The following is a 51,019-nucleotide window of genomic DNA, read 5'->3' as shown; positions in this document are numbered from 1 at the left end:
GTCGCCGGCTTCGTCGAGCGCGCCGTGGCACAGCCGCACATCCGCCTGGTCACCGGCGGCAAGGCCGTGGAAGGCAACGGTTTCTTCTTCGAACCAACGGTGCTGGCCGATGCGCAGCAGGACGACGAGATTGTCCGTCGCGAAGTGTTCGGGCCGGTGGTGTCGGTGACCAAGTTCAGTGACGAGGCACAGGTGCTGGGCTGGGCCAACGATTCCGACTACGGCCTGGCGTCCTCGGTGTGGACCGCCGACGTCGGCCGCGCGCATCGCCTGTCGGCGCGCTTGCAGTACGGCTGCACTTGGGTCAACACGCACTTCATGCTGGTCAGCGAAATGCCCCATGGCGGGCAGAAGTTGTCGGGGTATGGCAAGGACATGTCGATGTATGGGCTGGAGGACTACACCGTCGTGCGGCATGTGATGTTCAAACACTAACCCCTTGTAGGAGCGAGCATGCTCCGGGCGGGTTTCCGACGATGGAGGTCAACGATAACGCGGGGAACCTGACGCCCCGCGGTGCCCTCCGGTTTCTCGCGAGCATGCTCGCTCCTACAGTACAGCGATGATTTCACCACGGTTTCAAGGTCGAAACCGGCATTACGCACCACTGGTTTCAAACACAACAATAACCACCGATCCGGGCAGCGCCTCCACGGCCCTGCCACGGCTTCGGACATCCGAAATCTGCCGATTTTCCGGAGAAACACACATGACTGCATCACCCGATCTCTCTACCGCCGTCGTCGACAGCGACGCCGAGCAACTGCGAAAACTGGGTTACACCTCCAACTTCAATCGCAGCATGAGCTTGTGGGAAAACTTCGCCCTGGGCTTCACTTATCTCTCGCCGGTCGTAGGGGTTTATACCCTCTTCGGCCTGTGCCTCGCCGCTGGCGGGCCGCCGATGTTCTGGGCCTATCTGCTGGTCGGTTGCGGCCAGTTGCTGGTGTGCCTGATCTTTGGTGAAGTGGTGTCGCAGTTCCCGATTTCCGGTGGCGTGTACCCGTGGGCCCGTCGCCTGGTGGGCAAGCGCTGGGCGTGGATGGTCGGCTGGATCTACTCCATCGCCCTGTGCGTCACGATTGCCGCCGTAGCCGTCGGCGCCGGCCCGTACCTGGCTGCCATGCTCGGTTTTGAACCGAGCAACAACACCAATATCGTCATTGCCCTGGTGCTGACGCTGTTTGCCACCCTGATCAACCTCAGCGGCACCAAGGTACTGGCGCGCATTGCCATGTTCGGCTTCCTCTGTGAACTGGTGGGTGCAGTGATCGTCGGCGTTTACCTGCTGGTCTTCGAGCGCCATCAATCAATTGGCGTGCTGTTCAACACCTTCGACATCAGCGTCGATGGTTCATACCTGCCGGCCTTCCTCACCGCCTCGCTGGCGGGTATGTTCCTCTACTACGGCTTCGAGGCCTGCGGCGACGTGGCCGAAGAAACCCCGAACCCGAGCAAGAAGATCCCGGTGGCCATGCGCATGACCATCTACATCGGCGGCATTGCGGCAATGTTCGCCTGCCTGGCACTGATCCTCGCCGTGCCAGACATGCAAGCGGTGATCGACGGCACCGACAAGGACCCGGTCGGCACCATCCTCAACAACGCTTTCGGCCCCGTGGGCTCGAAGATGGTGATGGGCGTGGTGATGATTTCCTTCATCTCCTGTGTCATCAGCCTGCAAGCGGCGGCGAGCCGCCTGTTGTACTCCTACGCCCGAGATGAAATGGTCATCGGCAGCCGACTGCTGAAGAAGATATCTCCGACCACCCAGGTTCCGGTTGCGGCGCTGTTCGTGTCCGGCGTCCTGCCAGCGCTGATCATCATCCTCGGCTTCTTCCTGCAGGATGCAGTCGCCACCATCGTCAGCTTCGCCGCCATCGGCATCTACCTGGCCTTCCAGATGATCGTGCTTGCGGCGCTGTATGCCCGCCTCAAAGGCTGGAAGCCCAGCGGCCAATTCACCCTCGGCGCCTGGGGCTGGCCGGTGAACATCTGCGCGCTGGTCTATGGCGTCGGCGCAATCGTCAACATGGCCTGGCCACGGACGCCGGATGCGGCGTGGTACATCAACTACGCCATGGTCTTGAGCACCACCATCGTCATTGGCCTGGGGTTGCTCTACATGTGGATCGCCAAGCCGTATGACCACGGCACAGCGCCTGCGGGGGATGCGTGGAAGGTTAGTCGCTAATGGAAATTGCCCCGGTGCCAAAAGACACCGGGGCAACCAAACGCTTTTAGCGGTCAAGCATTTCGAAACAGTTCCTGGCATCCCGTGGATGTATCCCCAGCTAGAGTTTCCCTACCACGCAAGTGGTACTGGTTGACGATAATCGCTGCAAGGCCTAGGGTGTTTACGTCGTTTACAGCGTATACATCTTTAGGAGAGCCACCATGGCCTCGCCCGTTTTGTCGTTTCGTGTCGAAGAACTCCTGGCCCAACAACTGGATCAGCTAGCGGCTGCCACCGACCGCGACCGTCAGTACCACCTCAAGCGTGCATTGGTTCGATATGTAGAAGCCGAGTCATGGCATCTGCAAGCCATAAGCGACGGCATATCCGATGCCGATGCTGGAAAACTGACCGACCTGGACGCCGTGAAGGCTAAGTGGGAAAAACGTGCCGAGCGTAGTACTGACTGAGAAAGCCGAAAGCGACCTGGACGCCATCCATGAACATTACCGAGAGGTCGTAGGCGCGGGTACTGCCATCGAGATCATTTCCACCATGCTGCAATGTTTCCGGCAGTTGGAACAGTTCCCCGGCTCAGGCAGGCCTTCTATCATGCCTGATGTACGAGAATTGGTACTTGGTCGTTATCCCTTCATTGCGCCGTATCGATTTGCCAATGGCCAGGTACAGGTGTTGAGGGTGCTGCATCAGCGTTCTGAACGTTCTCAGGATTGGTAAAGGGAGAACGTCCAGCCGCGACAGGATTGCCGCGACTGGATGTTCCATTTCTTCAAAACCGCGAAACACTGCGCATCGCATCCACCAGATAACGCATCGCAATGCGATCACTCTCCGACAACTCGCGATAGCGCTCCACCAACTTCATCTCCTCGTTATTGAGCCGACGTCTCCGCCGGCCAGTAGATAGGCACGCAAAGATTCCCAGGATTTCGGTGATGCCTTGTACTTTCGACATGGACGATGTCCTTCTCTACGTCAAAGAAAACTTCAGATATTGCATCGCCCTACCCTTTTCAGTAGCACCCTGTGTCCACTGAAGCCCACCGGCCCGAAGGGCAGAAACCGGTCATGCCCATAGAATAGAAATTATCTGGGCGCTGAAAAGGGCTTTTTAGAGTAATTAGTCGAAAAAAGCGTAAATGCCCTATAAATCAGAAACCCCTGTCGGAAACGTTAACCGACATCTCTTGTTTCATTGCCGCGCCATCGTCACGCCATCAATCATTTTTGCTGCGCAACCGAACGGTTTAAGCTATCCCTTATCTGTTTTAAGGCAGTTGCGTTTGGCCGAAGGCATGTCCGAACCGAAATTTTTGATCCAGCAGTGCCAGGAACGGCGCGGGATCGTTCACGACAGGTTGTACTTATGCATCGCAGGAATTTGCTAAAAGCCTCCATGGCCATCGCCGCCTACTCCGGTTTGTCGGCCACCGGCCTGCTCGCTGCCGGTGCCTGGGCAAGCAATGGCACAGCGGACGGCGAAGCCCAGGCGTTCGACTTCGAAGCGCTGAAGGTCCAGGCCAAGCAACTGGCCAGCAACCGCTACCAGGATACCAAGCAGGTGCTGCCGCCCACCCTGGCGACCATGACCCCGCAGAATTTCAATGCCATTCGCTATGACGGCAAGCATTCGCTGTGGAATGACTTGAATGGTCAGTTGGATGTGCAGTTTTTCCATGTCGGCATGGGTTTCCGCCAGCCGGTGCGCATGTACAGCGTCGATCCCAAGACCCACATGGCCCGCGAAGTGCATTTCCGCCCTTCGTTGTTCAATTATGAGAATACGTCCGTCGACACCCAGCAGCTCAAGGGCGACCTGGGCTTTTCCGGGTTCAAGCTGTTCAAGGCGCCGGAACTGGACAAACACGACGTGGTGTCTTTCCTCGGCGCCAGCTATTTCCGAGCGGTAGACGCCACTGGCCAGTACGGCTTGTCGGCCCGCGGGCTGGCAATCGACACCTATGCGAAGAAGCGCGAAGAATTCCCCGACTTCACCAAGTTCTGGTTCGAGACGCCAGACAAGGACAGCACGCGCTTCGTGGTCTACGCCTTGCTCGATTCTCCGAGCGCGACCGGCGCCTACCGTTTTGACATCGATTGCCAGGCCGAACGCGTGGTGATGGAGGTCGACGCCCATGTCAACGCGCGCACCGCCATCGAACAACTGGGCATCGCGCCGATGACCAGCATGTTCAGCTGCGGTACCCACGAGCGCCGTATGTGCGACACCATTCACCCGCAAATCCACGACTCCGATCGCCTGGCGATGTGGCGCGGCAATGGCGAGTGGATCTGCCGCCCGCTGAACAATCCGGCCACCCTGCAATTCAACGCCTTCACCGACAAGGACCCGAAAGGTTTCGGCCTGGTGCAGACCGATCATGAATTCGCCAGCTATCAGGACACCGTCGATTGGTACAGCAGACGCCCGAGCCTGTGGGTAGAACCGACGACCGCGTGGGGCGAAGGCTCTATCGATCTGCTGGAAATTCCTACCACCGGCGAGACACTCGATAACATCGTTGCCTTCTGGACCCCGAAAAAACCGGTCGCTGCCGGCGATTCACTGAACTACGGCTACAAACTCTACTGGAGCGCCCTGCCGCCTGTCGGCACGCCCTTGGCACGGGTCAACGCAACCCGTTCAGGCATGGGCGGTTTCACTGAAGGCTGGGCGCCGGGCGAACACTACCCGAAGGTCTGGGCCCGACGCTTCGCCGTGGATTTCAACGGTGGCGGCCTGGATCGCCTGCCGCCAGGCACGGGCATCGAACCGGTGGTCACCTGTTCCAACGGAGAGGTGAAGGACTTCAACGTGCTGGTGCTCGATGACATCAAGGGCTACCGCATCACCTTTGACTGGTATCCGACCAACGACAGTGTCGAGCCGGTGGAGCTGCGCCTGTTCATTCGCACCAATGACCGGACGCTGAGTGAAACCTGGTTGTACCAGTACTTCCCGCCGGCACCGGACAAGCGCAAGTACAGCTGACGGAGAAAACAAAGCCCCGGTCAAATCGACCGGGGCTTTTGGTTTGCGACCTCACTCAATCCCGCAAATCCGACTCATGAATGGGTTGGTCACGATGGGTCGCGCGGTGATATTGCGCCGGCCAAATGGCTTTGCGCCCACCCAGGTCATCGTCGGCATGCAATGCCCAATAAGGATCACGCAACAGCTCACGAGCGAGGAAGATGATGTCGGCCTGGCAGGTGCGCAGGATATGTTCGGCCTGTGCAGGCTCAGTGATCATTCCTACCGTACCGGTAGCGATGCCTGACTCCTTGCGCACACGTTCGGCGAAGCGGGTCTGATAACCCGGACCCGTGGGGATTTCCGCGTTGACGGCCGTACCGCCTGACGACACGTCGATGAGGTCCACACCCAAGTCCTTAAGGCGTCGCGCCAGCTCGACGGTTTCATCCGGGTTCCAGCCATCCTCCACCCAGTCGGTGGCGGACACCCGCACGAACAGCGGTAATTCTTCGGGCCAGACCTTGCGCACCGCTTCGGTGACCTGCAAGACCAGGCGAATGCGGTTTTCGAATGAACCGCCGTACTGGTCACGCCGCTGATTACTCAGGGGCGAAAGAAACTGGTGCAGCAGATAGCCATGAGCCGCATGCACTTCGACCACCTTGAAACCGGCGGTCAACGCGCGCTTCGCCGAGTCGACAAAGGCCTGGATGACGTCAGCGATCTCGCCTTCGTCCAGCTGCTTGGGTTGTGTGTGTTGCGGATCAAAGGCGATTGGCGACGGGCCAACCGGCAACCAGCCGCCCTCGTCAATCTTTACGCTGCCATGCTTGCCGAGCCAGGGTCGATAGGTACTGGCCTTACGCCCTGCGTGGGCCAGCTGGATGCCAGCAACGGCGCCTTGAGCGGCAATGAAACGGGTGATGCGTTGCAAGGGTTCGATTTGTTCATCGTTCCACAGGCCAAGGTCCTGGGCGGTGATTCGCCCGTCGGCCGTGACTGCCGTGGCTTCCGTAAAGACCAGTCCGGCGCCGCCGACGGCGCGACTACCGAGGTGGACCAGGTGCCAGTCATTGGCCAGGCCATCGACGCTCGAATACTGGCACATTGGCGATACCGCAATGCGGTTGAGCAGGGTCAATTGACGAAGAGTGTAGGGTTCAAGCAGCAGACTCATGGGGCACCTCTCAAATCAGTGGGCAGGCTCCAGGGTTCTGTTTGAATAGTCGACGAGTGACATGAAAGGGATGCAGCACCCGCCCCCGCGGGCAAAAAATTGACAATACGTCACAAGGATAATCAAGCAGTGCTTTAGAGCCTAGTCGACATCGGGGGATGTCGCCCCTCCCTGTAGGAGCGAGCATGCTCGCGATGGGGTCCCAGTCACCGCGGGGTGTCAGGTAGCCAGCGTCATCGTTGGCGACCATCGCGAGCATGCTCGCTCCTACAGTGCCAGGGGTTCAACGCGGTTCAATGTGGGCGATCATCAGTTGCACGGTCTCATTGCCGCGAAACTCGTTGACGTCGAGTTTGTAAGCCAGCTCCACCCACTTGATGGTCGGGTTTGGCCAGACCTCACGGTCGATCCCGAAGGCAATGCCATCGAGCTTGACCGAGCCGCACTCGCTCCTGAGCACCACCTTGAGGTGGCGTTCACCGACGACACGCTGCTCGACCAACTGAAACACGCCATGAAACAGTGGCTCCGGGAAGTGCTGGCCCCAAGGCCCGGCGTGGCGTAATGCACGGGCCAGTTCGAGGTGGAATTCTTCGACCGCCAGAACCCCGTCCGACAGCAAGCGCCCGGTCAGGTCTTCGTCGCGCAATTGCCGACGCACTTCGGCGTCAAAAGCTTCGGCGAACAGTGGAAAATTCGCCTCCGGCAGCGTCAGGCCAGCGGCCATGGCATGACCACCGTACTTGGTGATCAGGTTCGGATGCTGCGCCGCCACCACGCTCAGGGCATCGCGAATATGAAAGCCCTGTACCGAACGCCCCGAGCCCTTGAGCAACCCGTCGCCGGCATCGGCGAAGGCGATGGTCGGACGGAAATAACGCTCTTTCATGCGCGAGGCCAGGATGCCGATGACGCCCTGATGCCATTCGGGATCGAACAGGCACAAACCGAATGGCATCGATTCCACCGGCAAATCCTTGAGCTGGGCCAACGCTTCACGCTGCATGCCCTGCTCGATGGATTTACGGTCCTGGTTCATCCCGTCCAACTGCGCCGCCATTTCCCGCGCCAGCGCCACGTCTTCGGTCAGCAGGCATTCGATGCCCAGGCTCATGTCATCCAGTCGCCCGGCGGCGTTGAGGCGTGGACCGACGATAAACCCCAGGTCGGTGGAGGTGATGCGCGCATGATCACGCTTGGCCACTTCGAGAATCGCCTTGATCCCCGGCCGGGCACGTCCGGCGCGTATGCGTTCCAGGCCTTGATGCACCAGGATGCGGTTATTGGCATCCAGCGGCACCACGTCGGCCACGCTGCCTAGCGCCACCAAATCGAGCAATTCGCCGATGTTCGGCTGCGGCTTGCTGGCGTACCAGCCGAGTTCGCGCAAACGCGCGCGCAAGGCCATCAGCACATAGAAAATCACCCCGACGCCGGCCAGCGCCTTGCTCGGGAACGTGCAACCGGGCTGGTTCGGATTGACGATGGCATCGGCCAGCGGCAGGTCATCGCCCGGCAAATGGTGGTCGGTGACCAACACGTTGAGCCCGGCCTTTTTCGCCGCGGCCACGCCTTCGACACTGGAAATGCCATTGTCCACGGTAATCAGCAACTGCGGCTGACGCTCCAGGGCCACCGCAACGATCTCCGGGGTCAGGCCGTAGCCGTAGTCGAATCGGTTGGGCACCAGATAGTCGACATGCGCCGCACCCAACAGGCGCAAGCCCAAGGTGCCCACGGTACTGGCGGTGGCACCGTCGGCATCGAAGTCGCCAACGATCAGGATCCTCTGGCGCTGCTGGAGTGCGGTCACCAGCAGATCCACCGCTGCCTCGATGCCCTTGAGCTGCTGGAACGGAATCAGCCGTGCCAGGCTTTTGTCCAGTTCGGCTTCGGATTGCACGCCCCGCGCTGCGTACAGCCGGGTCAGCAGCGGTGGAATATCACCGAGAAATGGCAGGGTGTCGGGCAGCTGGCGAGGTTCGATGCGCATGGGGTGACAGGGGCTTCTCTTCAATACGTAGGATAAAACCGGTGAGGCAGCGACTGATCAGCCGCGTTCGCCCAACAGCCACTGCAACTGGACTTCATGCTGGCCGCGGTCGTCGGTGACGAAAATCGTCCCTTCGCTGATCATCACGTCCCACTTGATCACCCGGGGCATGTCTTTGGCCAGGGTTTCCAGGACTTCCTGAGGGACCGCCGCGATGTTGACGTTTTTCAGGTTCTTGATCGCCGGGATCACCTTGCCTTCCCACACGCGCAGGCTGCCGTAGGCCAGCAGGCTGGTGCGCTCGGTGCGGCGCGAGCACCAGGTCAGGCGATCGGCGTCCGGTTGGCCGACTTCGATCCAGTGCAGGACGCGGTCATCCAGGCTCTTCTCCCACAACGCCGGTTCATCCACGTCCGACAGGCCACGGCCGAACGACAGTTGCTCGTTGTACCAGAGGGCGTAGGCCAACAGGCGCACGGTCATGCGCTCTTCGGTTTCCGAAGGGTGGCGGGCGATGGTCTGCTTGACGGACTCGTAGACGCTGCGATCGAGGTCGGTGAGGTTCAGTTCAAACTTGTAGGTCGTGGACGGCTGGGCCATGAACGGGCTTCTTGATACGTGGAAAGGCGGCAAGTCTAACCGATGCAGCCACCAATCAACGAATAGAAGGCGATCTCCCTTGGGCGCCTGACAGTCGGCTATGTTAAAACTCTGTACTCGCTAAACCTTTGTCCAACAGGAGCCCGCATGCCGTCCTCTGCCAAACCGCTCTCAGGTCTGAAAGTCATCGAATTGGGTACCTTGATCGCCGGCCCGTTCGCCTCGCGCATTTGCGCTGAATTCGGTGCCGATGTGGTCAAGGTCGAATCGCCGGACGGCGGCGATCCATTGCGCAAATGGCGCAAGTTGTACGAGGGAACTTCGTTGTGGTGGTTCGTCCAGGCTCGCAATAAAAAGTCGCTGACGCTCAACCTCAAGCATCCGGACGGCCAGGCGGTCCTGAAGAAACTGCTCAGTGAAGCGGACATCCTGATCGAGAACTTCCGCCCCGGCGTACTGGAAAAGCTTGGCCTGGGCTGGGACGTCCTGCATGCATTGAATCCAAAGCTGGTCATGGTGCGGCTCTCGGGCTTCGGCCAGACCGGCCCGATGAAGGATCAACCCGGGTTTGGCGCGGTCGGCGAATCCATGGGCGGCCTGCGCTACATCACAGGGTTCGAGGATCGGCCGCCGGTGCGCACCGGGATTTCCATCGGTGATTCGATTGCCGCGCTGTGGGGCGTGATCGGTGCCCTCATGGCCCTGCGTCACCGCGAGGTCAATGGCGGTCAGGGGCAAGTGGTGGACGTGGCGCTGTACGAGGCGATCTTCGCCATGATGGAAAGCATGGTGCCGGAGTTCGACGTGTTCGGCTTCATCCGCGAGCGCACCGGCAACATCATGCCGGGCATTACGCCTTCATCGATCCACACCAGTGCCGATGGCAAGCATGTGCAGATTGGCGCCAATGGCGATGCGATCTTCAAGCGCTTCATGCTGCTCATTGGTCGGGAAGACCTGGCCAACGATCCGCTGCTGGCCAGCAACGACGGCCGCGACAGCCGTCGCGACGAAATTTATGGGGTCATTGATCGCTGGGTCAATTCGCTGCCCCTAGACACCGTCATCGCGCAGTTGAACCAGGCCGACGTACCGGCCAGCCGGATCTTCAGCGCCGAAGACATGTTCAGCGATCCTCAGTACCTCGCCCGGGAAATGTTCCTGCAGGCCAAGCTGCCCGATGGCAAGGACTTCAAGATGCCAGGGATCGTGCCGAAACTCTCAGAGACACCCGGTGATTGTGAATGGGTCGGCCCGCAACTGGGTGAGCACAATGCCCAGGTACTCCAGGAACTTGGCTATGACGCGTCGCAGATCACACAACTGCGCAAAGACGGAGCCATCTGAGCTCAAGCGTTTGTTTGCGCGACTCATCAAGCCCGGCCTGCTGTTGGCCGGGCAGCGCCTGGGCGCGTTGGCGAGCCTGGCCCTGATCGTTACGCTGGCCTCGCCGGTGTCGGCGCAGCCCAAGGAATCCCTGGTCTGGCTGAAACGCGATCTACCGCCGCTGTTCATTTTCAACGGGCCGGGAAAAGGCCAGGGGATCATCGATCAATTGCTGCGGCAGCTGATCGCCGGCATGCCGCAGTACCGGCACAGCGTGATGAAGGTCAATCGTGCCCGTGGCTTGCAAATGCTTCACGAACCGTCCCTCACCTGCGATGCAGCGTTGAACTGGAGCAAGGAACGCGAAAGCTGGATCGCATTTTCCCTGCCGGTCTTTCGCGCCATGAGCAATGGCCTGGCCGTGCGCAGCAACGAGCGGGAGGTACTGACGCCGTTCCTCAAGGATGGTGAGGTGGACCTGGCGGCCCTGTTGGCCACCGGCAACGTGACCTTGGGCATTGTTGCCGAACGCAACTATGGCGAATACCTTGACGCCCTGCTCAAACAGGCGCCGGGCAAGGCGCTGACGCTTCATTACGGCAACGACGCCTTGGGCAGCCTGCTGCAAATGCAACGCCTGGGACGCCTGCAGTTGCTGTTGGGCTATCGCCCGGAAATTCGCTATCAGGCGCGACAACAAGGGATCGCGGAAGAGGAGCTGCAGTTCTATCCGGTTCGTGGCACCGGCAGATACCTGTCCGGCTACATCGGCTGCACCAATACGCCCCTGGGGCGGCAGGCGATCATCGAGATCAACCAATTGCTGCGTGCCCTGCCCCGAGACCATTTGAGCGAGGCGTATGCCGGCTGGCTCGACCCGCAAAGCCGCACCGACTACCTGCGAGCAGCCCGGGAATTTTTCGAGCATCAGGACGGCTACTGACAATTGCCAGGCAAAAAGAAACCCCGAGAAGTGGGGAGACGACTCGGGGTTAAACGTGGTCTTTCAAAGACCAGTAACAGCAAGCGGCAAGCACCGGAGCACAATGCTTGATCCCACTGTTACTGGATCTGACTGATAAGGATGCAGGAAGGTTCCCACAACCGGCCATTCAATTTCGGCTAGCCACCAACTTGTCCTGTGCCGCATTGCGCAACGCTGCGATAACACAGGGCTCCAGGCGTCCTTCAGCAATCAGCACATCGCGGTGCAGGCCGTCGACGACATCCGTCAACTGACGCTTGTCGGCCAACTGCGCCTGATTGAACACCCGATCGACCACTATGGCACCGATAGCATTCTTCAAGGTCACCCGGCATTCGCCATGTATGCCTGACGGGGTTAACGTCACCTGGTACGGGCTCAGAGCCTCACCGAGCAATAGACTGATACTTTCCATCCGATCACCACTCAATAGTCCGAAAACAAAGTGCCTGGGGCGTGTGTACTGTAAATGACCGCTGGGCCGAGTAGAAAGTTCTGAAAACCGCGTGCAGTTGAGCCTGCGCCTGCGGTCGATAGAGCATGCACGGCGAAGATGACAGGGAAAAAACATCAGCCTCACGCCTGTCCGGCCAAACGGTACCTCCAGAGTAGGGAGAGCAAACCAGACAGGCTGGCGGCCAAAAGGCCCCATCCAGCCCATGGGGCAAATTGTTGCCAGGCTGTCGGGAGGGGATCGCCATCGAGCCACTTCGAACGCAAGGCACGTAGTTCAGCGGGAGGAAAAGCCTCAAGGGCCTTGTTGAGGATGCTCAGCAGTTGCAATTGGCCTTTGCGCACCGTCAGGTAGTCCGGGTCCCACTGGCCTTCCACGATTTGCCCCACCTGAAGCTGGCCCAAGGGTAAGAGTCGTGCGCCTGTTTCGCTTTCGATGGTGGCATGGGCCTCCCCGCTTTCCACCAGCGCGCGGGCTTGCGCATAGGTCTTGACCGAACGCAACTCGATGGTGGGGTGGTCACGACGAATCACCGCTTCCAGCACATGCCGGGTCGGCAGTACCAACACGTGCTTGGCCAACTGCTGCAGTGACTCGACCTGCGGTGCCCCGGCCCGCCCGACAAACACCCAGCCAGAGCCGCCATAGGAATGACTGAAATCCAGGAACACCCTGCGCTCGTCATTCATTGCCAGCGTGGTGCTCATGTCCGCTTCTGCGCGCTCCAGGCTTTGAAGCATATGCTCGATGGAGAATGACTCGACATGGACAAAGCGCAGCCCCGTCATGGCGCTGATGCGATCGAGCATGTCCCTGTTAAGGCCGCTCCACTGGCCATGTTGATTCTTGAACAGGTAGCGCGGGTATTCCAGCGACGCTACCTTGACGGGCGGATGCCCGGCAATCCATTCAAGTTCCCGGGCATCCAGCGCGATCCGGACACCGCCGCCCGCCTTTTCCGGTTCACGAGCCGGATCAGGCGCGGCGATTGCCCACTGGGCCAAGATGAACAGGACACTGAGCAATAGCAGCCAGCACGCCGCTGGCCTGGATCGTCTGTAAACCGGCATTGCCACATCCTTGCAGATCCGTTCGCCCCTCTCCGTGGACGAATCCTGTTGGCAAGTGTGGCATGCAAAAACAACAAAGCCCGTCAGTAGACGGGCTTTGTTGTGTGACAGGGTTTGCCCGTTACAAAGGCTTACCGCGGTTACCGTGCTGGCTGACAAAGGCCTGCACGGCCTTCAGGTCATTCGGCAATACGGTGCAGCGCTCGTCTCTTTCAAACAAATCAGAAAGATGTGCAGGCAGCTCGAGGGCTTTTCCTACACCGGCTTTCTCCACGGCGTCCGGGAATTTGACCGGATGGGCCGTGCCCAGGATCACCATCGGGATATCCAGGCTGCGACGGCATTCGCGGGCGGCCTTGACGCCGATCGCGGTGTGCGGGTCCAGCACTTCACCGGTCTGTTCAAAGACCTCGGCGATGGTTTCGCAGGTTTGCTCATCGTCCACGGCCAGTGAGTCGAACAGTTTGCGCGCTTCCGTCCAGCGCTCCTGTTCGACGCTGAAACCGCCGCCCTGCTTGAAGCTGTCCATCAGCCCGGCAATCGCCGCGCCATTGCGACCGTGCAGGTCGAACAGCAGGCGTTCGAAGTTCGAGGACACCATGATGTCCATCGACGGCGACAGGGTCGCGTGCAGGGTTTCCTTGACGTACTGGTTGCCGCTCATGAAGCGGTGCAGGATGTCGTTGCGGTTGGTGGCGACGATCAACTGGTTGATCGGCAGGCCCATGTTGCGTGCCAGGTAACCGGCGAAGATGTCGCCGAAGTTACCGGTTGGCACCGAGAACGCCACCGAGCGCGCCGGACCGCCCAGTTGCAGGGCTGCGTGGAAGTAGTAGACGATCTGGGCCATGATCCGCGCCCAGTTGATCGAGTTTACCGCCACCAGGCGCGTGCCCTTGAGGAAGCCCTGGTCGGCGAAGCTCGCCTTGACCATTTCCTGGCAGTCATCGAAGTTGCCTTCGATGGCGATGTTGTGAATGTTCTCGCCGAAAATGGTTGTCATCTGCCGACGCTGCACTTCGGACACACGGTTGTGTGGGTGCAGGATGAAGATGTCGACGTTTTCGCAGTGCTTGCAACCTTCGATGGCCGCCGAGCCGGTATCGCCGGAAGTGGCGCCAACGATCACCACGCGCTCGCCGCGTTTTTCCAGCACGTAGTCGAGCAGGCGACCGAGCAGTTGCAGGGCGAAGTCCTTGAACGCCAGGGTCGGGCCGTGGAACAGCTCCAGCACCCATTCGTTGCCGTTCAGCTGACGCAGCGGCGCGACGGCGCTGTGGGCAAACACACCGTAGGTTTCTTCAAGGATCTTTTTGAAATCGGCATCCGGGATGCTGCCGGTGACGAACGGACGCATAACGCGGAAGGCCAGCTCGTGATACGGCAGGCCGGCCCAGGAAGCGATTTCTTCCTGGGTGAAACGTGGCAGGTTTTCCGGGACGTACAGACCGCCGTCGGTGGCAAGGCCTGCCAGCAGGACGTCTTCGAAATTCAGGGCCGGTGCCTGGCCGCGGGTACTGATGTAACGCATGACTGACTCCATTGGGACAGTGTTCGCAATGCCGGGCGCCGGTCACGGCGCCCGGTAATCGATAACGGCTTAGTTCAGGTGCTCGACGCGAATCCGCACGACCGGGCCAACCACGCCCTGGAGCGCTTCCAGTGCCTTGATGGCGTCGTTGATACTCTGTTCCACCACACGGTGGGTCAGCAGGATCATCGGTACCAGGCCATCGTGCTCCTCGGCTTCCTTCTGCATGATCGATTCGATGTTGATGCCACGCTCGGACAGGATGCTGCCAACCTGGGCGAGGACGCCCGGATGATCCTTGGCCTGGATCCGCAGGTAGTACGCGCTTTCGCAGGCATCGATTGGCAGGATCGGGTGCGCCGACAGCGAATCCGGCTGGAAGGCCAGGTGCGGTACGCGGTTTTCCGGGTCCGAGGTCATGGCGCGAACCACGTCCACCAGGTCGGCAATCACCGACGAAGCGGTCGGTTCCATGCCAGCACCCGCACCGTAGAACAGGGTCGAACCGGCGGCGTCGCCGTTGACCATCACCGCGTTCATCACGCCGTTGACGTTGGCGATCAGGCGATCGGCCGGGATCAGCGTCGGGTGCACGCGCAGCTCGATACCGGCCGCGGTGCTGCGCGCCACGCCCAGGTGCTTGATGCGGTAGCCCAACGCTTCGGCGTAGTTCACGTCAGCGGTGGTCAGCTTGGTGATGCCTTCGGTGTAGGCCTTGTCGAACTGCAACGGGATGCCGAAGGCAATGGACGCCAGGATCGTCAGCTTGTGCGCCGCATCGATGCCTTCGACGTCGAAGGTCGGGTCGGCTTCGGCGTAGCCCAGGGCTTGCGCTTCGGCCAACACGTCTTCGAAGGTACGGCCTTTCTCGCGCATCTCGGTGAGAATGAAGTTGCCGGTGCCGTTGATGATGCCAGCCACCCAGTTGATGCGGTTGGCGGACAGGCCTTCACGGATCGCCTTGATCACCGGGATGCCACCAGCCACGGCTGCTTCGAACGCAACGATCACGCCCTTCTCGCGTGCCTTGGCGAAAATTTCATTACCGTGAACGGCGATAAGCGCCTTGTTCGCGGTGACCACATGCTTGCCATTCTCGATGGCCTTGAGTACCAGCTCGCGGGCAACGGTGTAGCCGCCCACCAGCTCTATGACGATGTCGATCTCAGGGTTCGTGGCCACTTCGAAGACATCGGTGGTAATCGCAATACCGGTCGTTTGGAACTGAGGCTTTGGCGTGCGCGTGGCAATTTGTGCCACTTCGATTCCACGCCCGGCACGACGAGCAATTTCCTCGGCGTTGCGCTGAAGTACGTTGAAGGTACCGCCACCGACGGTCCCTAACCCACAGATGCCTACTTTGACCGGTTTCACTGTGAACTCCCCATAAAACGGCCGACTCGAGGCCGGCCGTGAAAACAGCCGCATGCTCGCGGCTCACTATTGATGGCCCGACTGAGCTGCCGTCGGACCACACGCGTCAAAGGCTGACTCGAATTACTTGGCGCCCAGCGCCAGTTTGGCGACTTGTGGCGCTGGCTGGTAGCCCGGAATGACCTGACCGTCCGCCAAAACGATGGCCGGTGTGCCGTTCACACCAATCGACTGGCCGAGGGCGAACTGCTTGGACACCGGGTTATCGCACTTGGCGGCCTTGATTTCCTTGCCGTCGACCATCTTGTCCATGGCCGCTTTCTTGTCTTTGGAGCACCAGACCGCCTGCAACTGCTCGTCACCCGGCGAACCCAGGCCCTGGCGCGGAAACGCAACATAGCGCACTTCGATGCCGCGCTTGTTCAGTTCAGGCACTTCGGCGTGCAGTTTATGGCAGTACGGGCAGGTGGTGTCGGTGAACACGGTGATGTGCGACTTGGTTTCACCAATGGCCGGGTACACCACGGTTTCCGCGACAGGGATTGCGTTGACCAGCTTGGAAACGCCCAGGCGTTCGGTCTTCTCGGTCAGGTTGACCGGCTTGCCGTCCTTGAGCTGGAACATGTAGCCCTGGACGACGTACTGGCCGTCGGCACTGGCGTACAGCACACGGCTGCCCTGGAGCTTGACTTCATACAGGCCCGGCAGTGGGCTGGCGGAGATACTTTCTACCGGAACTTCGAGCTGGAGGTTTTCCAGGCTTTTACGAATGGCTTTATCGGCCGCGTCATCGGCGACGGCAAAGGTGCTGACCAACGCAATGGCGGCGGCGAAAATCTGGGTCAGACGCATGAGAACTCCTGAAGGCGGACAAATGAGACGCTCGGAACGCCCGTGCCGAAACACCGGGTCATAAACGCCCATCGTGCAAACCGGCAAAGCCTACCACATAAGGCTCGTGTGGCCGACTCCCGGTGATACAAGGCATCGCAGACCGTTTTTCTGTGGGAGCGAGCCTGCTCGCGAAAGCAGTGTGGCAGCCAAAGATGGTGCAGCTGGTCCACCGCATTCGCGAGCAGGCTCGCTCCCACAGGGGACAACATTAGCCTCGAGGATGGTGTTTGGCGTGCAGGTCCTGCAACCGCGCCCGGGCGACGTGGGTATAGATCTGCGTGGTCGACAGGTCGCTGTGGCCGAGCAGCATCTGCACCACCCGCAGGTCCGCACCGTGATTGAGCAAGTGCGTGGCGAACGCATGGCGCAAGGTGTGCGGCGACAGCGACTTGCCGATCCCGGCAACCTTGGCCTGGTGCTTGATCCGGTGCCAGAACGTTTGGCGGGTCATCTGCTCGCCGCGCAGGCTCGGGAACAACACATCGCTGGGCCGCCCGCCGAGCAACTCACCACGACCATCGCGCAGATAACGTTCAACCCAGACAATCGCCTCCTCGCCCATCGGCACCAGCCGCTCCTTGCTGCCCTTGCCCATCACCCGCAACACGCCCTGGCGCAGGTTGACCTGCTCCAGCGTCAGGCTGATCAGCTCTGTCACCCGCAGGCCACAGGCATAGAGCACTTCGAGCATGGCCCGGTCGCGCTGGCCGATGGCCTCGCTTAAATCCGGTGCCTTGAGCAAGGCTTCGACGTCAGCTTCCGACAGGGATTTGGGCAAGGGCCTGCCCAATTGCGGCATATCCACGCGCAAGGTCGGATCGATGGCGATCAGCTTTTCCCGCAGCAGATAACGATAAAAGCCGCGCACACCCGAGAGAAATCGCGCCGTGGATCGGGGTTTGTAGTTCTGTTCCAGGCGCCAGGCCAGGTGATCGAGAATCAATTCTCGACCGGCATTGACCAGCTCCAGGCCCTTCTCCTGCAGCCAGCCATTGAACAGGGCCAGATCGCTGCGGTAGGCATCGCGGGTGTTGTCGGAAAGACCCTTTTCCAACCACAGCGCGTCGAGAAATTGGTCTATCAGTGGATGATCGATAGCAGGCATGATCGCTCTAGGCACGCGATCCTGGGACAGCATGCGAAAAAAGGGTGAACGGAAAAATCGCCGCTAGTCTTTCATAGCCGGCTACTTCAAGGAACAGGAGCCTCAATGAACGAACAGCAAATACTGTTGGCGATTGGCGGAATCGGCGCGGCGGCGCTGGGTTGTCAGTGGTTGGCGTGGCGCTTGAAATTGCCCGCGATCCTTTTTCTGTTGCTAACCGGGATTCTGGTCGGACCGATCCTGGGGTGGCTCGACCCGCAAGCGATGTTCGGACCGCTGCTGATGCCATTGGTGTCACTGGCAGTGGCGCTGATTTTGTTTGAAGGCAGCTTGACGCTGCATCTTTCGGAATGGCGCGAGATTGGTAGCGTCGTGCATCGGTTGGTTACCATCGGTGCGCTCTCGACCTGGGTGGTCATCGCGGTCGCGACCCATTACTTGCTGGATTTTGACTGGTTGCTCGCCATTCTCTTCGGCAGCCTGACGCTGGTCACCGGCCCCACGGTGATCGTGCCGATGCTGCGCGTGGTGCGCCCCAAAGCCTCGATCGCCAATATCTTGCGCTGGGAAGGCATTGTCATCGACCCGATTGGCGCGTTGCTCGCCGTGGTGGTCTACAGCTTCATCATCGCCAGCGCGGCGGGCGAAGGCCTGAGACATAGCCTGCTGACTTTCGGCGGTGTGATTGCGTGCGGCAGCGTGTTCGGGATAGCCGGTGGCTGGGTGCTTGGCATGATTATCCGACGTCAGTGGCTGCCAGAGTACCTGCACAACCTGGCCGCACTGGCCTCGGTGCTGGGGATCTTCATCACCGCCAATGCTGTGATGCACGAATCCGGCCTGCTGGCCGTGACCTTGATGGGCATGTGGCTGGCTAACATGAAGGGCGTGGATGTCCGGCACATCCTGCACTTCAAGGAAAACCTCAGCGTGCTGCTCATTTCGGGCTTGTTCATCTTGCTGGCGGCGCGTCTGGATCTGCACGCCATGATCGGCCTCGGGCCGCTGGTACTGATCCTGCTGCTGATCATCCAGCTCATCGCCCGCCCCTTGAACGTGATGCTCTCTACCGCAGGCTCGAATCTGAGCTGGCGCGAACGGGCGCTGCTGTCATGGATAGCCCCTCGAGGAATCGTCGCGGCGGCCGTGTCGGCGATTTTCGCGATTCGCCTGCATGAGGCCGGCCACCAGGGTGCCTTGCTGCTGGTGCCACTGACCTTTGCCGTGATCATTGGCACCGTGGTGCTGCAAAGTGCCACGGCGCGGCCACTGGCACGCTTGCTCAGCGTTGCTGAACCTGCGCCCAGCGGCTTCCTGATCGTCGGTGCCAACGGTCCGGCGCGAAACCTGGGCAAGGCCTTGCAGCAATTGGGCAGTCGCGTGCTCCTGACAGACTCGAGCTGGGAAAATATTCGGGCGGCGCGCATGGAGGGTTTGCCGACGTACTTCGGCAATCCGGCATCGCAGCATGCTGACGCGCACCTGGACCTGGTCGGCCTGGGGCATTTGCTGACGCTGTCGCCGTCCGGCGAACTGAACACGCTGGCGTCGATGCGCTTTCGTCATGACTTTGGACATCAACGCTTATTCGGGCTCGCCAGTGGCCAGGAGAGCCGACGCACCGACAAGCATCGCGCCAGCCATGAGCATCGAGGACGATTGCTGGGTGATGAGGATTTAACCTACGTCAAGCTGGCCAACCAGCTGCACCAGGGGGCTGAGTTCTACAGCACGCACCTGACCGAGGGCTTCGGTTGGGAGGACTATCAGGCATTGCACGGCGAACGTGCCACGTTGCTGTTTGCCCGTGATGACAGTGGCTGGGTGCATGTGGTGACGCCGGACAGTGCGGTCAAGCCTGCGGCGGGGTGGACGTTGCTGGCGTTGATTCAGCCGCAGGTCAGCGGCGCTGCATGAATCGAATCGCGAGCAGGCTCGCTCCCACAGTGGATCTTCAGTGGATGCAATATCTGTGAGCACCCAAGATCATTGTGGGAGCGAGCCTGCTCGCGATGGCCGTGACTCGGTTGCATGTCAGGCCGCGAACCGGAGAAATCGCAGGCAACAAAAAAGCAGCCCGTAGGCTGCTTTTTTCTGCATCGGAAGCTGGACTTAAGCCAGTTTTTCCTTGATGCGAGCTGCTTTACCCGACAGGTCACGCAGGTAGTACAGCTTGGCTTTACGTACGTCACCGCGACGCTTGACAGCCATGCTGTCGATTTGCGGGGAGTAGGTCTGGAAAGTACGCTCTACGCCAACACCGTTGGAGATCTTACGCACGGTGAATGCACTGTTAACGCCGCGGTTACGCTTGGCGATTACAACGCCTTCGAACGCTTGCAGACGCGAACGGTCGCCTTCCTTCACTTTCACCTGAACGACAATGGTGTCGCCCGGGGCAAAGGTAGGGATCTCTTTGGTCATCTGCTCTGCTTCGAGTGCAAGGATGATTTTGTTAGTCATGCTGTGCTCCTAAGGTAAATCGTCGGATCTACCATCGATACGTTGTTAACTATCGTCCCGCTCGCGGATGTATTCCTCGAGCAGCTTCTTCTCTTCTCCAGAAAGCGAGCGGCTTTCCAGAAGATCGGCGCGTCGTTCATAGGTCCGACCAAGGGACTGCTGTAAACGCCAACGCCGGATGTGCGCGTGATTGCCACTTAGCAATACGTCGGGAACACGCTGATCCGCATACACCTCCGGTCGGGTGTAGTGCGGGCAATCCAGCAAACCATCCGTAAAGGAATCTTCCTCGGCGGAGTCCGCATGCCCTAAAGCTCCAGGCAGCAGTCGTGTAACCGCATCGATCAGGACCATCGCCGGCAACTCGCCGCCAGACAGTACATAGTCGCCAATCGACCACTCTTCATCGACATGAGCATCAATAAAACGCTCGTCAATGCCTTCATAACGACCGGCAATCAGGATCAGTGCATCCAGATTCGCCAACTCGCGTACCGCCGACTGAGTCAGTTGACGGCCTTGGGGGGACAGGTAAATCACCTTCGCTCCCTCCCCGGCGACTGCCTTGGCCTCGACCAGAGCATCTTCCAGGGGCTTGATCTTCATCACCATGCCCGGACCACCGCCAAAAGGGCGATCATCCACAGTGTGATGTCGATCCGTCGTGTAGTCTCGCGGGTTCCAACAGGTGAGCTGCAACAGCCCCTGTTTCACCGCCCGACTGGTGATGCCGTACTCGCTGATGGCGGAGAACATCTCGGGAAACAAACTGATCACTTCTACGCGCAAGTTAGCCACGCTTAGAAATCCGCATCCCAATCCACCTTCATCTCACCCGCGGCCAGGTCGACGGCCAACACGCATTGCTCGGTATAGGGCAACAGGCGTTCGCGATCATCCAGGCTGCCAGCGCAAGGCTTGACCACCATTACATCATTGGCGCCGGTTTCCAGAAGATGATCGATTTTCCCGAACAGTTGCCCGTGAGTATCGATGACCTTCAGACCTTCCAGCTGGTACCAGTAGTACTCGCCGTCGGTCAATTCAGGGAACAGGTTGCGCGGCACGCAGATCTCATAACCGGCCAGAAGACGCGCTTCTTCACGATCATCAAGACCCTTGAGCTTTGCGACCAGGAACTTGTCGTTCCCGCGTCCGCTGACCAGCTCTACCTGCTTTACATTGCCGTCACGCTTAAGCGTCCAGGTTTTGTAATCCAGCAGGTTCTTAATCGGATCAGTAAAGGAATACACCTTCACTTCGCCGCGAACGCCGTGAACCGAGTAAATCTTGCCGATAACGATCAAATCATCAGCAGCAGCTGGCGTCGCGTTCATATTGCTCAGGCCGCAGCCTTAGCAGATTCCTTCAACAACTGAGCAACGCGCTCAGAAGGTTGTGCACCAACGCTCAGCCAGTAGGCTACGCGCTCTTGGTTCACGGACAGACGAACTTCTTGACCACGAGCAACAGGGTTGAAGAAACCAACCTGTTCCTTGTGCGAACCGTCGCGCGGGTTGCGGCTGTCGGTTACGGTCAAGTGGTAAAACGGGCGCTTTTTGGAGCCGCCAAGGGCAAGACGGATTGTTAGCATGTGAACATCGTTCCTGTAGTCGGTGCTGCAAATCTAAAGGCACAGCGGGCATGGGTGCCCGAAAGGCCGCATATTCTAAGGAATATCCGGACTTTTGCAAATGACTTTTTCCGACTGCCTTTCGGCCGCCATCAAGATTTGCTATAGAGCCGTCGGTAAAAACGGCCGGTCAGCTCCCGCCAAGTGCGGGTTTGCTGTGAATCCCACGTCCGTGTGGGCTGCGCAAGAGCAAGCCCTTGCGCGAATTCTTTACATTTTTGGCATGCCGCCGCCGGGCAACATACCGCCCATGCCGCGCATCATCTTGGCCATTCCGCCTTTCGCGGTGAATTTCTTCATCATCTTCTGCATCTGCTTGTGCTGCTTGATCAAGCGACCGATGTCCTGCACCTGGGTGCCGGAACCCATGGCGATACGACGCTTGCGCGAACCACTGATCAGCTCAGGGTCACGACGCTCGGCCGGGGTCATGGAGTTGATGATGGCTTCCATTTGCTTGAACTGTTTCTCTGCCGCGCTCTGGGCATTGCCCATCTGCGCCAGGTTCACACCGCCCATGTTCGGCAGTTTGTCCATGAGGCCGCCGAGGCCGCCCATGTTCTTCATCTGTTGCAGCTGGTCACGGAAGTCTTCGAGATCGAAGCCCTTGCCCTTCTTCAGCTTCTTGGCCAGCTTGTCGGCCTTGTCCTTGTCGAGGGTCGCTTCCGCCTGCTCGATGAGGCTGAGCACGTCGCCCATGCCGAGGATGCGCGAGGCAATACGCTCTGGGTGGAACGGGTCGAGCGCTTCGCTCTTCTCGCCCATACCGATGAACTTGATCGGCTTGCCGGTGATGGCACGCACCGACAGGGCGGCACCGCCACGGGCGTCGCCGTCGACCTTGGTCAGGATCACGCCGGTCAGTGGCAGCGCATCGCCGAAGGCCTTGGCCGTGTTGGCGGCGTCCTGGCCGGTCATGGCATCGACCACGAACAATGTTTCGACCGGATTGATCGCGGCGTGCAACGCCTTGATCTCGCCCATCATCTCTTCATCGATGTGCAGGCGACCGGCGGTATCGACGATGACCACGTCGATGAATTTGAGTTTTGCTTCCTTGATAGCCGCTTGCGCGATCGCGACCGGCTTCTGGCTCAGGTCGGACGGGAAGAAGGTAACGCCGACTTCACCCGCGAGCATTTCCAGCTGCTTGATCGCCGCTGGGCGATAAACGTCCGCGGACACGACCATGACCGACTTTTTCTTGCGCTCTTTAAGGAAGCGCGCAAGTTTGCCGGCGGTGGTGGTTTTACCAGCACCTTGCAAACCGGCCATCAGGATGACCGCTGGCGGCACGGCGCTCAGGTTCAGGTCTTCGTTGGCCGCGCCCATCAGGCTTTCGAGCTCGGCCTGGACGATCTTCACGAAGGCCTGGCCCGGCGTCAGGCTGCGCGACACCTCGGTGCCGACAGCGCGTTCCTTGACCGAATTGACGAAGTCCTTGACCACCGGCAGGGCGACGTCGGCTTCGAGCAACGCCATGCGCACTTCGCGCAGGGTGTCTTTGATGTTGTCTTCGGTCAGCTTGGCCTTGCCGGTGACATGGCGCAGCGTCTGCGAGAGACGGTCGGTTAAGTTTTCAAACATTGCGCGATCCTTTCAGGCCCTGTGTAGACCGGGATAATGGCGGCCCAGACCGGACTAAACGTGTGCTCGGCGAGCCTGCGGCGTGGGCAGGTCGCGGATTATAGCGAAGACTGCGTCTGGCGGACACCTCGCACTTTCGTGTCGCGTGGGTTCTATGCCAAACTCAGCGCCTTTCGGGCTTGCCTAACAGGACTTATGCTCCCCTTGTCACCCAGTTTGCTTGCTACCCTCGCCGCCGCCTGCCTATACGCCGCTGCGACCTTCTATCAAGGCACTCGCCTGGCCACCGGAGCCAAGGCCAACAAGCGCCTGCTGGTTACGCTCGGCGTGCTGGCGGTGCTGGCCCACAGCGCCAGCCTGGTGACCCACCTGCTGACCCCGATTGGCCTGGGCCTGGATTTTTTCAGCGCCGCCAGTCTGATTGCCGTCGCGGTCATCGCCCTGACGCTGCTGGCCTGCTCACGGATTCCGGTGGAAAACCTGCTGTTGCTGCTGTTCCCCCTGGGTGCATTGACCGTGCTGCTAGCGCAATTCGCCCCCGCCGGTACTGTGCAAATCATCGACGAGGAGCCAGGCATTCTCGCCCACATCCTGTTGTCTATCCTCGCCTATGGCATGTTCACCATTGCAGTGTTCCAGTCGCTACTGCTGCTGCTCCAGGATCATCAACTCAAGCACAAGCACCCGTCCGGGCTGATCAAGAACTTCCCGCCGCTGCAAACCATGGAAAGCCTGCTGTTCGGCTTCCTTTGGGCCGGCTGGACACTGTTGTCGCTGTCGCTGATCTCCGGCTGGCTGTTTGTCGACAACCTGTTCGCCCAGCACCTGGTGCACAAGACCTTGCTGGCCTGCCTGGCCTGGATCGTCTTCAGCGTGCTGCTCTGGGGCCGTAACCGCCTTGGCTGGCGAGGTCACAAGGCCATCCGCTGGACCCTGGCCGGTTTCTGCCTGTTGATGCTGGCGTATTTCGGCAGCAAGCTGGTTCGTGAATACATCCTGCACATCTGACGGGCGGCAATAATGGACGACTTGCCCATAGGGCCGATGCTTGCAGTAGTGGCCTTGCTGATATTGTGGTCGGGCCTGTTTACTGCCATAGAAGCCGCGCAGCAGCACTTGCTGGCCCAGCGCAATGCCTCGCGCGCCAGCGACAAACCGCTGGCCAGGTTGAGCTTCCCCCTCGTCAGCCTGATTTTCTGCAATACCCTGTGCCGCGCCCTGGTAATGGTCATCTGTACCTTGCTGGCGATTTTCACCTGGGCTGAAAACGGCCCGTGGCTGGCATGTGCAGGCGCCGGTGCCCTTCTCTTGATCCTGGCCGACTACCTGCCGCGAGCCCTCGCCACCCGTCATCCGGATGCGATCCTGGCCCTGGGCAACAACTTGCTGGCCATCCCCCTGAAGCTTGTATATCCCGCAGCGTGGCTGCTCAACGCCATCAGCCAGTTTCTGTTGCGCCCGTTCGCTCGCAAAGCCAATGTCGTGCAACAGAGCGAAGACGAGGCCGTACCGCTGCGGCACGACCCTCACGGCCATCAAGAGCATGCTGTCAGCCGCACGCACGCGCTGCCGGGCATCCATGCACTGGATAACATCACGGTCAACGACATCCTGGTACCGCGCAGCGAGGTCGACGGGATCAACCTCGACGACCCGATCGAAGAGATCATCGAGCAACTGCGCCATAACCAGCGTACCCGCCTGCCGGTGTTCCACAGCGACATCAACCAAGTGGAAGCGGTGCTCAATACCCGGCAAATCGGCCATTTGCTTCCCGACGGCAGCCTGACCCTGGAAGCCTTGCTGGCGGCCTGTCGCGAACCCTATTTCGTCCCTGAAAGCACCCCGCTGCAATTGCAACTGCTGAACTTCCACAAGCAACAGCGGCGTTTGGGCATGGTGGTCGACGAATACGGCGAAGTCCTGGGTATCGTCACCCTCGAAGATATTCTCGAAGAAATCGTCGGTGAATTCGAAAGCCAGCAAAGCCAGGACAACCCGCACATCCATCCACAGGCCGATGGCCGCCTGGTGATCGACGGTGCCGCCTCGATCCGCGACCTGAACAAGAGCCTCGGCTGGCACCTGCCCAGCGACGGCCCGAAAACCCTGAACGGCCTGGTGACCGAAGCGCTGGAAACCATCCCGGACTGCCCGGTATGCCTGAAAATCGGCCGCTATCGGCTGGAAATTCTCGAGACCGAGGATAACCGTGTCACGCGGGTGCTGATCTGGCACAACAGTTCTGTACCGGCAGTTGCATCAGTCCAATAGACCGGTAAAAGATCGCAGCCTTCGGCAGCTCCTACATGTGTTACGCGTCCCTGTAGGAGCTGCCGAAGGCTCGGGCCGCGTTCGGACGATCTTTTTTGCACTTGTTGAATCGTTAGCCACCTTCCTATAATCGAGCGGCTTACCCGAGCCTCGCCGTCCCGTGCTTACCCTGCACACCGCAAGTTCCGGCCTGACCATCAGACACGCCCGCTACAAACCGACGCCTGCTCCCACCTGGAACGGCGACTCGCGCCTGCACCCACATCCCTGGGTAATCGACCATAATAATTCGCTCCACTGGGGCACATGACAGTCAGGGATTACCGCATGACGACCAGCACGACCTACAACGACGCCACACCCGCACAACCGGTGAACTCCGCTACCCGCGTGGCCACCGCGAGCTTCATCGGCACGGCCATCGAGTTCTACGACTTCTACGTATATGCCACCGCAGCCGCGCTGGTGATTGGCCCGGTGTTCTTTCCGCAGACCTCCGGCACGGCCCAGATGCTCTCGGCCTTCCTCACATTCGGCATCGCATTCCTGGCACGACCACTGGGTTCAGCGCTGTTCGGGCACTTTGGCGATCGCATCGGCCGCAAATCGACCTTGGTCGCGTCCCTATTGTTGATGGGTGTGTGCACCACGCTGATCGGCGTGCTCCCGGGTTACGACAGCATTGGGGCCTGGGCACCGATCCTGCTGTGCGTGCTGCGCTTCGGCCAGGGCCTGGGACTGGGCGGCGAATGGGGCGGTGCCGCCTTGCTCGCCACGGAAAATGCCCCTAAGGGCAAGCGCGCCTGGTTCGGCATGTTCCCTCAATTGGGCCCCTCCATCGGCTTCCTCGCGGCCAACGGCCTGTTCCTGACCTTGGCCATGACGCTGGATGATCAACAGTTCCGCTCCTGGGGCTGGCGGATTCCTTTCCTGCTCAGCGCGGCGCTGGTGATGGTCGGTTTGTATGTGCGCCTCAAACTCCACGAAACACCGGTGTTCGCCAACGCCATGGCGCGCCAGGAACGGGTGAAGATCCCGCTGGTGGAACTGTTCAGCCAATACTGGGTACCGGTATTGCTGGGGGCCGGTTCGATGGTGGTGTGCTATGCGCTGTTCTACATCTCGACCGTTTTCTCGTTGAGTTACGGTGTGGCGACGCTCGGCTACAGTCGCGAAACCTTCCTCGGCCTGCTGTGCTTCGCGGTGCTGTTCATGGCCGCGGCCACGCCGCTCTCAGCCTTGGCCAGCGACCGTTTCGGACGCAAACCCGTGCTGATCATCGGCGGCGTGTTGGCAATCCTGTCGGGCTTCCTGATGGAACCGCTGCTGACGCAAGGTTCGACCTGGAGCGTGGCGCTGTTCCTGTGCATCGAACTGTTTCTGATGGGTGTGACCTTCGCGCCGATGGGCGCGCTGCTGCCAGAGCTGTTCCCGACCCACGTGCGATACACCGGCGCCTCGGCAGCGTACAACCTGGGCGGGATCGTCGGCGCTTCGGCGGCACCGTTCTTTGCGCAGAAACTGGTGGCAATGGGCGGACTGAGTTACGTCGGCGGGTATGTGTCGGGGGCGGCGGTGCTGAGTTTGATTGCTGTGCTGTGCCTGAAGGAAACACGCAATAACGACCTGAATCGAGTCTCATAAGAGCGTAGGAACGATCAGAAGCTTTGCGAGCAGGCTCGCTCCCACATGGTTCTGGTGTACACCGATCCAATGTGGGAGCGAGCCTGCTCGCGAATGCCGCGCCGCGGTTACAGCTCTACAACAACAGCCTGGGATGCGCGGGTCGCCTTGGCACGAGCCGCCTCGATCGACTCATCCCGCGCCAGCGCCACACCCATCCGGCGCTGGCCATTCACTTCAGGCTTGCCAAACAGACGCAATGCCGTATCCGGCTCGCTCAACGCTGCACCCAGGTTGGCAAACGCGGTCTGGGTCGACTGCCCTTCCACCAGGATCACCGACGAAGCCGATGGGCCGAACTGACGGATCAGCGGAATCGGCAGCCCCAGGATCGCCCGTGCATGCAGGGCGAATTGCGACAGGTCCTGTGAAATCAACGTCACCAGACCGGTGTCGTGCGGACGCGGCGATACTTCGCTGAACCACACCTGATCACCCTTGATGAACAGCTCGACGCCAAACAGGCCACGACCACCCAATGCCTCGGTCACCGCCTTGGCCACGCGCTCGGATTCCGCCAGCGCCACTGGACTCATGGCTTGAGGCTGCCAGCTTTCCTGGTAATCGCCCTTCTCCTGGCGATGCCCGACCGGCGCGCAAAAGGTAGTGCCGCCGACGTGACGCACGGTCAGCAAGGTAATCTCATAATCGAAATCGATGAAACCTTCGATGATCACCCGGCCTTTACCGGCACGTCCGCCTTCCTGTGCGTAATCCCACGCTGTCTTCACGTCATCGACGCTGCGCAGCAGGCTCTGACCCTTGCCCGACGAGCTCATGACCGGCTTGACCACGCACGGGAAACCGAGATCCTCGACGGCCTTGCTGTAATCCTCGAAGGTGTCGGCGAAGTGGTAAGGCGAGGTCGGCAGGTCCAGGTCTTCGGCGGCCAGGCGACGGATGCCTTCGCGGTTCATGGTCAGCTGTGCAGCCCGCGCAGTGGGGATCACGGTGAAGCCTTCGGACTCCAGCTCCACCAGGGTCGCGGTGGCAATGGCTTCGATTTCCGGCACGATGAAGTGCGGCTGCTCGGCTTCGATGACCGCGCGCAGTGCCGCGCCATCGAGCATGTTGATCACGTGGCTGCGATGCGCCACCTGCATGGCCGGCGCATTGGCGTAGCGATCCACGGCAATCACTTCAACGCCCAGGCGCTGCAGCTCGATCACCACTTCCTTGCCCAGTTCGCCACAGCCACACATCAATACGCGGGTCGCGGTGGGCGACAATGGAGTTCCGATACGGGTCATCTCAAGTCCTCAAGAAGCGGATCATCGAGGGATGCGGCGCCTGGCGCGCTTCCCATGGGGAGAAAGCGCGGCATTTTACATGAACCGCAGGGTTTGGCTTCAGCTGACGAGCGCCTGCTTGCGCAAGCGCCAGGCCATGATCAGCCATACCGCCGTAACGCCGGCGAACTTGGACCCCAGCGCGGTGAGAATCACGCCCGGAGTCAGAGCGTCGATCATGCCGAAGAAAATAAACGTATCGAGCGGAATGCTCAGGGCTGAACTTATCCACAGCCGGTCGTGCAACGGGCGCCGGGTGATGCTGAACACCAGCCAGTCAATGCACTCCGACACGGCAAATGCCGTGGCGCTGGCCAGGGCAATGGAGGGATCGGAGGTGATGTAGGACAACACCAGCGCCGCCAGCATCGCCGCGATTGCGCCGTGACCGAAGCGGATTTGCACCATGTCGCGCAACACGAACACCAGGCCGCCCCAGGCCGACCAGATGATGTCCAGGTGCGGGGCGGTGGAAAAGGCGTAGTTGATCAGCACGACGCTGCCGATGTAGGCGATCAGGAAGAACATGGAGGCACCTGTCAATTTGGCGCACAGGGTACTTCAACCAAACGCCAAATCAAAAGATCGCAGCCTGCGGCAGCTCCTACAGGGGATCAAATGTAGGAGCTGCCGCAGGCTGCGATTTTTTGATCTTATCGGCCGGGTGTCTTGCCGATCATCCACACCAACCCACTGGCCTTGGCCCGCTCATGGCACAACCCCAACACCGTGCGGCGCTCGTCGTTGCTCATGCGGCTCCAGCGGGTGATTTCCTCTACCGTGCGCTGACAGCCCGTGCAAATATCATCGTCGTCCAGTGCGCAGATATTCACACAAGGCGATGCAACCGGGCGTTCGGGAGTGCTCATTCTTCCTGCTCAGCCAGATCGCGGGCATACCGCTGTGAGTTATGCACGTAGTGGGCGGCACTGGCTTCCAGCATCTTTTTCTGCGGTTCGGTCAGCTCGCGCACCACTTTGCCAGGGGACCCCATGACCAGCGAACCGTCGGGTATTTCCTTGCCTTCGCCGATCAGCGAATTGGCGCCGATGATGCAGTTCTTGCCGATTTTCGCGCCGTTGAGGATCACCGCGTTGATACCGATCAGGCTGTAGTCGCCCACGGTGCAGCCGTGCAGCATGGCATTATGGCCGATGGTCACGCCGGTACCGATGGTCAGCGGGTACCCCATGTCGGTATGCATCACGGTGCCATCCTGGACGTTGCTGTTCCTGCCGATCAGGATCAACTCGTTGTCGCCCCGCAGCACGGCGTTGAACCAGACATTGGCGCCCTCTTCCAGTTTGACCTTGCCCACCAGCACGGCATTGGGAGCGACCCAGCTCTGCGGATGGGTCTCGACACGGGCGTCGCCCAGGCGGTATTTCATCTTGTTGTCCTCAAGGCTCAGGCAGCGGCGTGTTCAAGCCATTCGAGTGATGGCTTCAGGTATTGATAAAACTTTTAGGCGGTAGGTGCAGGCTGATCTTCGCGTCATAGAGCAGATTGATCAACTCGACAATCATGATCGCCGTCAGGCCCCAGATCTTGAATTCACCATAGCGATAACTTGGCACGTACCAACTTCGTCCCTGGTAATCGATGCGATGGGTGTGCTCGCGCGGGTCCTTGCGAAAGAACTCCAAGGGCACACTGAACACGGCGGCGATCTCGGCATCGTTGGCCCGGTACTCGACAAAATCCGGAATCACCCCGACATAAGGTGTGACCTTGATGCCGTGCAGGGATATCAGCGGGCTCAGCGGGCCGATCACTTCGACCAGGCCCGGTGGCAGGCCGATTTCTTCTTCGGCTTCACGCAGCGCGGTAAAAACCAGGTCGGGGTCTTCGGGGTCGCGTCGACCACCGGGAAAGGCGACTTCGCCACCATGGGTCGACAGCCCGCTGGCGCGCAGGGTCAATACCAGTTCCGGCTCGTCACTGCGAGTGATCGGCACCAGGACGGCGGCCTCTGGGAAACGTCGGTCGGTCTCCAACGTACGCGGTGTGTGGTGACTTACCCGATGCAGTAGCTCGTCCAGCATGAGTGTTCTCGATCAGTGCCTTACCCTGCATCATGCACCAATCGCTTCGGTCGCCCAACCCCCCGGACAGTGGCATGTCGCGAAACGACAACTTGCCGACAGCCACCGCCGCACGCCAAGATAGGCGCAGCATTCAGGAACCCAAGCATGAAATTTTGCAGTCAGTGCGGCAACCCGGTGACCCAACGCATTCCCGAGGGCGATTCACGCCTGCGTTTTGTCTGCGACAGCTGTCACGCCATTCACTACCAGAACCCCAACATCGTCGCCGGTTGTGTCGCGACCTGGGGCACCCAGGTCCTGTTGTGCCGTCGTGCCATCGAGCCGCGCCGGGGCTATTGGACCCTGCCCGCCGGCTTCATGGAAAACGGTGAGACCATCGAGCAGGCGGCCATTCGCGAGACGGCCGAGGAAGCCTGCGCCCGTGTGCGCAACCTGAGCATCTATACGCTGATCGATGTGCCGCACATCAGCCAGGTGCACGTGTTCTTCCGCGCCGAGTTGGCGGACCTCGATTTTGCCGCCGGTATAGAGAGCCTTGAGGTGCAACTATTCGACGAAGCCGACATCCCTTGGGACGAGCTGGCTTTCCGCACGGTGGGCCGTACCTTAGAATGCTTCTTCGCTGACCGGAAAACCGAAGTCTATCCCGTGCGGTCCGAATCGATCCCGCCGCTGGTTCAGTCTGTCATCACTTGATGTCATCTTGGTATCATCGCCAGGCGCATACAGATCGTCCGAACTCGGCCCGGACCTTCGGCAGCGCCTGCAAAAACACCTATAAATAGATATATGGTCGCGACACCTCTTGGGGAATCGTTTCAATGCGCTGGTTGCTTGCCCTGTTCTGCTTGTCGTTCATCACGGTGTCCCAGGCTACTGCCATGGAGCCCCTGGACGGCAAGGTCATCGAGAAAATCCTGGTTCTCAAGTCGGCCCATCAATTGCAGTTGATCAATGACGGCAAGCCGTTCAAGACCTACCGAATTTCCCTGGGTAAACGGCCCAAGGGCCCCAAGCTGATGGAAGGCGACAAACGCACACCAGAAGGTTTCTACTGGATCGACTGGCGCAAGGTCAGCGACCGCTTCAACCTGGCGATGCACATTTCCTACCCGAACATCAGCGATTCCGCCCGCTCACGGCGTGAAGGCGTCGATCCCGGCGGCATGATCATGATCCACGGCACCCCGGACACCGAAGAAAACCCCGAGCACCTGTTCCACACCCTGGACTGGACCGACGGTTGCATTGCCATGCGCAACATGGACATGCGTGAAATCTGGAACCTGGTGCCGGACGGCACGATGATCGAGATTCGCCCTTGATTTGACGAATGAGCGTTCTCTTACTATGGGAACGCTACCCGTTTTGCCCTGCGCGCCAGGCGTGTAACAGACTGATCCCCGGGACCTGTCCAGGTCCTGAACGCTCCCCGAATATCCCCTCCCCCATTGAAACCACCCTCGGCCTGCCCCATCTAAGACCCATACCCCATTGCGCAGGTGCCCCATGAGCGACCAGCAAGCATTCCCCGAAGACCCCAGCGAATACGCCGACCCGGAACACGCCGAACACCACCACACCGGCAAGGGCCTCGCCCTGCCCGGCCAGAACCTGCCGGACAAGGTCTACATCATTCCGATTCACAACCGCCCTTTCTTCCCGGCCCAAGTGCTGCCGGTCATCGTCAATGAAGAACCCTGGGCGGAAACCCTCGACCTGGTCGCCAAATCCGAACATCACTCCCTGGCCCTGTTCTACATGGACACGCCCCAGGAAGACCCGCGCCATTTTGATACCTCGGCGCTGCCGCTGTACGGCACCCTGGTCAAGGTGCACCACGCCAGTCGCGAAAACGGCAAATTGCAATTCGTCGCCCAGGGCCTGACCCGTGTGCGCCTCAAGACCTGGCTCAAGCACCATCGCCCGCCGTACCTGGTGGAAGTCGAATACCCGCACCAGCCCACCGAGCCGACCGACGAGGTCAAGGCCTACGGGATGGCGCTGATCAATGCGATCAAGGAGCTGCTGCCCCTCAATCCGCTGTACAGCGAAGAGCTGAAGAACTACCTCAACCGCTTCAGCCCCAACGATCCATCGCCGTTGACCGACTTCGCCGCCGCACTGACGTCGGCGACCGGCAGCGAACTGCAGGAAGTGCTCGACTGCGTGCCCATGCTCAAGCGCATGGAAAAAGTCCTGCCGATGCTACGCAAGGAAGTCGAGGTCGCACGCCTGCAGAAAGAGATTTCCGCCGAAGTGAACCGCAAGATCGGTGAGCATCAGCGCGAATTCTTCCTCAAGGAACAACTCAAGGTCATCCAGCAGGAGTTGGGGCTGAGCAAGGACGATCGCAGCGCCGACATCGAACAATTCGAGCAACGGCTGGCCGGCAAGGTGCTGCCCGCGCAGGCGCAGAAGCGCATCGAAGAAGAGATGAACAAGCTCTCGATCCTCGAAACCGGCTCACCGGAGTACGCGGTCACGCGCAACTACCTGGACTGGGCGACATCGGTGCCATGGGGTGTGTACGGCGAGGACAAACTGGACCTCAAGCACGCCCGCAAGATCCTGGACAACCACCATGCCGGCCTCGACGATATCAAGGACCGCATCCTCGAGTTCCTCGCGGTCGGTGCCTACAAGGGTGAAATCAGCGGCTCCATCGTGCTGCTGGTGGGGCCGCCGGGCGTGGGCAAGACCAGCGTCGGCAAATCCATCGCCGAATCCCTCGGCCGACCGTTCTATCGCTTCAGCCTCGGCGGCATGCGCGACGAAGCGGAAATCAAGGGCCACCGCCGTACTTACATTGGTGCGATGCCGGGCAAACTCGTGCAAGCGCTGAAAGACGTCGAAGTGATGAACCCGGTGATCATGCTCGACGAAATCGACAAGATGGGCCAAAGCTATCAGGGCGACCCGGCCTCGGCGCTGCTGGAAACCCTCGACCCGGAGCAGAACGTCGAATTCCTCGACCACTACCTGGACCTGCGCCTGGACCTGTCGAAAGTGCTGTTCGTCTGCACCGCCAACACCCTGGACTCGATTCCCGGCCCCCTGCTGGACCGGATGGAAGTCATCCGCCTGTCGGGTTACATCACCGAAGAAAAAGTCGCCATCGCCAAACGCCACTTGTGGCCCAAACAGCTTGAGAAGGCCGGAGTCTCGAAAGGCAGCCTGAGCATCAGCGACAGCGCCCTCAGAGCGCTGATCGACGGCTATGCCCGTGAAGCCGGCGTTCGCCAGCTGGAGAAAAATCTCGGCAAACTGGTGCGCAAAGCCGTGGTGAAGCTGCTCGAAGATCCTGGAGCGGTAATCAAATTTGGTCCGAAAGACCTCGAAGCTTCGTTGGGCAAACCCGTGTTCCGTAATGAACAAGTACTGTCCGGGACGGGGGTAATCACCGGCCTGGCCTGGACCAGCATGGGCGGTGCAACTCTGCCGATCGAAGCCACGCGCATTCATACCCTCAATCGCGGTTTCAAGCTCACCGGGCAACTGGGCGAAGTGATGAAAGAGTCCGCGGAAATTGCCTACAGCTACGTCAGCTCCAATCTCAAGTCGTTTGGCGGTGATCCGAAATTCTTCGACGAAGCCTTCGTGCACCTGCATGTCCCGGAAGGCGCCACTCCGAAAGACGGCCCGAGCGCTGGCGTGACCATGGCCAGTGCCCTGTTGTCGCTGGCACGCAACCAGCCGCCGAAAAAAGGCGTGGCCATGACCGGCGAACTGACGTTGACCGGGCATGTACTGCCGATTGGCGGGGTACGTGAGAAGGTGATTGCAGCGCGGCGGCAGAAGATTTTCGAGCTGATCTTGCCGGAGCCCAACCGTGGCAGCTTTGAAGAACTGCCGGACTACCTGAAGGAAGGGATTACCGTGCACTTTGCCAAGCGATTTGCGGATGTGGCGAAGGTGTTGTTCTAGTCACACACTGCAGTGGCCAGAGCGTGCTCTGGCCACTGCACACATGATTTTCTGAACAGCTATCGCGATCGGATATAAAAACTGTCATTAATGACAGTATCAACCCTATTACTAATGCCCTAGCCTGTCACTCGACTATCCGAACATCTTCAAGGGACGACCACAATATGTCGACTGATAAAACTCCGCGCGGGACGAAGTCTAGCGGTCATTTCGAATGGACAATTAAAGGAGTAAATTTTCATACCGAGCAAATTTATATATGGCACGAAGGACCCAACATACAAATCAACGGTTATTTCGATTTTGCCGGCCCAAATCAAAAAATAATGACTGTCCTTATCGATCGCGATACCCCTGGAGAGGAGCAAACATTTGACCCTCCAACGTGGCTAAAGGAAGTGAGTTACCAAGCTGATAGCGGATCGGCTTATGCCATTACCGGAAAATACACTGCCACTCTCAACAAACACACTAAACAGTATAAGTTATCGTTCGACTTACTGTTTGGTGGCGGCCTATCAATTCAATGTAAGCTCGACGTTAGCGAGTAGATACTCAATCCGCTTAAATGCGCACCACTCGCGCCAGAGCCTGTACGTTAGCCATTCCTCGACCCGGCTCTGGTCACATTTTGTCTCATCTTCAGTTATGCTCGCCGTTCGTCGTGAATGCCGGAGCCACTGACCCCATGTCCCCCACCCGCCTGTTTGTTCCCCTCGCCCTCGCCTTGCTGGCCGCCTGTGCCACGCAACCGAAACATAACGTGACCGTGGAAAAACAAAGCGAATGCCCGGTGAAGCTTACCAGCGGGCAGAACCTGATCCTGACCCTGCCCAGCAATCCGACTACGGGTTACCGCTGGTCGATCCAGGACTCGGCCGGTGGCGTATTGCGCGCGCTCAGCCCTGAGGTCTACAGCAACCCGGAAGATGCCGGCGTCGTGGGTGCTGCCGGTGTTTCGACCTGGCGATTCCAGGCGTTCGCCCCCGGCACTGGACGCTTACGCTTGACCTCGCAACAACCTTGGGCACCGGAAGTGCTGCCGGTGGACGCCTTCGACTGCGCCATTTCGGTCAACTAACCGTGGGCTGGCTGATTCTGGCGCTGATGGGCGCAGTGACTTTCCTCTATGGCCTGAGCGTGCACGCCGCGCTGCTTTGCCTGTTGGTCAAGCCGCTGCCTGTCCTGGCCCTGCTCGGCTGGCTGCACGACGCACCACCCGGGGAGTATCGGCGCTGGATCAGTCTTGGACTGATTTTCTCCCTGCTCGGCGACGTGCTGCTGGCATGGCCGGGGGATTTGTTTGTGTTCGGCCTCGGGGCGTTTCTCGTCGCCCACCTGGCTTATCTGAAAGCTTATTTAACGGACTGCAGACGGTTGGCCCTGTTGCCACTGGTCCTGGCCCTCGGCGTCGGCGCGATTCTGCTGGGGGTACTGATTGCCCACGGTCTCGGGCCTTTGCTGATTCCCGTGATCGTCTATGGCCTGGCGATCAGCGCCATGCTCTGGCGCGCACTGGCACGTCTGGGCACCGATGTGCCCAAGCGTTCGGCGCTGCTTGCGGCAGCCGGAGCCGTGGCGTTCGTGTTTTCCGATAGCGTGATCGGTATCAGCCGCTTTGTCGTGCCGTTTGAGGCGGCGCCGTACGTCATCATCCTCAGTTATTGGCTGGGGCAATGGGGCATCACGGCATCGGCGTTCGATCAAAAACCGCGTTAGATCGCGAAGGGACACGGAGCGTCCCGGGCGGCGTTCCCACGCAGAGCGTGGGAACGATCGATCGAACACCAATACATACATTGTCATTAATGTCTGTTGAAACCTGTTAGTTCGAATAGTCGTCCGGACCGCTCGCAGGCCGTACATTCAAGATTCCAACAATCCTTGAAGAGATAGGCCCTATGGATATCCAACAACGAAGAAGCTTTGTCGACAGTCGCATCCCTGTTGAAATGAAATTCCGCCAGTGCTGTCAGAAAAACTATCTGAGTGCCACCCTTCAGGATCGCGATGAGTTCAACTCCGAGGAGTTTTACATCAGCGTCGGCTCCCGGGAAATATTGGCTGTTTTCAAAGCTGGAGAAAAAGACACCCCTGAAGACCGCGCCTTCGATATCTATATCCCTAAAAATATCGAAACCGGTTACTACGAATTAAATTCACCGGATCAACTGATAGAAATCGCCTTGACTGAAAAATTCCCGACTTACACCAGTTACTGGGCATTCAAGGGCGCAATGGATCTGGTCGTTAACACTGACAAGCAAGACTACTCCGGCACATTCAATGTTAGCTTCAAGGACAAAGAAAACCGTGAGTTTATATCCGAAGCCAAGTTTGCTTTTTCTGTGGAAGCTTGAATACAGGTAGCCGACGGAGCCGTGGCGTTCGCGTGCTCCGATAGCGTGATGGGTATCAGCCGCTTTGTGAGCGTGGGAGCGAGCAAAGCGTCAGTCCCGTCGGTTTATCAGACAACCCGCGCATCCCCGCGCCAACTTGGCTAAAATGCCGGCCTTTCCACCGACACCGCCGGAACCGCCGTGAGCAAAGAATCCGATCGCCTTTTCGCCCAGCCTTTGGCCCAGGTGCCTGACTTCGCCTTCAACGAGGACGTGGTGCGGGTATTCCCGGACATGATCAAGCGCTCGGTGCCGGGTTATCCGACCATTGTCGAAAACCTCGGTGTGCTCGCCGCACAATTCGCCCAGCCCAACACTGTGCTCTACGACCTTGGCTCGTCCCTGGGCGCTGTGACACAGGCGCTGCGTCGACATGTGCGCACTGACGGCTGCCGTGTCATCGCTGTGGATAACTCCGCGGCGATGGTCGAGCGATGCCGTGAGTATCTCAACGGCCAGGACTCGATGTTCCAGGAGTTGCTGCCGGTGGAAGTGATCGAAGGTGACATCCTCGCCCTCGAATTCCAGCCTGCCTCGGTGGTGGCGCTGAACTTCACCCTGCAATTCATTGCTCCGGATCAGCGAAGCGCGCTGCTGTCGCGCATCCACCAGTCCCTATTGCCCGGTGGTGCACTGATTCTCTCGGAAAAACTGCGGTTTGAAGACGAGCAGGAGCACGCGTTACTCACCGACCTGCACGTCGCCTTCAAGCGCGCCAACGGCTATAGCGAACTGGAAATAGCCCAGAAGCGTAGCGCCATCGAAAACGTCATGAAGCCCGACAGCCTCGAAGAACACCGCGAACGCCTGTTGGCTGCCGGGTTCTCGAAAGTCGTGCCGTGGTTCCAGTGTCTTAACTTTGCCTCGTTGATTGCCTTGCCATGATTGATCTGTCCCCCCTCGCCCGCCGCCTGGCTGGCACACCGCTGGCCGAATGGGCCAACACACTGCAGGCGCAACTCGACAAGAAAATGGAGAAAGGTCACGGCGACCTGGAGCGCTGGCAAAGCGCGCTGGATGCCTTGCCTCAGATCCAGCCAAGCGAAATCGACCTGTTGAACGGCTTGAAGCTGGACACCGATTGCGACGATGAAACCCGTGCGCAAATGCGCACCGCGCTGATGGGCTTGTCGCCGTGGCGCAAAGGCCCCTTCGATCTGTTTGGCGTGCATGTCGACACCGAATGGCGTTCGGACTGGAAGTGGTCGCGTGTCGCCCCGCACCTGGACCTCAAGGGCAAGCGCATCCTCGACGTCGGCTGCGGCAATGGTTACTACATGTGGCGCATGCTCGGCGCGGGTGCGGACAGCGTAATCGGTGTCGATCCAAACTGGTTGTTCTTCTGCCAGTTCCAGGCGGTGCAACGTTACCTGTCCGAGCCGAATGCCTGGCACCTGCCATTTCCTTTCGAAGACCTGCCGCCGAATCTGGAAGGCTTCGACACAGTGTTTTCGATGGGTGTCTTCTACCACCGCCGCTCGCCGATCGAGCACTTGCTGGCGCTGAAGGATTGCCTGGTCAAGGGCGGCGAACTGGTGCTGGAGACGCTGGTGGTCGAAGGCGACAAACATCAAGTGCTGGTGCCGGAAGACCGTTATGCGCAGATGCGCAACGTATGGTTCCTGCCGTCGGTGCCGGCGCTGGAGTTGTGGTTGCGCCGTGCCGGGTTCACTGATGTGAAATGCGTGGACGTGAGTGTGACCACGGTTGAAGAACAGCGCGGCACGGAATGGATGAAGTATCAGTCGCTGAGCGACTTCCTCGATCCCGAAGACCACAGCAAGACCATCGAAGGGCTGCCGGCGCCGATGCGGGCTGTCATCGTCGCCCGTAAGTAGCAATGATCGTTCCCACGCTCTGCGTGGGAATGCATCCTGTGACGCTCTGCGTCACGCCCGTGAAGGGACGCGGAGCGTCCCGGGCGGCATTCCCACGCGGAGCGTGGGAACGATCATTTCTCGGTTGGTTTGGCTCTACGGGCCTTGAAGAACTCGCTGAGCACCGCCCCGCATTCCTCGGCCAACACCCCACCTTCATACAGCACCCGGTGGTTCAAAAAGCCCTGGGTAAAAAACTGCCCCTGGCTCTGCACAATCCCGGCCTTGGGTTCCAGCGCGCCATACACCACCCGTGCAATCCGCGAATGCACGATCAGCCCGGCGCACATGCTGCACGGTTCCAGCGTCACATACAGCGTGCTGCCCGGCAGGCGATAGTTGCTGACGGCTAGTGCGGCGGCGCGGATCGCGACCATCTCGGCATGGGCACTCGGATCGTTGCCACTGATCGGGCAGTTGAAGCCGCGACCGATGATTTCACCGTCCTGCACCAGCACCGCACCCACGGGCACTTCGCCCAACGCGGCACCTTGAGCGGCGAGGGCAAGGGCTTCGCGCATGAAGTCGCGATCACGGCTGCGGTCGATGATCGCAGCGGGACGTATCTGACGCATTACGCCACCTCGATCGCGGCCATCAGGCCGGTTTCCATGTGATCGATCACATGGCAATGGAACATCCATACCCCGGGGTTATCCGCCACCAGCGCCACTTGCGCACGCTCGTTCTTGCCCAACAAATACGTGTCGGTGAAATACGGGATGACCTTGTGCCGATTCGAGGCGATGACCTTGAAGCTCATGCCATGCAGGTGAATCGGATGCTGATATTGAGTCATGTTTTTCAATTCAAAAATGTAGCTTTTGCCCTTTTCCAGCTTGGCGATCGGGCGGTCGGCGCAGGTTTTATCCGTAATGTCCCAGGCTTTGCCATTGATCTGCCACAGGCTTGGCGGCTTGCCGTTGTCGACATTCACCGACACTGACCCCACCCATTCGAAATTGAAGTTGAGTTTCTCGGCATTGGCCAGGTCCGGTTCCGCCACAGGGTTGGCGGGCAGTGCCGCAGGCCATGCAGTCGGCGCGTCGGTGTTGGCCACGGAGCGCAGCGTGCCCAAGCGAACCGGGCCGTTGCGCAGGGACAACTCTTCACCCGCCGGCGGCGCTTTGATCGCCAGGCAAATACGCATGCCTGGGCCCAGCCAGTATTCCTTGCCCAGCGGGCGCGGTTCGACGGGATTGCCGTCCAGCGCATAGATCTGCGCTTCGACGCCCGGGATATTGAGGCGGTAGGTCAACGTGTTATCGAGGTTAAGCACCCGCACCCGGGTGATCTGCCCGGCAGGCAAGTCGATGATCGCCTGCGGGACACCGTTGATGGTCGACAGGCGCCCCGCCGTACCGCCTCGGGCGGCTTCGCGTGGAATGCTGAAGTCGACAAAAGCGCCCTGCTCATCGACATGCCAGCTCTTCAAGCTCAAGGTTTTCTCGTACTTGAAACCGGTCGGCTCGCGCTCCTCGACGATCAGCGGGCCGACCAGACCGCGCCCGAGTTCTTCGCTGCTGCTCACATGGGGGTGATACCAGTAGCTGCCTGCATCGGGCACGCGGAATTTGTAGTCGAAGTATTCACCGGGCAATACCGGCAACTGCGACACGTACGGCACACCGTCCATCTCCAGCGGCAGGCGGATGCCATGCCAGTGGATGGTCGTCGCCACTGGCAGGTGGTTGATGAACCGCACTCGCAGCCATTCGCCCTGACGCACGCGCAATTCGGTGCCCGGTGCCGAGGGACCGAACGCCCAGGCTTCGGTCTTGTGCCCCGCCACCAACTCGACGTCCAGCGGCGCGGCGATCAGCTCATAGTCATGGCCCGCCTCAGCGTCGGCCATCTTGCCCAACCAGTACCGCGACGCGCCCCCCGCCCCGACACCAACGACAACAAGACCGGCCAGGCCACCGAGGATTTGGCGACGGGTAAAGGACATGAACTCAACTACCTCACACGAAAGCGGCAGGCCCAAGACCCGCAAAAGGCGAATACGATACACCCGCAGTTGCGAAAGAAACAGCAAAGCGGACGTGACGACGAGCCGCAGGCAGGGCTGGCATCAATGCAAAAAGCCGCGTGAACTCACGTTCACACGGCTTTTTTATCCTCCGATCAACCCCTCAGGGCTGGTGCGGGATCATTCCCACTCAATCGTCGCTGGCGGCTTGCTCGACACGTCGTAGGTGACGCGGGAGATGCCTTCGATTTCATTGATGATGCGGCCGCTGACGGTTTCCAGCAGTTCGTAAGGCAGGTGTGCCCAACGCGCGGTCATGAAGTCGATGGTTTCCACGGCACGCAGGGCCACGACCCAGGCGTAACGACGGCCATCGCCGACAACGCCAACCGATTTCACCGGCTGGAACACCACGAAGGCCTGGCTGACCTTGTGGTACCAGTCGGCCTTGCGCAGTTCTTCGATGAAGATGTGGTCGGCACGACGCAGCAGGTCGGCGTATTCCTTCTTCACTTCGCCGAGGATGCGCACGCCCAGGCCCGGGCCCGGGAACGGGTGCCGGTAGACCATGTCGTACGGCAGGCCCAGCTCCAGGCCCAGACGACGGACTTCGTCCTTGAACAGCTCACGCAGCGGCTCAACCAGCTTGAGGTTCATTTCTTCCGGCAAGCCGCCCACGTTGTGGTGCGACTTGATCACGTGGGCCTTGCCGCTTTTCGCGCCAGCCGACTCGATCACATCCGGGTAGATGGTGCCCTGGGCCAGGTACTTGATGTTGTCCAGCTTGCAGGATTCGGCATCGAACACGTCGATGAAGGTACGGCCGATGATCTTGCGCTTCTTCTCTGGGTCGGCTTCGCCGGCCAGGTTGTCGAGGAACTGGTCCTCGGCGTTGGCGCGGATCACCTTGACGCCCATGTTCTCGGCGAACATGGCCATTACTTGCTCGCCTTCGTGCAGGCGCAGCAGGCCGTTGTCGACGAAGACGCAGGTCAGTTGGTCGCCGATGGCCTTGTGCAGCAGTGCGGCAACCACGGACGAGTCCACGCCGCCGGACAGGCCCAGCAGGACGTTGTCGGTGCCGACCTGGGCGCGAACCTGGGCGATGGCGTCTTCAGCGATCTTCGATGGGGTCCACAGCGCTTCGCACTCGCAGATGTCGAGGATGAAGCGCGACAGGATGCGACCGCCCTGCTTGGTGTGGGTCACTTCCGGGTGGAACTGCACGCCGTAGTAACGACGCTCGTCGCTGAACATGCCAGCGATAGGGCAGCTCGGGGTACTGGCCAGGACGTGGAAATCTTCCGGCAGCCTGGTGACCTTGTCACCGTGGCTCATCCATACGTCGAGGCCAAACAGGCCATCGGCGTCGATGTGGTCTTCGATGCCGTCGAGCAGGCGGCTCTTGCCGACTACGTCTACGCGGGCATAGCCGAACTCACGCAGGTCGGAACCTTCAACCTTGCCGCCCAGTTGCTCGGCCATGGTCTGCATGCCGTAGCAGATACCGAAGACTGGCACGCCCAGGTCGAACACTGCTTGCGGGCAGCGAGGGCTGTCGGCTTCGTGCACGGACTCGGGGCCGCCGGCGAGGATCACGCCTTTTGGAGCGAATTCGCGAATGGCTTCCTCGTCCATGTCGAACGGATGCAGTTCGCAGTAAACGCCGATTTCACGCACGCGGCGGGCAATCAGCTGGGTGTACTGGGAACCGAAATCGAGGATCAGGATGCGGTGAGCGTGAATGTCGAGGGCCATGATTCAGTCTCGTCTAAGTAATTCAGAAACAGTCGTGATTCAGAAACAACTCGGGGCTGAATAGAACAGCCCCGGTTGCTTAACGATTTGCTTGAAGCCTCAACCTACGCGGTAGTTTGGCGCTTCTTTGGTGATCTGTACGTCGTGGACGTGGGACTCGGCCATGCCAGCACCGGTGATCCGCACGAACTCAGGCTTGGTGCGCATTTCTTCGATGTCGGCACTGCCGGTGTAACCCATCGAGGAACGCAGGCCGCCCATCAGTTGATGGATGATGGCGCTCAGGGTGCCCTTGTACGGCACACGCCCTTCGATACCTTCCGGAACCAGCTTCTCGGCACCCGCGGAGGAGTCCTGGAAGTAACGGTCGGAGGAACCCTGGGCCTGGGACATGGCGCCCAGCGAACCCATGCCGCGATAAGCCTTGTACGAACGGCCCTGGAACAGTTCGATCTCGCCTGGCGCTTCTTCGGTACCGGCGAACATCGAGCCCATCATCACGCAGGAAGCACCGGCCACGATGGCCTTGGACAGGTCACCGGAGAAACGGATGCCGCCGTCGGCGATCAACGGAACGCCAGTGCCTTCGAGGGCAGCGGCGACGTTGGCGATGGCACTGATTTGCGGCACGCCGACACCAGCGACGATACGGGTGGTGCAGATCGAGCCAGGGCCGATACCGACCTTGACTGCGTCAGCGCCAGCTTCGGCCAGGGCCTTGGCGGCAGCGCCGGTGGCGATGTTGCCGCCGATCACCTGCACTTCAGGGAAGTTTTGTTTAACCCAGCGAACGCGGTCGATCACGCCTTTGGAGTGACCGTGGGCGGTGTCGACCACCACCACGTCAACGCCGGCGTTGACCAGGGCAGCAACACGGTCACCGGTGTCTTTACCGGTACCGACCGCGGCGCCCACGCGCAGACGACCTTGATCGTCCTTGCTGGCCAGCGGGTAAGCCTTGGCTTTTTCGATGTCGTTGACGGTCATCATGCCCTTGAGGGCGAACTTGTCGTCGACGATCAGTACGCGTTCGATGCGGTGCTTGTGCAGCAACTCGCGAACGTCGTTCTTGTCGGCGCCTTCCTTGACCGTGACCAGGCGCTCTTTAGGCGTCATCACTTCACGGACAGTGGCTTCCAGACGGTTCTCGAAACGCACGTCACGGGAAGTGACAATGCCGACCAGGTCGCCATTGTGCAGCACCGGAACGCCGGAGATGTTGTTCATGCGGGTCAATTCGAACAGTTCGCGCACGGTAGCGTCAGCATCGATGGTGATCGGATCCTTGACCACACCGGCTTCGTAACGCTTGACCTTGCGCACTTCGGCAGCTTGCTGCTCGATGGTCATGTTCTTGTGGATGATACCGATACCACCTTCCTGAGCCATGGCAATTGCCAGACGGGCTTCAGTGACGGTGTCCATGGCGGCGGAGACCAGTGGAATATTCAGCTCGATGCCACGGGTAAGGCGGGTCTTGAGACTGACTTCGTTAGGAAGCACCTCGGAATAACCAGGCACTAGGAGAATGTCGTCGAATGTCAGAGCTTCTTGGCTGATACGCAGCATCGCGGGGGCTCCCGAGCGGGAAAATGGAAGCGCGCCATTATAGTCAGACACCCCCTCGGGTTCAATGTAAAACTCTGTCTATTATCGACCTTATGGATATACGGAACATATCGCCCCCTGGAGGAGCTGTCGAAGGCTGCGATCTTTTGACATTGATCTTCAAAAGCAAGATCAAAAGATCGCAGCCTGCGGCAGCTCCTACAGGAGGATGCAACGATCAGAGCTCTACTTTCACCCAACTAACGGGTTGATCCAGCCAATCGGCAAATTCGTCGAGAAAGCTCTGCTTGAACCCCGCCTCGGCCCAGTTGTTGAAAATGAAGCCCAGGTTGGAAAAGCCGCACTCCTGCAGGAACAGGAAACCGTTGATGTCATCTTCATGCCCGCATTCAGGGCAGGTGAAGTTATCGGTCCGTCCGGGCATCCAGTCTTCGAGGCTTTCAAACAGTGCTTCACCGATTTCCTTGCGGCACTCGGCACAACCGGCCTCGCCAAGAAACCCCTTGGCCGGTGTATAGATGCAGCGCTTGGTGACGATCTCCAGGCCATTGATCGGCTCGCCGAACGGCAGGGCTTGCGGGTGCAGGACCACTTCCCTGGCACCCTCGGCGATGGCGTGGGCCATGCGATTGCCGGTGCGGCCGCAGGTGGTCAACTGTTCGTTGATGATGTTCTTGCGCACCAGCCAGCGCACGATCGCCCGGGCCCGCGGCTCATGCACCGGCAGTGTGGAAATTTTCGGGACAATGATGCTTTGGGAATTCATGGGGCGACCTGCTGTAACGCTTTGAAAGAAGCCCGGCAGCTTAAGCCCAAGGCTTCAGAGGTCAAGTACTCAAGTAACGCCCGATCAGGGCGATACCGCTGGCTAGGACCAGCCAGGTCACCAGGCGGACGAACGCCTCACGTGACAATTTCAGGGTCAGCCGTCGACCGATCCACAGGCCCAGCGCCATGGCCGGCAGCAAACACAACGCCAGCACCAACAAGGGTAGCTCGGCATAGACACCGGCGACAATGAACAGGCTCAGGCGCACCACCGTGCTGCAACTGATCAACGCACTCTGGGTCGCTCGAGCCGCCTCCTTGGGCAAGCGGCTGTTCAAATAGATCGCGTACAGAAAGCCGCCACTGCCAAACAACGCCCCAAACATCCCGCCCACGGTGCCCATCGGCAATGCCCAGGCGGCAGACAATTGCGCCGGACGGGTTTTAATCCACAGGCTGTAGATGGCGTAGGCACTGATAAACAGCCCCATCAACAGCAGCAACAGGTCGGACTTGAGGTTCAACAGGAAGATCACGCCCAGCGTGCAACCCACCGCCATGCAGGGCAACAATCGCAGCAGCTCAGGCCTGGCGACATCCCGCCGCGAGGGCAGCAGGTTGCCGAATGCCGCGACAAAATCAAGCAACACCAGCAACGGTACGATCTTCGACAGCGGCAGGAACAGGATCAGGATCGGCCCGGCGACCAGCGCCGTGCCGAAACCGGCAATGCCGAACACGATATAGGCCAGGGCGATGCCCAGCGCGATTACCAGCCAGTCCACTGCGCCAAAATTCCATTGACCGAACAAATCAACCAACATTTGTACTCATCCTTGTAGGAGCTGCCGCAGGCTGCGATCTTCTGCTCTTGAAAATCAAGATCAAAAGATCGCAGCCTGCGGCAGCTCCTACAAGGGGATCGTGCATTGGGCGAGAGAATGCCTCTATCATGCGCCCCATGATTAAAGATCCCTTTGCAAGACTCGGCCTGGACCGCGAAGTCCTGACCGTCAGCCAGCTCAACGGCCGCGCGCGGGTGTTGCTTGAAGACGTTTTCAGCAACATCTGGGTCGAAGGCGAAATCTCCAACCTCGCCCGGCCGGCGTCGGGCCACGTGTATTTCACCCTCAAGGACAGCGGCGCCCAGGTGCGTTGCGCGCTGTTCCGGCAAAACGCCGCGCGTGTGCGTCAAGCGCTGAAGGATGGCCTGGCCGTCAAGGTACGCGGCAAAGTCTCGTTGTTCGAGGGACGCGGCGATTACCAACTGATCCTCGATACCGTGGAGCCGGCCGGTGATGGAGCATTGCGCCTGGCGTTCGATGCCTTGAAGGAAAAACTCAGCGCCGAAGGCCTGTTCAGCGCCGAGCGCAAAGTACCGCTGCCGGCGCATCCACAACGCATCGGCATCATCAGCTCGCCCACCGGCGCGGTCATCCGCGACATCATCAGCGTGTTCCGCCGCCGCGCGCCGCAGGTGCAATTGACCCTGATCCCCACCGCCGTGCAGGGCCGCGAAGCCACCGCGCAGATTGTCCGCGCGTTAAAACTGGCGGATGCCCGCGGTTTCGACGCGCTGATCCTGGCCCGCGGTGGCGGTTCGCTGGAAGACCTCTGGTGCTTCAACGAAGAAGCCGTAGCGCGCGCGGTGGATGCCTGCGTGACGCCGATCGTCAGCGCCGTCGGCCACGAAACCGATGTATCTATCAGTGACTTCGTCGCCGACGTCCGCGCGCCCACGCCATCGGCCGCCGCCGAGCTGCTGGCACCGGATTCCAGCGATCTGGTCCGCCGGGTCGAGAGCCTGCATCGGCGCCTGGTGATGCGCATGCGTGATCGCTTGATGCGTGACCGGCTGCGCCTGGAAGGCATCTCTCGGCGCCTGCGCCATCCCGGCGAACGCCTGCGCCAGCAAGCGCAACGCCTGGATGATCTGGACATGCGCATGCGTCGGGCCTTCGAACGCAGCCTCAACACCCGTCGCGAACGGCTGATCCGCCTGGAAACCCGCTTGGCCGGGCAGCATCCGGGACGTCAATTGGCGATGCTGCGCCAACGTCTCGACAGCCTCGCCGAACGCTTGCCCCGCGCCATCCGCGAAGGCCTGAAAAACCGTCGCCTGCAGCTGCAGAGCCAGATGCAAACACTGCACGTGGTCAGCCCCCTGGCGACTCTTGGCCGTGGCTACAGCATTTTGCTCGACGAGCGTGGCAATGCGATCCGCAGCGCCGCACAGACCCACACCGGCCAGCGCCTGAAGGCCAAGCTGGGTGAAGGCGAACTGCACGTGCGGGTCGAAGACAATCACCTGACGCCCGTCACCCTTTCTTTACTGGACTGATCCATGCCGCATTTTTTAGCTCCGCTGCTGTTGCTTTGCCTGACCTTCAACGCCCACGCCGACAGCTACATCACCCGCCAGTTGAACAAACCGGTGCCGGGCGGCGTGGCGGTGGTCGACCTGGGCGCTGCCGCGCAAGCGCCGAAAGCCAGTTATCAGGGCAAACCCGTCCTGGTGATCAAGGAACAGAACAACTGGCTGGCGATTGTCGGCGTGCCGTTGACGGTCAAGCCGGGCGCCCAGGCCATCAGCAGTGGTGGGCGCAGCCTTGGTTTCACCGTCGGCAACAAGAAATATCCGGAGCAGCGAATCACCCTGAAAAACACCCAACAGGTCAATCCAGACCCGGACAATCTCAAGCGCATCGAGCGCGAACTGGCCGAGCAGATCGCTGCCTACCGTACGTTCAGCCCGAATTCGCCAAGTAACGTGCTGCTGGACAAACCGGTAAACGGACCGCTGTCGAGCAAGTTCGGCGTACGCCGGTTCTTCAACGGTGAGGAGCGTAATCCTCACTCAGGCCTGGATTTCGCCGTGCCTGCCGGTACGCCGATCAAGACTCCAGCCGCAGGCAAGGTGATCTTGATCGGCAACTACTTCTTCAACGGCAATACGGTGTTTGTCGACCATGGCCAGGGGTTCATCAGCATGTTCTGCCACATGTCGAAAATCGACGTGAAGGTCGGCCAGCAGATGGCTCGTGGCGGTGTGGTTGGCAAAGTCGGGGCGACCGGTCGGGCGACCGGGCCGCATATGCACTGGAATGTCAGCCTGAATGATGCGCGGGTGGATCCGGCTATCTTTATCGGGGCGTTTCAACCTTAAGCAAGATCAAAAGATCGCAGCCTGCGGCAGCTCCTACAAGGTTCGTGTCGTATCGCTGAACCCTGTAGGAGCTGCCGCAGGCTGCGATCTTTCAAGGCCACTACTCCGCATCCAGATCCTCAATGCCATGGACTTCCCGGTCCGCCAGGCAATGCCTGACCCACTCCTGAGTCTCCACTGAAAACCAGCTCAACTCCTGCGCCGTAATCAATTCCCGCGCACACAGCCCGAGCAAATGCGAACGGGCTTCATGCCGCGAGAACCTGAACACGCCAAACGCCCAGTACAGCTCCTTTTGCCCAGCCTTGAGCAATTCCTCGCTGCGATCTATCCGCTCGTACGGCGCGATACTCTTGTCCAATAGCGTCTTTTCGACATCCGATAGAATCCGCTCACACATCCGCTCATGGGCTATCGGACGCAACACGCAGTATTGCTTCCAATCAGACTCGTTCATCACCGACTCCTGCTGTGCCTCCAAGACTTAAGAATAGCTTCGCCACCAGAATAAGACGCCAGCATCATCGATTGCGCACAGTTCAAACCTTGCGCAAACAACCTGAAGATCACCGTACTCCAGAGCAATAAAATCTCGCCAAACAAGCCCTAAAGAGGATTCCTCTCAATTTTTTCCCACCGCTTGCCATCCTTCCCCCCCGCGGTTAGGGTTGAAGGCATGAAAACCTCTCACACCCTCATTCAGCTTCGTCAGCACCGCAGTTTGTGCCTTGTCAGCGCACGACTGCCGGGCTGAATCGCGGCGCCTCGTCCCAAGCGTTACTCCAAGAACATTTTGATCCACCGGCAGGCCGCCTTTTTTCGGCCAACACAATAAGGATTTCCCGATGAGCATGCTCAAAGACCCGTCTTCGAAATACCGCGCGTTCCCGACCATCGATCTGCCGGACCGCACCTGGCCGTCGAAGACCATCACCGCCGCGCCAATCTGGTGCAGCTCCGACCTGCGCGATGGTAACCAGTCGCTGATCGAACCGATGGACGCCGTCAAGAAGCTGCGCTTCTGGAAAACCCTGGTGCAGGTCGGCGTGAAGGAAATCGAAGCGTCGTTCCCGTCCGCCTCGCAGACCGATTTCGACTTCGTACGCACCCTGATCGAAGACGGTCATATCCCGGACGACACCACCATCCAGGTATTGACCCAGGCACGTGAAGATTTGATCGCGCGTACTTTCGAATCCCTGCGTGGCGCGAAAAAAGCCATCGTTCACCTGTACAACGCCACTTCTCCTTCTTTCCGCCGCATTGTCTTCAACCAGGACTTGGAAGGGGTCAAGGAAATCGCCGTAAACGCGGCCAAGCTGTTCGTCAAATATGCCGCCCAGCAGCCGGAAACCGAGTGGACCTTCCAGTACTCCCCGGAAACCTTCAGCGCCACAGAACTGGAGTTCGCCAAGGAAGTCTGCGACGCGGTGATCGAAGTCTGGAACCCGACGCCCGAGCGCAAGATCATCCTCAACCTGCCGGCCACCGTCGAATGCGCTACCCCGAACATCTATGCCGACCAGATCGAATGGTTCGGCCGTCACATCAACCGTCGTGACAGCGTGATCATCAGCCTGCACACCCACAACGACCGTGGCACTGGCGTTGCTGCCACAGAGCTGGGCCTGATGGCTGGCGCCGACCGCGTCGAAGGCTGCCTGTTCGGCAACGGCGAGCGTACCGGTAACGTCGACCTGGTGACCGTGGCCTTGAACATGTACACCCAGGGCCTGAACCCTGAGCTGGACTTCTCCGACATCGACGGCGTGCGCAAGGTCGTCGAAGAGTGCAACCAGATCCAGGTTCACCCGCGTCACCCGTACGTTGGCGACTTGGTGCACACCGCATTCTCCGGCTCGCACCAGGACGCGATTCGCAAGGGTTTCGCCCAGCAGAAACCGGACGCCCTGTGGGAAGTGCCGTACCTGCCGATCGACCCGGCCGACATCGGCCGCAGCTACGAGGCGGTCATCCGCGTCAACAGCCAGTCGGGCAAGGGCGGCATCGCCTATCTGTTGGAGCAGGAATACGGCATCAGCCTGCCACGTCGCATGCAGATCGAATTCAGCCAGGTCGTGCAGCGCGAAACCGATCGCCTGGGCCTGGAAATGACCGCCCAGCAAATCCACGCGCTGCTGCACAGCGAGTACTTGCAGGCCAACACCCCGTATGCGCTGGTCAGCCATCGCCTGCAGGAAGAAAACGGCCACAGCGCCGTCGAAGTGGAAGTGGCCAGCAAAGGCCAGGGCGAAACCAACCTGCACTGGCGCGGCAAGGGCAACGGCGCCCTGGAAGCACTGGTGGCCGGCCTGCCGATCCCGGTGGAAATCATGGACTACAACGAACACGCCATCGGCGCGGGCACCAATGCCAAGGCGGCGGCCTACATTGAACTGCGAGTGAATGGTGAGCGTGCGGTGCACGGCGTGGGTATCGATGAAAACATCACCACCGCCAGCTTCAAGGCCCTGTTCAGCGCGCTGAACCGCTCGCTGAGCCAGCCGGAAGCGAAAGCGGCGTAATTAGCCTTCGCTGAAATACAAAAGGCCCCGAGATGCGATCTCGGGGCCTTTTTGTTTGCCTGTAGTTTTTGTAGTGCCTGTCATGCCATCTTCGCGAGCAGGCTCGCTCCCACAGGAGAACGCATTCCAATGTGGGAGCGAGCCTGCTCGCGAAGGGGCCAGCTCAGGCAGTGCAAGTCTCAGGTGAACTCGAAGGTATCGGCATCCAGGTTCGCCGGAAAACGCGTGCGATACGCTGCCAGTTCCGCCGCATCCAGCACCACCTTGAACACCCCGTCCGCCTCTCCCGCGCTGAGCAACGTCTCGCCCTGGAAATCCAGCACCTGGCTGTCCCCGGTATAGGCAAAGCCTTTGCCATCGGTGCCGATGCGGTTAACCGCTGCCACGTAGCACAG

50 protein-coding genes and 1 pseudogene (1 of these 51 cut by a window edge) are annotated in these 51,019 nt (G+C 59.9%); 23 read left to right on the top strand and 28 right to left on the bottom strand.

Annotated features, from left to right (window positions below):
• The 4 genes from PG5_RS03315 to PG5_RS33170 form a co-directional block, all read left to right on the top strand.
• Positions 1-435, top strand: a 435-nt coding sequence (locus tag PG5_RS03315; protein ID WP_155943707.1) for an aldehyde dehydrogenase family protein, incomplete at its 5' end; no start/stop codon positions are given.
• A 274-nt stretch (positions 436-709) separates the two neighbouring features.
• Positions 710-2,194, top strand: coding sequence for an APC family permease (locus tag PG5_RS03310; protein WP_020795661.1), 1,485 nt, complete (start codon positions 710-712; stop codon positions 2,192-2,194).
• Positions 2,195-2,397: 203 nt separating this feature from the next.
• Positions 2,398-2,646 carry a CopG family ribbon-helix-helix protein gene (locus tag PG5_RS03305; protein WP_020795660.1) on the top strand — a complete coding sequence of 83 codons (249 nt, stop codon included), beginning with the start codon at positions 2,398-2,400 and terminating at the stop codon, positions 2,644-2,646.
• Complete coding sequence (locus tag PG5_RS33170) at positions 2,624-2,914, top strand: type II toxin-antitoxin system RelE/ParE family toxin (protein WP_020795659.1); 291 nt, start codon at positions 2,624-2,626, stop codon at positions 2,912-2,914. The genes PG5_RS03305 and PG5_RS33170 overlap by 23 nt, the downstream gene beginning before the upstream one ends.
• A 52-nt stretch (positions 2,915-2,966) precedes the next feature.
• Here the strand turns inward: PG5_RS33170 and PG5_RS03300 are convergent, their stop codons facing one another.
• On the bottom strand, positions 2,967-3,152 hold the full coding sequence (locus tag PG5_RS03300; RefSeq protein ID WP_020795658.1) for a hypothetical protein: 186 nt from the start codon (positions 3,150-3,152) through the stop codon (positions 2,967-2,969).
• Between the two features lie 411 nt (positions 3,153-3,563).
• On the opposite strand from PG5_RS03300, the gene PG5_RS03295 reads away from it, so the two are divergent.
• Positions 3,564-5,189, top strand: a complete 1,626-nt coding sequence (locus PG5_RS03295; RefSeq protein WP_020795656.1) for a glucan biosynthesis protein D — start codon at positions 3,564-3,566, stop codon at positions 5,187-5,189.
• 55 nt (positions 5,190-5,244) lie between these two features.
• Here the strand turns inward: PG5_RS03295 and PG5_RS03290 are convergent, their stop codons facing one another.
• The 3 genes from PG5_RS03290 to PG5_RS03280 form a co-directional block, all read right to left on the bottom strand.
• Complete coding sequence (locus tag PG5_RS03290; RefSeq protein ID WP_020795655.1) at positions 5,245-6,351, bottom strand: NADH:flavin oxidoreductase/NADH oxidase; 1,107 nt, start codon at positions 6,349-6,351, stop codon at positions 5,245-5,247.
• Positions 6,352-6,634: 283 nt separating this feature from the next.
• Complete coding sequence (gene recJ, locus PG5_RS03285) at positions 6,635-8,344, bottom strand: single-stranded-DNA-specific exonuclease RecJ (RefSeq protein WP_020795654.1); 1,710 nt, start codon at positions 8,342-8,344, stop codon at positions 6,635-6,637.
• A gap of 57 nt (positions 8,345-8,401) precedes the next feature.
• Positions 8,402-8,944, bottom strand: coding sequence for a YaeQ family protein (locus PG5_RS03280; protein WP_008057823.1), 543 nt, complete (start codon positions 8,942-8,944; stop codon positions 8,402-8,404).
• Positions 8,945-9,091: 147 nt separating this feature from the next.
• On the opposite strand from PG5_RS03280, the gene PG5_RS03275 reads away from it, so the two are divergent.
• Positions 9,092-10,291 carry a CaiB/BaiF CoA-transferase family protein gene (locus PG5_RS03275; protein ID WP_020795653.1) on the top strand — a complete coding sequence of 400 codons (1,200 nt, stop codon included), beginning with the start codon at positions 9,092-9,094 and terminating at the stop codon, positions 10,289-10,291.
• Positions 10,245-11,213, top strand: coding sequence for a TIGR02285 family protein (locus PG5_RS03270; protein ID WP_042955224.1), 969 nt, complete (start codon positions 10,245-10,247; stop codon positions 11,211-11,213). Before PG5_RS03275 ends, PG5_RS03270 begins: the two co-directional genes overlap by 47 nt.
• Positions 11,214-11,382: 169 nt before the next feature.
• Here the strand turns inward: PG5_RS03270 and PG5_RS03265 are convergent, their stop codons facing one another.
• The 6 genes and pseudogenes from PG5_RS03265 to xerD all read right to left on the bottom strand — a co-directional run bounded on the left by PG5_RS03265 (position 11,383) and on the right by xerD (position 17,683).
• Entirely contained in the window at positions 11,383-11,670 is a 288-nt protein-coding gene (locus PG5_RS03265) for a DUF3509 domain-containing protein (protein ID WP_020795651.1), read from the bottom strand.
• A gap of 173 nt (positions 11,671-11,843) precedes the next feature.
• A pseudogene (locus PG5_RS03260) lies at positions 11,844-12,779 on the bottom strand (transporter substrate-binding domain-containing protein); the annotation flags it as partial.
• A gap of 121 nt (positions 12,780-12,900) precedes the next feature.
• Positions 12,901-14,310 (bottom strand): threonine synthase, encoded by a 1,410-nt coding sequence (gene thrC / locus PG5_RS03255; RefSeq protein WP_020795649.1) that lies wholly within the window; start codon positions 14,308-14,310, stop codon positions 12,901-12,903.
• A gap of 69 nt (positions 14,311-14,379) precedes the next feature.
• Entirely contained in the window at positions 14,380-15,684 is a 1,305-nt protein-coding gene (locus tag PG5_RS03250; RefSeq protein WP_020795648.1) for a homoserine dehydrogenase, read from the bottom strand.
• Between the two features lie 123 nt (positions 15,685-15,807).
• Positions 15,808-16,536, bottom strand: a complete 729-nt coding sequence (gene dsbC, locus PG5_RS03245; RefSeq protein WP_020795647.1) for a bifunctional protein-disulfide isomerase/oxidoreductase DsbC — start codon at positions 16,534-16,536, stop codon at positions 15,808-15,810.
• Between the two features lie 250 nt (positions 16,537-16,786).
• Complete coding sequence (gene xerD / locus PG5_RS03240; protein ID WP_033041885.1) at positions 16,787-17,683, bottom strand: site-specific tyrosine recombinase XerD; 897 nt, start codon at positions 17,681-17,683, stop codon at positions 16,787-16,789.
• A 105-nt stretch (positions 17,684-17,788) separates the two neighbouring features.
• Between xerD and PG5_RS03235 the strand changes: the two genes are divergently transcribed.
• Positions 17,789-19,600 (top strand): sodium:proton antiporter, encoded by a 1,812-nt coding sequence (locus tag PG5_RS03235; RefSeq protein ID WP_020795645.1) that lies wholly within the window; start codon positions 17,789-17,791, stop codon positions 19,598-19,600.
• Positions 19,601-19,795: 195 nt separating this feature from the next.
• Here PG5_RS03235 and rplS read toward each other — a convergent pair whose 3' ends face one another.
• From rplS to ffh, 5 genes are all read right to left on the bottom strand, one after another.
• Complete coding sequence (gene rplS / locus PG5_RS03230) at positions 19,796-20,146, bottom strand: 50S ribosomal protein L19 (RefSeq protein WP_003175895.1); 351 nt, start codon at positions 20,144-20,146, stop codon at positions 19,796-19,798.
• A 45-nt stretch (positions 20,147-20,191) separates the two neighbouring features.
• A complete protein-coding gene (gene trmD, locus PG5_RS03225) occupies positions 20,192-20,944 on the bottom strand; it encodes a tRNA (guanosine(37)-N1)-methyltransferase TrmD (protein WP_020795644.1) in 753 nt (250 codons plus the stop codon).
• A gap of 2 nt (positions 20,945-20,946) precedes the next feature.
• Positions 20,947-21,483, bottom strand: a complete 537-nt coding sequence (rimM, locus tag PG5_RS03220; RefSeq protein WP_020795643.1) for a ribosome maturation factor RimM — start codon at positions 21,481-21,483, stop codon at positions 20,947-20,949.
• Between the two features lie 5 nt (positions 21,484-21,488).
• Positions 21,489-21,740 carry a 30S ribosomal protein S16 gene (rpsP, locus tag PG5_RS03215; protein ID WP_003198088.1) on the bottom strand — a complete coding sequence of 84 codons (252 nt, stop codon included), beginning with the start codon at positions 21,738-21,740 and terminating at the stop codon, positions 21,489-21,491.
• A gap of 249 nt (positions 21,741-21,989) precedes the next feature.
• Positions 21,990-23,366, bottom strand: coding sequence for a signal recognition particle protein (ffh, locus tag PG5_RS03210; protein WP_020795642.1), 1,377 nt, complete (start codon positions 23,364-23,366; stop codon positions 21,990-21,992).
• 195 nt (positions 23,367-23,561) lie between these two features.
• Between ffh and PG5_RS03205 the strand changes: the two genes are divergently transcribed.
• The 3 genes from PG5_RS03205 (at position 23,562) to PG5_RS03195 (ending at position 27,284) form a co-directional block, all read left to right on the top strand.
• The gene (locus PG5_RS03205; RefSeq protein ID WP_020795641.1) at positions 23,562-24,374 is read left to right on the top strand and encodes an inner membrane protein YpjD; all 813 of its coding nucleotides are present in this window, start codon (positions 23,562-23,564) and stop codon (positions 24,372-24,374) included.
• Positions 24,375-24,386: 12 nt separating this feature from the next.
• The gene (locus PG5_RS03200) at positions 24,387-25,640 is read left to right on the top strand and encodes an HlyC/CorC family transporter (RefSeq protein ID WP_020795640.1); all 1,254 of its coding nucleotides are present in this window, start codon (positions 24,387-24,389) and stop codon (positions 25,638-25,640) included.
• 327 nt (positions 25,641-25,967) lie between these two features.
• Positions 25,968-27,284, top strand: coding sequence for an MFS transporter (locus tag PG5_RS03195; RefSeq protein WP_020795639.1), 1,317 nt, complete (start codon positions 25,968-25,970; stop codon positions 27,282-27,284).
• Between the two features lie 107 nt (positions 27,285-27,391).
• On the opposite strand, the gene purT is transcribed toward PG5_RS03195, so the two are convergent.
• The 5 genes from purT to PG5_RS03170 all read right to left on the bottom strand — a co-directional run bounded on the left by purT (position 27,392) and on the right by PG5_RS03170 (position 30,657).
• The gene (gene purT, locus PG5_RS03190) at positions 27,392-28,573 is read right to left on the bottom strand and encodes a formate-dependent phosphoribosylglycinamide formyltransferase (protein WP_020795638.1); all 1,182 of its coding nucleotides are present in this window, start codon (positions 28,571-28,573) and stop codon (positions 27,392-27,394) included.
• A 99-nt stretch (positions 28,574-28,672) separates the two neighbouring features.
• Positions 28,673-29,140: a hypothetical protein gene (locus PG5_RS03185; RefSeq protein ID WP_020795637.1), complete on the bottom strand. Its 468-nt coding sequence runs from the start codon at positions 29,138-29,140 to the stop codon at positions 28,673-28,675.
• Between the two features lie 125 nt (positions 29,141-29,265).
• Positions 29,266-29,481, bottom strand: a complete 216-nt coding sequence (locus tag PG5_RS03180) for a DUF1289 domain-containing protein (protein ID WP_020795636.1) — start codon at positions 29,479-29,481, stop codon at positions 29,266-29,268.
• Positions 29,478-30,002, bottom strand: a complete 525-nt coding sequence (locus PG5_RS03175) for a gamma carbonic anhydrase family protein (RefSeq protein ID WP_020795635.1) — start codon at positions 30,000-30,002, stop codon at positions 29,478-29,480. Before PG5_RS03175 ends, PG5_RS03180 begins: the two co-directional genes overlap by 4 nt.
• A gap of 55 nt (positions 30,003-30,057) precedes the next feature.
• A complete protein-coding gene (locus PG5_RS03170) occupies positions 30,058-30,657 on the bottom strand; it encodes a CoA pyrophosphatase (protein ID WP_020795634.1) in 600 nt (199 codons plus the stop codon).
• 147 nt (positions 30,658-30,804) lie between these two features.
• Between PG5_RS03170 and PG5_RS03165 the strand changes: the two genes are divergently transcribed.
• The 9 genes from PG5_RS03165 (at position 30,805) to cmoB (ending at position 38,827) form a co-directional block, all read left to right on the top strand.
• A complete protein-coding gene (locus tag PG5_RS03165) occupies positions 30,805-31,356 on the top strand; it encodes an NUDIX hydrolase (protein ID WP_020795633.1) in 552 nt (183 codons plus the stop codon).
• A 125-nt stretch (positions 31,357-31,481) separates the two neighbouring features.
• Entirely contained in the window at positions 31,482-31,985 is a 504-nt protein-coding gene (locus tag PG5_RS03160) for a murein L,D-transpeptidase family protein (protein WP_020795632.1), read from the top strand.
• Positions 31,986-32,169: 184 nt separating this feature from the next.
• A complete protein-coding gene (gene lon / locus PG5_RS03155) occupies positions 32,170-34,587 on the top strand; it encodes an endopeptidase La (RefSeq protein WP_020795631.1) in 2,418 nt (805 codons plus the stop codon).
• A 167-nt stretch (positions 34,588-34,754) separates the two neighbouring features.
• Positions 34,755-35,141, top strand: a complete 387-nt coding sequence (locus PG5_RS03150) for a hypothetical protein (protein WP_042955223.1) — start codon at positions 34,755-34,757, stop codon at positions 35,139-35,141.
• A 137-nt stretch (positions 35,142-35,278) separates the two neighbouring features.
• Entirely contained in the window at positions 35,279-35,671 is a 393-nt protein-coding gene (locus PG5_RS03145) for a protease inhibitor I42 family protein (RefSeq protein ID WP_020795630.1), read from the top strand.
• Between the two features lie 2 nt (positions 35,672-35,673).
• The gene (locus PG5_RS03140) at positions 35,674-36,309 is read left to right on the top strand and encodes a lysoplasmalogenase (protein WP_020795629.1); all 636 of its coding nucleotides are present in this window, start codon (positions 35,674-35,676) and stop codon (positions 36,307-36,309) included.
• Positions 36,310-36,491: 182 nt separating this feature from the next.
• Positions 36,492-36,950 (top strand): hypothetical protein, encoded by a 459-nt coding sequence (locus PG5_RS03135; RefSeq protein WP_020795628.1) that lies wholly within the window; start codon positions 36,492-36,494, stop codon positions 36,948-36,950.
• A gap of 180 nt (positions 36,951-37,130) precedes the next feature.
• The gene (gene cmoA, locus PG5_RS03130) at positions 37,131-37,874 is read left to right on the top strand and encodes a carboxy-S-adenosyl-L-methionine synthase CmoA (RefSeq protein ID WP_020795627.1); all 744 of its coding nucleotides are present in this window, start codon (positions 37,131-37,133) and stop codon (positions 37,872-37,874) included.
• Positions 37,871-38,827 carry a tRNA 5-methoxyuridine(34)/uridine 5-oxyacetic acid(34) synthase CmoB gene (cmoB, locus tag PG5_RS03125; RefSeq protein WP_020795626.1) on the top strand — a complete coding sequence of 319 codons (957 nt, stop codon included), beginning with the start codon at positions 37,871-37,873 and terminating at the stop codon, positions 38,825-38,827. The genes cmoA and cmoB overlap by 4 nt, the downstream gene beginning before the upstream one ends.
• 113 nt (positions 38,828-38,940) lie before the next feature.
• Here cmoB and tadA read toward each other — a convergent pair whose 3' ends face one another.
• The 6 genes from tadA to PG5_RS03095 all read right to left on the bottom strand — a co-directional run bounded on the left by tadA (position 38,941) and on the right by PG5_RS03095 (position 45,757).
• Positions 38,941-39,441 carry a tRNA adenosine(34) deaminase TadA gene (gene tadA, locus PG5_RS03120; protein ID WP_020795625.1) on the bottom strand — a complete coding sequence of 167 codons (501 nt, stop codon included), beginning with the start codon at positions 39,439-39,441 and terminating at the stop codon, positions 38,941-38,943.
• On the bottom strand, positions 39,441-40,817 hold the full coding sequence (locus PG5_RS03115) for a multicopper oxidase family protein (protein ID WP_042955222.1): 1,377 nt from the start codon (positions 40,815-40,817) through the stop codon (positions 39,441-39,443). The genes tadA and PG5_RS03115 overlap by 1 nt, the downstream gene beginning before the upstream one ends.
• 201 nt (positions 40,818-41,018) lie before the next feature.
• Positions 41,019-42,596: a glutamine-hydrolyzing GMP synthase gene (guaA, locus tag PG5_RS03110; RefSeq protein WP_020795622.1), complete on the bottom strand. Its 1,578-nt coding sequence runs from the start codon at positions 42,594-42,596 to the stop codon at positions 41,019-41,021.
• A 99-nt stretch (positions 42,597-42,695) separates the two neighbouring features.
• Positions 42,696-44,165, bottom strand: coding sequence for an IMP dehydrogenase (guaB, locus tag PG5_RS03105; protein ID WP_020795621.1), 1,470 nt, complete (start codon positions 44,163-44,165; stop codon positions 42,696-42,698).
• Between the two features lie 217 nt (positions 44,166-44,382).
• On the bottom strand, positions 44,383-44,931 hold the full coding sequence (locus PG5_RS03100) for a hypothetical protein (RefSeq protein ID WP_020795620.1): 549 nt from the start codon (positions 44,929-44,931) through the stop codon (positions 44,383-44,385).
• Positions 44,932-44,992: 61 nt separating this feature from the next.
• Complete coding sequence (locus PG5_RS03095) at positions 44,993-45,757, bottom strand: sulfite exporter TauE/SafE family protein (protein ID WP_020795619.1); 765 nt, start codon at positions 45,755-45,757, stop codon at positions 44,993-44,995.
• Positions 45,758-45,894: 137 nt separating this feature from the next.
• On the opposite strand from PG5_RS03095, the gene xseA reads away from it, so the two are divergent.
• On the top strand, positions 45,895-47,274 hold the full coding sequence (gene xseA, locus PG5_RS03090) for an exodeoxyribonuclease VII large subunit (RefSeq protein WP_020795618.1): 1,380 nt from the start codon (positions 45,895-45,897) through the stop codon (positions 47,272-47,274).
• A gap of 3 nt (positions 47,275-47,277) precedes the next feature.
• Positions 47,278-48,099: a M23 family metallopeptidase gene (locus PG5_RS03085; RefSeq protein ID WP_020795617.1), complete on the top strand. Its 822-nt coding sequence runs from the start codon at positions 47,278-47,280 to the stop codon at positions 48,097-48,099.
• A gap of 100 nt (positions 48,100-48,199) precedes the next feature.
• Here PG5_RS03085 and PG5_RS03080 read toward each other — a convergent pair whose 3' ends face one another.
• Positions 48,200-48,556: a hypothetical protein gene (locus PG5_RS03080; RefSeq protein WP_020795616.1), complete on the bottom strand. Its 357-nt coding sequence runs from the start codon at positions 48,554-48,556 to the stop codon at positions 48,200-48,202.
• A gap of 388 nt (positions 48,557-48,944) precedes the next feature.
• On the opposite strand from PG5_RS03080, the gene leuA reads away from it, so the two are divergent.
• The gene (gene leuA, locus PG5_RS03075; RefSeq protein WP_020795615.1) at positions 48,945-50,624 is read left to right on the top strand and encodes a 2-isopropylmalate synthase; all 1,680 of its coding nucleotides are present in this window, start codon (positions 48,945-48,947) and stop codon (positions 50,622-50,624) included.
• A gap of 179 nt (positions 50,625-50,803) precedes the next feature.
• Here leuA and PG5_RS03070 read toward each other — a convergent pair whose 3' ends face one another.
• On the bottom strand, positions 50,804-51,019 hold the end of the coding sequence (locus tag PG5_RS03070) for an amidohydrolase (protein WP_020795614.1). The gene runs 576 nt beyond the window's last position; only the last 216 of its 792 coding nucleotides appear in the window; its start codon lies beyond the right edge, outside the window; its stop codon occupies positions 50,804-50,806.

Origin of the sequence: Pseudomonas sp. G5(2012) (genome assembly GCF_000408945.1) — a bacterium.
Classification (GTDB): domain Bacteria; phylum Pseudomonadota; class Gammaproteobacteria; order Pseudomonadales; family Pseudomonadaceae; genus Aquipseudomonas; species Aquipseudomonas umsongensis.
The sequence above is the reverse complement of the archived record's forward strand: the minus strand, read 5'-3'. Positions and strand labels throughout refer to the sequence as shown.

What these genes read in the sequence shown, in the direction of transcription:
- PG5_RS03150 (WP_042955223.1), top strand. Translation starts at nt 34,755, where the DNA reads ATGTCGACTGATAAAACTCCGCGCGGGACGAAGTCTAGCGGTCATTTC.
- guaB (WP_020795621.1), bottom strand. Translation starts at nt 44,165, where the DNA reads ATGCTGCGTATCAGCCAAGAAGCTCTGACATTCGACGACATTCTCCTA.
- PG5_RS03205 (WP_020795641.1), top strand. Translation starts at nt 23,562, where the DNA reads ATGCTCCCCTTGTCACCCAGTTTGCTTGCTACCCTCGCCGCCGCCTGC.
- rplS (WP_003175895.1), bottom strand. Translation starts at nt 20,146, where the DNA reads ATGACTAACAAAATCATCCTTGCACTCGAAGCAGAGCAGATGACCAAA.
- rpsP (WP_003198088.1), bottom strand. Translation starts at nt 21,740, where the DNA reads ATGCTAACAATCCGTCTTGCCCTTGGCGGCTCCAAAAAGCGCCCGTTT.
- dsbC (WP_020795647.1), bottom strand. Translation starts at nt 16,536, where the DNA reads ATGCGTCTGACCCAGATTTTCGCCGCCGCCATTGCGTTGGTCAGCACC.
- lon (WP_020795631.1), top strand. Translation starts at nt 32,170, where the DNA reads ATGAGCGACCAGCAAGCATTCCCCGAAGACCCCAGCGAATACGCCGAC.
- cmoB (WP_020795626.1), top strand. Translation starts at nt 37,871, where the DNA reads ATGATTGATCTGTCCCCCCTCGCCCGCCGCCTGGCTGGCACACCGCTG.
- PG5_RS03280 (WP_008057823.1), bottom strand. Translation starts at nt 8,944, where the DNA reads ATGGCCCAGCCGTCCACGACCTACAAGTTTGAACTGAACCTCACCGAC.
- xseA (WP_020795618.1), top strand. Translation starts at nt 45,895, where the DNA reads ATGATTAAAGATCCCTTTGCAAGACTCGGCCTGGACCGCGAAGTCCTG.
- PG5_RS03085 (WP_020795617.1), top strand. Translation starts at nt 47,278, where the DNA reads ATGCCGCATTTTTTAGCTCCGCTGCTGTTGCTTTGCCTGACCTTCAAC.
- PG5_RS03180 (WP_020795636.1), bottom strand. Translation starts at nt 29,481, where the DNA reads ATGAGCACTCCCGAACGCCCGGTTGCATCGCCTTGTGTGAATATCTGC.
- ffh (WP_020795642.1), bottom strand. Translation starts at nt 23,366, where the DNA reads ATGTTTGAAAACTTAACCGACCGTCTCTCGCAGACGCTGCGCCATGTC.
- recJ (WP_020795654.1), bottom strand. Translation starts at nt 8,344, where the DNA reads ATGCGCATCGAACCTCGCCAGCTGCCCGACACCCTGCCATTTCTCGGT.
- xerD (WP_033041885.1), bottom strand. Translation starts at nt 17,683, where the DNA reads ATGCCTGCTATCGATCATCCACTGATAGACCAATTTCTCGACGCGCTG.
- PG5_RS03235 (WP_020795645.1), top strand. Translation starts at nt 17,789, where the DNA reads ATGAACGAACAGCAAATACTGTTGGCGATTGGCGGAATCGGCGCGGCG.
- PG5_RS03100 (WP_020795620.1), bottom strand. Translation starts at nt 44,931, where the DNA reads ATGAATTCCCAAAGCATCATTGTCCCGAAAATTTCCACACTGCCGGTG.
- PG5_RS03115 (WP_042955222.1), bottom strand. Translation starts at nt 40,817, where the DNA reads ATGTCCTTTACCCGTCGCCAAATCCTCGGTGGCCTGGCCGGTCTTGTT.
- PG5_RS03195 (WP_020795639.1), top strand. Translation starts at nt 25,968, where the DNA reads ATGACGACCAGCACGACCTACAACGACGCCACACCCGCACAACCGGTG.
- PG5_RS03275 (WP_020795653.1), top strand. Translation starts at nt 9,092, where the DNA reads ATGCCGTCCTCTGCCAAACCGCTCTCAGGTCTGAAAGTCATCGAATTG.
- PG5_RS03160 (WP_020795632.1), top strand. Translation starts at nt 31,482, where the DNA reads ATGCGCTGGTTGCTTGCCCTGTTCTGCTTGTCGTTCATCACGGTGTCC.
- PG5_RS03185 (WP_020795637.1), bottom strand. Translation starts at nt 29,140, where the DNA reads ATGTTCTTCCTGATCGCCTACATCGGCAGCGTCGTGCTGATCAACTAC.
- PG5_RS03290 (WP_020795655.1), bottom strand. Translation starts at nt 6,351, where the DNA reads ATGAGTCTGCTGCTTGAACCCTACACTCTTCGTCAATTGACCCTGCTC.
- PG5_RS03080 (WP_020795616.1), bottom strand. Translation starts at nt 48,556, where the DNA reads ATGAACGAGTCTGATTGGAAGCAATACTGCGTGTTGCGTCCGATAGCC.
- PG5_RS03170 (WP_020795634.1), bottom strand. Translation starts at nt 30,657, where the DNA reads ATGCTGGACGAGCTACTGCATCGGGTAAGTCACCACACACCGCGTACG.
- PG5_RS03295 (WP_020795656.1), top strand. Translation starts at nt 3,564, where the DNA reads ATGCATCGCAGGAATTTGCTAAAAGCCTCCATGGCCATCGCCGCCTAC.
- PG5_RS03270 (WP_042955224.1), top strand. Translation starts at nt 10,245, where the DNA reads ATGACGCGTCGCAGATCACACAACTGCGCAAAGACGGAGCCATCTGAG.
- PG5_RS03305 (WP_020795660.1), top strand. Translation starts at nt 2,398, where the DNA reads ATGGCCTCGCCCGTTTTGTCGTTTCGTGTCGAAGAACTCCTGGCCCAA.
- PG5_RS03145 (WP_020795630.1), top strand. Translation starts at nt 35,279, where the DNA reads ATGTCCCCCACCCGCCTGTTTGTTCCCCTCGCCCTCGCCTTGCTGGCC.
- purT (WP_020795638.1), bottom strand. Translation starts at nt 28,573, where the DNA reads ATGACCCGTATCGGAACTCCATTGTCGCCCACCGCGACCCGCGTATTG.
- PG5_RS03265 (WP_020795651.1), bottom strand. Translation starts at nt 11,670, where the DNA reads ATGGAAAGTATCAGTCTATTGCTCGGTGAGGCTCTGAGCCCGTACCAG.
- thrC (WP_020795649.1), bottom strand. Translation starts at nt 14,310, where the DNA reads ATGCGTTACATCAGTACCCGCGGCCAGGCACCGGCCCTGAATTTCGAA.
- PG5_RS03135 (WP_020795628.1), top strand. Translation starts at nt 36,492, where the DNA reads ATGGATATCCAACAACGAAGAAGCTTTGTCGACAGTCGCATCCCTGTT.
- rimM (WP_020795643.1), bottom strand. Translation starts at nt 21,483, where the DNA reads ATGAACGCGACGCCAGCTGCTGCTGATGATTTGATCGTTATCGGCAAG.
- PG5_RS03175 (WP_020795635.1), bottom strand. Translation starts at nt 30,002, where the DNA reads ATGAAATACCGCCTGGGCGACGCCCGTGTCGAGACCCATCCGCAGAGC.
- guaA (WP_020795622.1), bottom strand. Translation starts at nt 42,596, where the DNA reads ATGGCCCTCGACATTCACGCTCACCGCATCCTGATCCTCGATTTCGGT.
- PG5_RS03310 (WP_020795661.1), top strand. Translation starts at nt 710, where the DNA reads ATGACTGCATCACCCGATCTCTCTACCGCCGTCGTCGACAGCGACGCC.
- PG5_RS03165 (WP_020795633.1), top strand. Translation starts at nt 30,805, where the DNA reads ATGAAATTTTGCAGTCAGTGCGGCAACCCGGTGACCCAACGCATTCCC.
- leuA (WP_020795615.1), top strand. Translation starts at nt 48,945, where the DNA reads ATGAGCATGCTCAAAGACCCGTCTTCGAAATACCGCGCGTTCCCGACC.
- PG5_RS03300 (WP_020795658.1), bottom strand. Translation starts at nt 3,152, where the DNA reads ATGTCGAAAGTACAAGGCATCACCGAAATCCTGGGAATCTTTGCGTGC.
- PG5_RS03200 (WP_020795640.1), top strand. Translation starts at nt 24,387, where the DNA reads ATGGACGACTTGCCCATAGGGCCGATGCTTGCAGTAGTGGCCTTGCTG.
- tadA (WP_020795625.1), bottom strand. Translation starts at nt 39,441, where the DNA reads ATGCGTCAGATACGTCCCGCTGCGATCATCGACCGCAGCCGTGATCGC.
- PG5_RS03095 (WP_020795619.1), bottom strand. Translation starts at nt 45,757, where the DNA reads ATGTTGGTTGATTTGTTCGGTCAATGGAATTTTGGCGCAGTGGACTGG.